We start from the raw sequence: 57,491 nt of genomic DNA on the forward strand, positions 1-57,491 counted from the left end.
CGACGTGCTGCCGGAGGAGCTCGGGTACTTCCTGCACGAGACGTGGCGCATGGACGCCGCGGTGACCACTCCCGTGTCCCGACTGTCATACGGCGGCGAACTCCGATCAGCATCGGCGACCGAGCGCCGTGCGCTCGAAGACCTCCCGGCCGGTCTCCACGTCGTGGAGGTGCAGCACACCGGCAACGCGACGAACTCCCCCGAGGAGGCCGAGCGCGTCGTCCAGATCGTGCGTCAGACCCTCGGTCTGCGATGGACGAACCCGGACGCCGGTCGCGTCTCCGACCCCCTCTCCGAGGCCGACGTCATCGTCGTCTGCCCGTACAACGCGCATGTCGCCGAGGCGCGGGAAGCCCTCGACGCCGCCGGGCTCGCCGACGTCCGGGTGGGCACGGTCGACAAGTTCCAGGGACAGGAGGCCGTCATCGCGATCGTGTCGCTCGCCGCGTCCTCGCCGGCCGAGGTGCCCCGAGGGATGTCCTTCCTCCTCATGAAGAACCGTTTGAACGTGGGGATCTCACGCGCGCAGTGGGCCGCCTTCCTCGTGCACTCCCCCGCGCTGACCGAGTACCTCCCCACGACACCCGAGGGAGTCGCCGAACTCAGCGCGTTCATCCGCCTGGTCGACGGCGAGTGAACGAACGCCGCGCTTCCTGGGCGATCACGGATTCTTTATCCGGCAAACGGTCGGGAAGCTCATAGGCGGTTCATGGTCGAACCGGACGAATCACTCGGATTGCGGGAGTCAGATGATCTCAGCACTCGCCGCCGAGAGGAATCCAGATGAACCAGCAGCCCGACCCCAACCAGCCCGAACCGGAAGCGTCACGTCCCGACGCGACGCCCGACGTCGCGTCGACGACCGGTGACGGGTACCAGCAACCCACCGGCAGCTACCAGCCGAGCAGCGAAGCCGACGTCAGGCCGTCCGCGGGATATCCCGGCGGTGCGGTCGTGCGGCGGGCGCCGGAGCAGCCGACGACGCCGTACGGCTACGCGACCGCGCCGCACGCCCGCTACGACGGCCGACCGCAGGCTCACCTCACCGATGTGCGGTACGGGCAGCCGCAGCCCGGAGCCCAGAACCCGTACGTCGGCGCTCCCTCAGGTCAGCAGCCGTACGTGAGCGCTGCATTCGGCCAGCACCAGCAGGGGCAGCAGTGGCAGTACGGGCAGCTGCCGCCCGGCGCACAGACCATCCCGCAACCGCCCTACCCGGCTGGGGCCGCGCCGAAGAAACAGCCGATCGGGTGGATCATCGCCGCCGCGACGGCCGCGACCGTGATCGGGCTCGTCTCGGGTGGGCTCGGTCTGGCGTCGCTCGCCGCCGGGGCGTTCCAGAGCGTCGCGGCCTCGTCGCAGACGACCGAGGTCGTGCCGGACCAGGGCGGGCAGAGCTTCTCCGGCCCGGGTCAGCAGACCGCGCCTCAGCAGACCACTCCGGACGCCGCCGTCGCCGACACACGCGCTGCGACCGCAGCTGAATCGGTCGGTGTGGTCGACATCCAGACCGAGCTCGCGTACCAGGGCGCAGCGGCCGCTGGCACCGGCATGGTGCTCACCTCCGACGGCCAGATCCTCACCAACAACCACGTGGTCGCCGGAGCGACGAGCATCGTCGTGACCGTGGTGAGCACCGGCCAGGAGTACACAGCCCGCGTGATCGGTACAGACGCCACGAACGACGTGACCCTGCTGCAGCTCGACGGGGCGTCCGGCCTCGACACGGTCAGCGTCGACGACGACGGGGTCGCGGTGGGTGACGCCGTCACCGGAGTCGGGAACGCCGGAGGCACCGGTGGCACGCCGAGCGCCGCTGAGGGCTCGGTGACCGCGCTCGACCAGGACATCACGGTGCAGGACGAGACGACCGGCGCCGGTAAGCAGCTCACCGGGCTCATCCAGACCGACGCCGACATCCAGTCTGGTGACTCCGGTGGGCCGCTGTACGACGCTGAGGGCGAGGTCGTCGGCATCGACACCGCAGCGTCCTCCGGCGGCACGGAGATCGACGGCTTCGCGATCCCGATCGACCACGCGCTGTCGATCGTCGACCAGATCCGCACCGGTGTCGAGACCGAGACGGTCTCGATCGGATACCCGGCCTTCATCGGCATCGGTCTCGCCTCCGCAGGGAACGGTGCGACGCAGACCGTCGCCGGGGCTGTCGTCGGATCCGTCATCGAGAACACCCCGGCCGCGACGATCGGTCTGGCGGCAGGGGACGTCATCACGAGCCTCAACGGTGTCGCGATCGATTCAGCCCAGACGCTGACCGCGACGATGGCGACCCTCCAGCCCGGCCAGACGGTCTCGATCACGTGGACGACCGCCGCGGGTGCGTCGCAGAGCGCCCAGGTGACACTCATCGAGGGCCCCGTCAGCTGATCCGCTCGGGCGACTGCACGACGTCTCCTCCGATCCGGCCGCGCCGCTGGATCGGAGGAGACGTCCGTGTCGGGCCAGTAGGCTCGGGACGCGGTGCATCGCCGCGACGACGGAAGGATCGCCCGTGACCCGCTTCCTCGGTGTCGACCTGGCCTGGGGCGAGGGCAACGGCTCGCGGGCGGCGAACGAGTCCGGTGTGGTCTGCATCGACGACGCCGGGGTCGTGATCGACGCCGGCTGGGCGGTGGGTGTCGACGAGGTCGCCGAATGGGTCATCGCCTACGCGGCCCCTGGTGACGTCATCGCCGTGGATGCACCGCTCGTCGTGCCGAATGCCGCCGGGATGCGTCTGTGTGAGCGTGAGGTGGGTCAACGGTACGGCCGCTGGCAGGTCTCCGCCTACCCGTCGAACCTGGGACTTCCGGCGCTCGGCGGGGTGGCGCTGCGCCTGAGACTGGAGGCGGCAGGACTCGAGTACTTCGACGGACTGAGCGTGCCATCCGACGACGCCGTCATCTTCTTCGAGTGCTACCCGCACACCACGCTCGTGGGAGCGGTCGAGCTCGGGTACACCGATGCCCGCCCGCGCTACAAGAAGCTCGACACCACGCTGCCGGTGGCGGAGCGCCGCGCGAACCGGGCTGCCGTGTGCGACGACCTGATCGGTCGGCTGGCCCGACTGAGCACGGTCGACCCGCCGCTCGACCTCTCGACCCATCCGGAGACGGCCGCGCTCCTCGACACGCCCTCCCCGACCAAGGAGTCTGCTCACAAGCACCGAGAGGACCTCATCGATGCCGCCGTCTGTGCCTGGACCGCCGCGATCTGGGCCGCATCCGGCCTGGAGCGGTTCCAGGTCCTCGGGGCGACAGACTCCCCCGATGAGCAGGGTCGGGTTCCGACGCTGCTCGCTCTGGCTCGGCCGGAGCAGCGAGTGGCCGTGCCTGCGGTAGCCGGGCCGGGCGCAACTGTCGGTCAGTCCCCTGCCGTGGGATCCATCGATGCCGCGGCCCTCGGCTTCTCCCCCACCCGCCTCCCCCGCGAAACGCCGCTCCCCGGCGCCGCCACTGACCACTCAGAAGGACATATGAACCCCACGGAATATTCTGCCGAGACGCAGTCGCGATCCGATGCCATCGAGTTCGTGGAGGGTGGTGCCGCGAAGACCGAGGCCGGGCGAACCGAGGTGAACGGATCGACCAGGGCTCCCTCGCCGCCGCCGACGACCGTCGAACTCCTGCGCAGCGCCACCTGGCACCTGGAGCACGCGCGGGTGGTCGGTGACGCCGACGATGTGGCCTTCGAAGCGGCACGCTCGGCCCTCGCTGAGGCAGTCTTCGACTTGGAGCGGGTCCAGTACGGCGAATCCTGAGCGAGCGGCCGCTCAGACCGCGTCGGGATCCCGGCGCGCTCGTCGACGCTCGCGCTCCCGTCGGTCCAGCACGTCGCTCCTGATCCAGCGGATCATCAGAGAGACCGCCAGGGAGACCATCAGGAACGCTGCGGCCCCGAGCGCGTAGGAGATGAAGTCGGTCGGGACGAACGTCGTGCCGAGCACGAGCGCTGCCGGTGCCCACTGGACGGCGAGGGCCGCCGGCACACCCGTCGCCTGGAAGAACTCGATCACCGCGGAGAACGCGAACGCCCCGACGGCGACCTTCCAGAGCGCGAGCCGGGGCGCAGCGAACGCGATGAGGAGCGCCACGAGAACGGTGTACAGCGCGTTGGTGACGGGGTTCGCCCACGCTGCGGCGACCGACCAGTGGACGGTCAGTCCGAGGACGATCGTGATGATCGCAGCGCCGAGCAGGAGCGCTCGCTTCAGTGAGGTCGCCGGTTTGCGGACGGGGTCCGAGGCATCGAAGCCGTCGTCTCCCGGACCGGTGTCGAACGCCGACGCGCCGGTATATGCCTGATCGTTCATGCTTCGGTCCGGCGGGCGCGGCGTTGCCGTCCTCTGGCCCAGTTCCGGGCCTCCGGGCTGGACAGGGCGAGCAGGATGGAGCAGTCGATGGCGAATCCGATCAGGTTGGTCTGCAGGGTGAGGCCGCCTGCGCCGGCGAGGAACGTCAGGGTGAGCGTAAGGATCGAGGTCGAGCTCAGCAGCATCGCGAGGATGCGGGCGAGGTTGCCGCCGTGGTAGACCCGGAGCGCGAGGACCAGGTACAGCAGTGTGACGAGCAGCGACAGGCCGACGATCGATCCGATCACCCAGGGGATGACGACGTAATCGTCCTGCGTCGTGGCGGAGGCGAGCGCTTCCGTGGTGACGTCCGGCCACATCGCGAGGGTGAGGACTGCGCCCATGACTGACGAGGCGGATGCGAGCACCATGAGCAGGACGCCGATGGAGGTGTCGAAGGGGCGTGGTCCGCCTGCCTCGATGAGGGACCGCACGGGTACGGCCACGGCGCTCGGTTCGGAGGGGTCTGAGGGGATCGCGACCGCCGAGAGGTCGACGATCGGGAGGTCGCCGTCGGTGACGATCGCGTCGCCCCCGCCGTTGCGCGAGTGGTAGCCCGTGGAGAAGTTCTCGATCGTGCTCGTCGTCGCGCCGATGTCGGCCTGCTCGATGGTGGACACGATGTGGTCGCGCTCGTCGTCGATGTCGTCGGCGATGCGATGGGTGACCTGCAGCGTGAACACACTGATGCCGACGGCGCGGTCATAGGTGCCCGCTGCGAGCCAGTCCACGCCGTAACCGCCCGGCAGGAGCCAGCCCTCGGGGGTCGGCCAGAACCGCACGTGGTGCCGTTTGCCCGGGCTGCCGTCGACCTCCTGCTGGTAGCAGAACGCCTGGGGTCGGCCGAACAGGTAGAGGGACGAGACCGGGGCCTCGGCGTAGCTCCGGCGGGTCAGGGTCGACGTCACGATTCTGAGGTTGGCGCGGAATCCGAGGTCATCGGCGAGCGTCCAGCCGGCCGCTCGCATCGCGGTGTGGATCTGCTCCTCCTGTCCACGGAGGCCGATGTTGACGGGGTCGCCCAGGATGCCCTCGCGGGTGCGTGTGCGACCGATGAAGTAGTCGGGCAGGTAGACGCGGGAGAGGACCGTGTGGACCCGGGGGAGTACCAGGTAGGCGATCACCAGGTAGATGACGAGGATGAACCAGGCCTGCGCCCATCCGCGCGCGAACGCCTCGGTGAACAGCACGTAGGCGAGGAAGAGCGCTGCGACGGTTCCGAAGATGAAGAACCAGCCGTCGACGAAGCGTGCGATGCGCCCGCGCTTGTCATCGGACAGGCCGCTGGCCGGTCCGAAGAGCGTCGTGCGCTTGGTCTCCACCCCTCCAGGGTAGGGGTTGGGCCCCGTTCGGGTGGGGATGGACCAACCTCCCCGCTGGGACAGTGACAGGATGGAGGGATGGACAGCAGCGCGCACATCAGCGACCTCGCCGACTTCATCGTCGCGTCGCCGACCTCCTACCACGCGGTCGCGGAGAGCGCCCGCCGTCTGGAGGCTGCGGGTTTCTCACGTCGCGAGGAGACGGCGAGCTGGGATGCCGCGGCCGGACGGTTCTTCGTCGAGCGGGAGGGCGCGATCATCGCCTGGGTGCAGCCAGCGGATGCCGTGGCCACGACGCCGTTCCGGATCCTGGGTTCGCACACCGACTCGCCGAGCTTCAAGCTCAAGCCGAAGCCCACGATCGGTGCCCATGGGTGGCTGCAGGCCGGCGTCGAAGTCTACGGCGGCCCGCTGTTGAACTCCTGGCTCGATCGCGAGCTGGAACTCGCCGGCCGGCTCGTGACGCTCGACGGCACGGTGCACCTCGTGCGCACCGGACCGTTCCTCCGCATCCCGCAGTTGGCCGTGCACCTCGACCGCGGCGTCAACGACGGGCTCGTGCTCGACCGGCAGCGTCACCTGCAGCCCGTCTACGGCGTGGGGGAGCTGTCGCAGGCCGATGTGCTCGCCCATCTCGCGTCGATCGCGGGCATCGACGCCGCCGAGATCGCCGGTTACGACATCCTCGTCGCCGACACCCAGGAACCGCGCCGTTTCGGCCTGGACGGCACGCTCTTCGCAGCCGGCCGCATGGACAATCTGACCTCGGTGCACGCCGGCCTCACCGCAGTGATCGCCGGTGCGGAGGCAGCGGCCGAGTCGACCGAGCACATCACGGTGTTCGCTGCGTTCGACCACGAGGAACTGGGTTCCGCATCGACGTCCGGCGCGAGCGGCCCGTTCCTCGACGACGTCCTCACCCGGATCGGTGTCGCGCTCGGCGCGGGCGCCTCCGAGCGACTGCAGGCGTATGCGGGGTCCTGGTGTCTGTCGGCGGACGCCGGGCACGCGATCCACCCGAACTACCCCGAGCGCCACGACCCGGCGAACCGCCCGGTGGCCGGCGGTGGTCCACTCCTGAAGATCAATGCGAACCAGCGATACGCGACCGATGCGCTCGGTGCCGCGTTGTGGGCGCGGTGCTGCGCAGCGGCCGGAGTGCCGTCGCAGGACTTCGTGTCGAACAACACCGTGCCGTGCGGCTCCACGATCGGCCCGCTGACGGCGACCAGACTCGGCATCCGTACCGTCGACGTGGGAACCCCGCTGCTGTCGATGCACTCGGCTCGCGAACTCTGCCACATCGACGACCCGGCCGCGCTGTCAGAAGCGGTGCGCGCGTTCTTCGCGGGCGCCTGAACACGGCGCTGGCGACCAGGACTTCCGCCTGAGGGCAGGGGATCCGACCGGCCAGTGTCCCGCCCCGGACCGGCTCCTCTGCGACGTCAGTCGAGTTCGCGGATGCGCAGACGGCGTCCGTCGGAACTCGCGTCCGGGTTGACCTCCACGACATCCGCTCGTGAGTTGATGAAGTCGCTGAACGACCGCGAACCGAGCGGCTTCTCCTTGAACGCGGGGTCCATGCGGATCATCTGGTTCTTGACCTCCGCGTTGAGCAGCCAGTCCTCATCGTCGTTCTTCGCGTGGACGAGACGGAGGGCTCGGACGAGCAGTTCGGTCGCCGCACGCTGCGCCTCGGGCCCCGACGGGTCGGTCGTCTCCTCGTCCGCGTCCGCGTCGTCGTCCGCGTCGCGGTGACTGAACACGGGTTCGGTGAAGAGCCCGCCGATGCGCGGAGGCGCCTGGGCGGCGGGTACCTCGGCAGCCGGGCTCTGCGTGCTCGACGCACGCCGGCGACCGCCGGACTTCGAGCCCGCCTTCGGCTGTTCTTCGGCGGCGGCGGCCGCGGTGGTGCCGTCGCCCGACTCCGCGGATGCGGGTGTCCGAGGCGTGCGCGTGACGACCGGGCGGACGATGCCCGGGAGGTCGTCGTAGTCGGAGAACTCGTCGCACGCCGCCATGAGCGCGCGGCTGGTCGCGCCGGCGACGCCGATCCCGATGACGTGGCGGCCGAGGCGCTTGCAGCGCTGGGCGAGCGAGATGTAGTCGGAGTCGCCGGCGACGATCACGATGTGGGTGAGGTCGGGGAGGCGGAAGAGGTCTTCGACGACGTCGACGGCGAGCCGGATGTCCGCACCGTTCTTCATCGCTTTGGTGGTGGGGAACATCTGCGTGAGGTCCACCGCTCGGTCGACGAGGTCCTTCTGGTACGCCGAGTTGACGGGCTCCGACCAGTCGGCGTACGAGCGGCTGATGACGATGTTGCCGAACGACGAGGTGTAGTCGAGGATCGCGCCGACGTCGACGCGGGCCGCCTGCAGACGCTCGGAGATCTCGTCGCCTGCGGGGGCGGTGGACGGGACGTGCGAGCGAGCGCGATCGCGGCTGAACGCCGCCTTCCCGTACAGCTGGTTGTAGCGGGAGATGACGATGTTGTCGAAGTCGATGTAGACCGCGACTCTGGGCGTACCGGATTCTGCCATGCACCCATCATCCTCTGCCGTCGTCGAATCGACGACTCAGGCCGGGCAGGTGCACTCAGAGGTGGCCGGAGAGACGCTCCAGGAAAGCGCTGCTGCGCTCGTCGAGCCCGGTGAACGCGACCCGCTTGCCGTGGTCGGCGTACTTCCCCTGGACGGAGTCGAGGACGGCGACGCTCGACGCGTCCCAGATCTGCGACGCGGTGAAGTCCACGACGACCTCGGCCGGGTCTCCGGCGTAGTCGAACTGTTCGACGAGGTCGTTGCTGCTGCCGAAGAACAGCGGCCCGACGACCCGGTAGCGCACGGAGGTGCCGTCGTCCGCGAGCGTCCGCCGCACGCGGATCACATGCGCGACCCGTCGGGCGAAGAGCACCATCGCGAGCACGGCGCCTGCCGCGACGCCGATCGCGAGGTTGTGGGTCACGACGACCACGACCACCGTCGCGACCATGACGAGCGTCTCCGGCACGGGCATCCGGCGGAGCGTCGACGGACGGACGCTGTGCCAGTTCACCGTCTTGATCGCGACGATCATCATCACCGCGGCCAGGGCCACCATCGGGATCTGCGCCATCACGGGACTGAGGGCGGTCACGAGCAGGAGGAGGAAGATCCCGGCCACGAACGTCGAGATGCGCGTGCGCGCGCCGCCGAGCTTCACGTTGACGACCGTCTGGCCGATCATCGCGCAGCCGGCGATGCCGCCGTACCAGCCGGCGAGGATGTTGGCGATGCCGAGGGCCCACGACTCACGGCCCTTCGATGAGGTCGTGTCGGTGAGGTCGTCGACGAGTTTCGCGGTGAGGAGCGTCTCCATGAGCCCGACGAACGCGACGCTGAGCGCGGTCGGCCAGATGATCCCGAGGGTCTCGAGGTCGAGCGGCACCAGGAGCTGGGTCAGGCCGGGGAGGCCACCAGACACGTCGCCCTGGTCACCGACCGTCGGGACGGCTGCGTGCGCGATCATCGTGATCGCGGTGACGACGACGATCGCGACGAGCGGTGCAGGTACGGCGGTCGTGAGCTTCGGCAGCAGCAGGACGATGAGCACGGTGATCACGAACAGCGGATAGACGAGCCACGGGACGCCGAGCAGATGCGGCACCTGGGCCACGAAGATGAGGATGCCGAGGGCGTTGACGAATCCGATCATCACTGAGCGGGGGATGAAGCGCATGAGCCGCGAGAGCCCGGTGACGCCGAACAGGATCTGCACGAGCCCGGCGAGGATGACCGCCGGGAGCAGGTACTCGACGCCGTGGTCCTTGACGAGGGGAGCGACGACGAGCGCCACGGCGCCGGCCGCGGCGGTGATCATGGCCGGTCGTCCGCCGAGGACGGACATCGAGATCGCGAGCACGACGGACGCGATGAGGCTCACCTTCGGGTCCACCCCGGCGATGATCGAGAACGAGATGACTTCGGGGATCAGTGCGAGTGTCGTGACGACGCCCGCGAGCACCTCGACGCTGAGCGCCTTGGGGTTGCGCAGGGTCGAGAGGACACCGGGGCTCGGTCGGACGGCGGTGCGCGTCGGCGCGTCGGGCTGATTCACGGTCCAACCCTAGGCGTGTTCACCACTCCCGCCGCACGCCGGACAGCTGGGTCGGCGTCAGCCGCGCAACCACGCTTCCAGGCCGTCGGCGGTGATGGGGAGCGCAGCAGAGAGCACCTCGTGGCCGGTGTCCGTGACGAGGAGGTCGTCCTCGATCCGCACGCCGATGCCGCGGAGTTCCGGTGGGACCGTGAGGTCGTTGGCGTGGAAGTAGAGCCCGGGCTCGACCGTGAGGACGGCCCCCGGGCGCAGCGGTTCGTCGAGGTAGCGGTCGTCGCCGATGCGCGCACAGTCGTGGACGTCGAGCCCGAGGTGGTGGCCGGTGCCACTCGGGAGGTAGCGACGGTGCTGTTGACCGGTCGGCGACATGGCTTCGTCGACCGAGACCTGCAGGATGCCGAGCTCGTGGAGACTCGTCGCGATCCGCTCGTATGCCGTCGAACGCATGTCCAGGAACGTCTTGCCGGGGCCGACCTGGGCCATGGCGGCCCGGTGCGCGCGTTCGACATGGTCGTGCACCACGCGCTGGGCGGGGGAGAACCTCCCGGAAGCCGGGAAGGTCCTCGTCACGTCTGCCGTGTACAGCGATCTCGCCTCGACGCCGGCGTCCATGAGGATCAGGTGTTCGGGCAGCACCGGGCCGTCGCAGCGCGTCCAATGGAGCGTGGGGGCGTGGGGACCGCTTCCGATGATCGTCGAGTATCCGACCCCGTTCCCGAAGGTCCGCGCGTGACGCTCGAAGGTCGCCTGCAGCCAGCGCTCTCCACCGAAGTCGAGCGCGGCCGGCAGCTCTCCGGCAACGGCGCGGAAGCCCGCGACCGTCGCATCGACCGCGGTGCGGAGCTGGTCGACCTCCCAGGCGTCCTTGACGAGCTTGCCGGCCGAGAGGGCGACGAGCAGCTCGCGGGACGGCTGGAACCGGGCGTCGAGGGCGGGTTCCGGCGCGCCGGCCCTGGCGCTGTTCGAGGGGGCTGCGACGAGGGCGTCCTCGAGCGCGCCGAGTGGACGCACGTCGATCTCCAGGGCGTCCGCCCAGTGCGCGAGCGATGCCGCCGGTCCGATCCAGAGTTCGCCGCGCATGGCGTCGGCGTAGAAGGCCTCGTCGCCTGGGCCGGCGGGCTCGGGCAGGTACAGCGTCGCGTCGTGACCCTCGGCGGTCGGCCGCATGACGAGGACGGCTCCCTCCGCCTGACAGGAGGTGAGCCAGACGAAGTCGCTGTCCGGCCGGAAGGGGAACTCCGTGTCGTTCGTGCGGGTGGCGGCCCGGCCCGACGACACGATCAGCCAGCGTCCGGAGAACCGCTCGCCGATGTGTGCGCGATGCCGTCCAGCCGCGGCGCCCGCGCCGTCGACGAGATCGACGGATCGGTCCGCGTCGCCCCAGCCGCTCGCCATGTACTGGAGGAAGGCGTCGTCGGACGGCAGCGGCTGGGTGCGCGGGTCTCGGAACGAGATGGAGTCTGGACACATGCAGATCAGTAAGTCATCGTGTGGGCACCCCGTCAAGCACCACCCGCCGACGTCCACGGAACGTCCACGCGAAAGAGCCTGACTTCGCACTTTCGTCCATTTCGACCACGCCGAGACCGGTCGACGGTGGACGGATCGCCGACGGGTTGACACCTGTTCGCGTGCCTCCGCACAATGACGGCATGACTGGACCCGCCGAGATCGGCACCCCGACCCTGCCGGACTTCGACCTCGACGCAAAGGTGTTCGACATGGTCTCGTCGACGGCGAGCGTCGTCGACGCGGACGCTCCGACGCGGTTCGTGTACCACGAGGACCGCGGCGTCCTCTGGGGAGAGTACGTGGGGGACACCGTCTCGGTCGGGCGCTTCTGCGGGGTCCGCACGGAAGCCAGGATCGACATCTCGTTCGTGCACCGGAACCGAGCGGGCACCGTCACGACGCGCGGCGAGGCCAGTTCGATCATCTCGCGAGCCGCCGACGGTTCCCTCCTCCTGACCGAGGACTTCATCGGGCCGGACGGCCAGGCGCACGTCAGCGTCTGTCGGGAGATCGTCTCCGCCTGACCAGGACGGGACGGCCGAGCGTGCTCAGCGCCCGCGCCGCTCCGGCACTCGCTGGGCGCGCTCGTCGCTCGTCCGCACGAAACGGGTCATGCCGAAGCGTTCTCCGGAGTCCTCGACGCTCGTCCGCTCCGAACGCGACATCCGCAGTGACACGTCCGAGCGCTCCTCGTCCATGAGGAAGACCGTCGTGGTGGCCTTGATCGACGGCCACTGGGCGAGCCGCGTCGCGACGAGTTCGTGGATGGCCGCGACGTCCGGGGCGCGGATGAGCATCATGGCGTCGTGCTCGCCCGTGGTCACGGCGAAGTACTCGAGTTCCGGAACCGAGGACAGCCGCGCGCGGAAGTCCGCCCACTGACTCTGGCGCAGGGTGATGAACACCATCGCCGCGACGCCCAGGCCCACGGCCGACGGCTCGATGTCGGCGTGGACGCCCTTCAGGACACCAGCCCGGACGAGCGCTTCGTAGCGCGAATAGGCATTCGACCTGGAGATCCCGAGGTGCTCCGCGAGCGCGGCGACGGAGGCTCTGCCGTCCTCTCGCAGGAGTTCCAGCATGCGGATGTGGGTGTCGTCGAGTTGCATCGAATGCTCCAAACGTCCAGATTCGGCGGTGGTCTTGGCGGTCGATTGAGAGGATATGGCAGATCAGGTCGAAGATCGAGACATTTCTTCTTTGGTAACAGCTTGCAGATTGACGAATGATCTGTCACAGCACTACTTTCAGCTCATCCCTCCAACCAGATAAGGAGCACCACCTTGTCACGTTCCTTCACCCGCGCCGGTCGGCGCGGCATGGCAGCCGTCGGCATCGCGCTCGCGGCCGGCCTCGCGTTCAGCGGCTGCTCCGCCGGCGGCGGCAGCGACAGCGCCCCCAAGTCCCTCGTCGTCGACGCGTCGTTCGACCTCAAGACCGCAGATCCCAACCGCGAGTACGAGACCACCGGTTCCATCGTCGCGAAGGCGCTCTACGAGACGCTGCTGACGTTCAACGCCGACGACGTGACCGCTCCGGTCGACGGCCTCGCCAGCTACGAGATGAACGACGACAACACGGTCATGACCCTCACGATGAAGGACGGCAAGAAGTTCTCCGACGGTTCCGATGTGACCGTGGACGACGCCGTGTTCTCACTCCAGCGTGTGCAGGGCGTGAAGGGCAACCCGTCCTTCCTGCTCGACGGCATCACGATCGAGAAGACCTCGGACACGACCCTCACCCTGACCTCTGCCACGCCGAACCCCGCGCTGCCGTTCATCCTCCCGAACCCCGCGCTCGGCATCGTCAACCAGGACGTCGTGGAGAAGAACGGTGGCAGCACCTCCGCCGACGACGCAGCGGAGAGCTTCCTGAACGGCACGTCCGCCGGCTCCGGTCCGTACGTCCTCGAGTCGTTCGACGCGGCCTCGCAGGTCGTCTTCACGGCGAACCCCGAGTACACCGGCACCAAGCCGGCCTACGAGCGGGTCGTCCTCCGCAACGTGCAGGGACCGACCCAGAAGCTCAACGTCGAGGCCGGTGACTCCCAGGTCGCGCTCGACCTCAACCCCGACCAGGTGGCGGAGCTCGACGACTCGAAGGTGAAGATCATTGCGAACCCCTCGCGGTACATGATCTTCCTGATGCTCAACCAGGACCCCGCGATCAGCGAGATCACGAGCAACCCGAAGTTCCTCGAGGCCGTCAAGCTCGGCATCGACTACGACAAGATCGTCGACCTCGCCGGTGACGGCTCCGTGCGCCCGGGCGGGTTCATCCCGTCGATCTTCAACGGCGCGCTCGACGCGAAGGACGGCAACCAGTTCGACGCCACCGCGGCGAAGGCCGCACTCGCCGAGTCCGGCTACGCCGGTGAGGCCGTCACGCTGAACTTCCCGAACGACATCACGGTGCAGGGACTCTCCCTGCAGAGCATCGCCGAGTCGGTCCAGGCACAGCTGAAGTCGGTCGGGATCACCATCACCCTCGCACCGGCACCGGTCGCCACCGAGCTCGACGCGTACCGCGACGGCAAGGAGACCGTGGGTCTCTGGTACTGGGGACCGGACTTCCCGGACCCGTCCAACTACCTCGCGTTCACCCCGGGTGAGCTCGTCGGCCTCCGCGCCGGTTGGGCTGCCGGCGCCGACCCGACCGTGACCGACCTCGCGGCTGCGGCTGTCGCCGCGACGGACACGGACGCCCGTGCTGCCGCATACCAGGCGCTCCAGAAGGCCCAGAACGCGAGCGGGCCGTTCATCCCGCTGCTGCAGCCCGCGCAGAACGTGGTCACCGCGACCACGATCACCGAGGTTCCGCTGAACCCGACGTGGACCGTCGACCTTGCCGGAATCAAGTAGCGTCGCACCGACGACGTCCAGCGCGCGAGCGGGCCTCCACCCGCTCGCGCGCTACCTCGGCATCCGGCTCGGCCTCACGGTCCTACTGATGTTCGGGGTGACGCTCGTCACCTTCACGCTGACCAACCTCGTCCCGGCCGACCCCGTGCAGGCCGCCCTCGGCGAGCAGGCTGCCGCCGACCCCGCGATCGTGGCTCAGTTCCGGGAGAACGCAGGCCTCGACAAGCCGCTCCCGGTGCAGTACTTCACCTATGTCGGCAACCTCTTCCAGGGAGACCTCGGCACCTCGCAGCAGACGCGTGGTCCGGTCGCCGAAGAGCTCGGCAAGGCGTTCCCCGCGACGGCGGAGCTCGCACTCACGGCGATCGTCATCTCGATCGTCATCGGTGTCGGTCTCGGCATGTGGGCCGCGCTCCGCCGCAAGACCATCACCGACCAGGTGATCCGGGTCGTGAGCCTCATCGGCATCTCCGTGCCCTCCTTCTGGCTCGCGCTCGTGGTGTACTTCGTCTTCTTCTCGCAGCTGCACTGGTTCCCGGGCTCCGGACGGCTGTCGCCGGCTGCGATCCCGCCACCCAAGGTCACCGGCATGTACACGGTGGACTCGCTCCTCGCAGGGCAGTGGTCGACCTTCGGCGATGCGATCTCCCACCTGATCCTGCCGGCGTCGGTCCTCGCGCTGTACACGATCGGCCTGCTGACGAGGTTCGCCCGCTCGGCGATCCTCGAGGTGCTCGATCTCGACTACGTGCGGGCCGCGCGGGCGAAGGGTCTCCCGGGTCACGTCGTCGTCAGCCGATACGTCCTCCGAGGCGCGCTCGTGCCGATCATCACGGTGCTCGGCGTCGCCTTCGGGTCCCTGCTCTCCGGCACCGTCCTGGTGGAGAAGGTGTACTCGTGGCACGGCCTCGGTGAATACGCCTACGCGGCCGCCACCAAACTCGACCTGCCGGCGATCATGGGCGTCGGGCTCATCGTCGGTTTCGTGTACATCGGCCTGAACTTCCTGGTCGACGTGCTCTACGGCTTCATCGATCCGAGAGTGAGGGTGGCATGACCGACGTCCTCGCCGTCCAGACCAAACGCAGGGGACGTCTCCGCGTCTCGAAGCAGCTGCGCACCCCGCTCGCGATCGCCGGTGGCGTCATCGTGGTGTTCTGGCTCCTCGTCGCACTCCTCGCGCCGTGGATCCGCCCGTTCGACCCGCTCGCCCAGGACTTCGACCGCCTCCAGGCGCCGTCCGCGGCCCACTGGTTCGGTACCGACCAGGTCGGCCGCGACGTGTTGTCGCGGGTCGTCAGCGGTGCCCAGGTGTCGATCCCGCTCGCGCTCATGCTCGTCGTCTTCGCCATGCTCATCGGCTCGCTCCTCGGCGCCATCGCGGGCTACTTCGGGAAGGCCCTCGACGAGACCATCATGCGCATCGCCGACCTCGTGTTCGCGTTCCCGACGATCATCCTGGCGATGGTCATCGCCGCAGCCCTCGGTCCGAGCCTGACGAACGCGGTCATCGCGATGCTCATCGTCTCCTGGCCCGCGTACGCGAGGGTGACGCGCTCGCTCGTCATCGGGGCGCGGAACGCGGAGTACGTCGTCGCCGGTCGTCTGCTCGGCAACGGGCCGTTCACGTCGCTCGGCAAGGACATCCTGCCGAACGTCGTGTCCCCGGTCGTCGTGCTGGCGACCCTCGACGTCGGTACGGCGATCCTCTTGCTGTCCGGGCTCTCGTTCCTCGGCCTCGGTGCGGTTCCGCCGACGCCGGACTGGGGCGCCATGGTGTCCGACGGTGTCCAGAACTTCTCCTCGTGGTGGATCGCCGTCTTCCCGGGTCTCGCGATCCTCACCGTCGTGCTCGCTTTCAACTTCCTCGGCGACGCGCTCCGGGACGCCCTCGACCCGCGTTCGCAAGAGGCTGTCCAGGGGCGGTCGCTGTGAGCGCCACGAGCGGAACCGAATCGAAGGGACGACCCATGCCGGCAGACGGCGACAGCGGCGACTCCGGCATCGTCATCGACGGCCTGACGCTGAGTTTCGGCCGTGGCGATGCCACGAAGCAGATCCTGCGCGGCATCCATCTCGACGTGCCCGCCGGCCGGATCACCGGTCTCGCCGGCGAATCCGGCTCGGGGAAGACGATGACGGGTCTCGCGATCTGCGGACTGCTGCCGGCCGGCGCGAACCTCGGCGGGAGCATCCGCTTCGCGGGCACCGAGCTCGTCGGATTGAAGCAGCGCGCGATGAACCGCTACCGCGGTTCCCGGATCGCGATGATCTTCCAGGATCCGACTGCGAGCCTGCACCCGATGCTCACCGTCGAGTCCCAACTGATCGACCACTACCGGCACCACACCGGGGCATCGAGGCGGGCGGCACGCGCGAGAGCGCTCGAGGTGCTGGGGCTCGTCGCCGTGCCGAACCCGGAGGCAGCGCTGCGGAAGTACCCGCACCAGTTCTCCGGCGGGCAGTTGCAACGCATCGCCATCGCCTCAGCGCTCATGTGCGAGCCGTCGGTCCTCATCGCCGACGAGCCGACCACCGCGCTCGATGTCACCGTCCAGGCGGGCATCCTCCGACTGCTGCGCAAGCTGTGCGACGAGTTGGGCATCGCGATCATCCTCGTCACGCACGACCTCGGCGTGATGTCCGCACTCGCCGACACGATCGCGGTCATGCGGATGGGCGAGATCGTGGAGCACGGCACGCGGTTCCAAGTGATCACCGACCCGCAGCACGCGTACACGAAAGCGCTCATCGATGCGCTGCCGGAGACCGGAACGGAGGCCGCGTCATGACGCTGCTGCACCTCGACGACCTCCACGTCACCTACAAGCTGCCCGGTCGCGGAACCCTCAACGCGGTCGACGGTGTGAGCTTCGACCTCGAACCGCGCGAGGTGCTCGGCCTCGTCGGCGAGTCCGGATGTGGAAAATCGACGCTCGCGCGTGCGGTCTGCGGATTGGAACCCACATCCGGAGGCTCGATCACCTTCAACGGCACCCCGGTCGGCAAGCTGGGGCTCCGCAAGCGCGCACCGGAACTGCTGCGCATCCAGATGGTGTTCCAGAACCCGTACGCGTCGCTCAACCCGCGGCGCACGATCGGCAGTCAGATCGAGGACGGTCTGCGCGTGAACCCTGTGCACGACGCCTGGGATGTGGGTCAGCTCCTGGAGCACGTGGAACTCGACGCGTCGAGCCGCACACGCTACCCGCACCAGTTCTCGGGCGGACAGCGGCAGCGCATCGCCATCGCCCGCGCGATCGCCGCCGGCCCGGAGCTGCTCATCGGTGACGAGCCGATCGCCTCCCTCGACGCGTCGCTGCAGGCACGTGTCGCGAAGCTCATGCGGAAGCTCGCGGTCGAGACCGGTGCGGCGTTGCTGTTCATCAGCCACGACCTCTCGGTGGTCCGGGTGATCGCCGACGACGTGGCGGTCATGAGTGCCGGTCGGATCGTCGAGCACGGCCCGGTCGACCGCGTGTGGACCGACCCGCAGGACCCGTACACGCAGCGTCTCCTCGCCGCGATCCCCGTCGTCGACGGCCTCGGAACCCTCCCCGGCGCCTGACCCAGCGTCCACAACGCATGGTGACCCGGCGTGTCGCGGCAGGTGCGGTGCGAGCACGCCCGGCGAGCCGGTGCCGACGGCGACGGCGACGGCGACGGCGCCCTGCGGATCAGTGCAGGGAGCCGTCGCCGCCGCGGTCCGATCAGAAGTAGGTCGAGGCAGTGCAGCGCGGGTCGGAACCCGACTTGTCGAAGATGAACTGCACGTAACCGACCTCGACGCCGTTGTAGTTGCTGAGGCCCGCGGTCGGCCCGCCACTGTGCCAGCGGCCGTCCTGGATCATGGAGTCCGCGGACTTGAACCAGCCGGTCTCATATGCGCCGGAGCGCACGGCGACGTTGACGTTCGCCTTGTTACCGCCGGACTGCCCGTTCTGCCTCGTGATCTTGTACTCCTTGACGGTGACCCACACGCCCTCGGGACGGCTGTCGAGGACGACCTTGGCTTGACCGTTGAAGTTCCCGGTGGAGCAACTGATGGTGCGGGTCTCGCGGGCCCGTGTCTCGGTCGCGCTCGCTGCGGTGGGGGCTGCGAGGGCGAGGCTGGCGACCGCGACGATGCCGGCGATGATGGCGAGGGGTTTCTTCACGTCTTGCTCCAATCTTGGTGGCCGATCTGACCACCTGGAACATTAGAAGAAATATCTCACAAGCGGAAGTGGTTGGACCGAGTGTTCGAGATGAACCACACCTGGAGGGCGCGGGATGACGCCCGGTGGCGTGTGATCTTGCGTCGATGTGTTTCCGTGTCGTAGCGTGGCGTTCCCCTGACGTTCAGGAACCTCTGCTCTGATGGTGCAACACAGCTGCGATGCGGTTCGGAGAGCATCGCTCGAACGAGAGTTGTCACGTGAGTCTTCGCACGGCCGAGTACCCGAGGCCCGACCACTTCCTGCTCCATGTGAGCGACACGCACCTCCTCGCCGGCGGAGGGAGCCTCTACGACACCGTCGACAGCGAGACGCACCTGCGCCGCCTGTTCCAGGAGTTCGAAGCGTCCGGCGGTCGACCGGAGGCCATCGTCTTCACCGGCGACCTCGCCGACAAGGGTGAACCCGACGCGTACGAGCGCATCCGTGCGATCGTCGAGCCGGTCGCCGCGCGGCTCGGTTCGCAGATCATCTGGGTGATGGGCAACCACGACGAGCGTCAGGCCTTCCGCGCCGGCCTGTTCGGTGAGGTGCCGACGACACGCCCCGTCGACCGGGTCTACGACGTCAACGGACTCCGGGTCATCACCCTCGACTCGAGCGTCCCCGGCCACCACTACGGCGAGGTCACGGATGAGCAGCTCGACTGGCTCGCCGAGGAACTGTCCTCCGCCGCCCCGCACGGCACCATCCTCGCGATGCACCACCCGCCGGTGCCGAGCGTGCTCGACCTGGCCGTCAGCGTCGAGCTCCGTGCGCAGGCGAAGCTCGCCGAGGTGCTCGAAGGCTCGGACGTCCGCAGCATCATCGCGGGGCACCTGCACTACTCCTCGACGGCGACGTTCGCCGGGATCCCGGTCTCCGTCGCCTCGGCCACCTGCTACACGCAGGACTTGAACGTGCCCGTCGGAGGTACTCGCGGCCGTGACGGCGCGCGGGCGTTCAACCTCGTGCACGTCTACGGTGACACCGTGCTGCACTCGGTCGTACCGCTCGGCGAGACGCCGGCGCTCGACTACATCGACGCACCGGAGAGCGCCCGGCGGTTGGCGCTCGACGGCATCGTGCTGCCGGAGTCGACGACGGTCCCGGTGGTGCCGGAACCGCCGCTGACGATGCCCATCAGCGTCCTGCACTGACCACGGTCAGCTCCCGCTCCGGTCCCCGAGCTTGTCGGGGGGGGGTACGCCAAAGGCCCGCCCGCTGCGCCTGCGGAAGGCCCCGCGAGGGGCGCCTCCGCGGACTGCAGTGAGCGGGCCGATCCTGCTCGGCGCTTACGAGAAGACGACGTTCGAGCAGGCGAAGAAGGCCTCGTTCGACTGCACGGAGCCGTCCTTCTTGATGTTGCCCTGCCAGATCGTGTAGATCACGTGCTCGCCGGACTTCTCGGGCAGCATGCTCGTGAACTCGAACATGCCGCCACGCCCGTCCTTGTAGGCCGGGTCGACGCTGTCGGCGACGAGGAACGGCGTGGACTCGAGGTCGTCCCAGGTGAGCGCCTTGCTGGCGTCGTAGCCGTCCTTCGTCACGTAGTAGCTGAAGGTGTACGGGTTGTGCACGGCGGTGGCGAGGTACTGGAGCGTGAACTCCTCACCCGCGGGCAGTGCGGTGGTCGGCCAGTCCTTCGAAGCGGCGTCGAGGCCCGCCTTCGTCGGGTCTCCGGCGGCGCACATCTGGCCGTCGGGGATGAGGTCGCGGTACTGCGGCTCGATCTCGCCCTGACGGGTGTCGCCGATGACGACCTGGTTCCAGTTGGAGAAGACGCTCTCGCCGCTGATCTCGTAGGCCTCGTTGCAGCCCTCGAACTCGCTGTTGCCGCCGGGCCAGGTGTTGACGCCGGCTTCGTAGCAGCCGAGCACGCGGCTCTTCGGGTTGTCGCTCGTGCCGTGTGCGAATGCGGGGGAGGCGAGCCCGCCCGCAGCGATCGCGACGAGACCTGCGGTGGCGGCGAGGGCTCCGATGAGCTTCCGGGGTGCCGTGCGCTTCGTGGTGGTGTTGGTGTTCATGTCGATCTGCTTTCGTGTCGTTCGTCGGGTCACTGCGTGACGGTGAGCTCGGGGGTGAAGGCGCTCCAGGTGCCGTCCGCGAGCTGTGCGCGGATCTTCACCGTGTGCGTGCCGGCGATCGTGCCGGTGGCGATGAAGCGCTTCTGCGCGTCGCCCTGATCGGCGCCGACGAGGATGGTCTGCGCGAGCTTGCCGTCGAGGTGGACCTCGTAGCGGTTCGCGGCGCTCGTCGGCGTCCAGCCGAGCTGGATGCGGTGCATCGTGGTGGAGCCGTCCTGGTAGGAGTTCGCGATCGCGGTGAAGGCGGCCGGCGCGCTCGGGTCGCCCGGCTCGACGGGGGCTTCCGCCTCGGTCTGCACGGAGGCGATGTTCGACAGACTGACGTTGCCGGCGGCGTCGTAGCTGTGGATCTGGAAGCTGTAGGCGGTCTCGGGGTTGAGGCCGGTGATCGTCGCGGAGGTCGCGTCGCCCGGCACCGTGGTGACCTTGCTGTTGTCGACGCCGTTGTAGATCTTGTAGTGCGTGACGCCGACGTTGTCCTTCGGCGTGCTCCAGGTGAGGTCGACCGTGCGTGCGCCGGTGGCGACCGCGGCGGCGTCCTCGATCCTCTCGGGAGCCTCGGTGTCGTCGACGGGTGCCTGCTCGGTGCGGGCGGTGGCGACGGCGGTGCGCTCGGAGACGTTGCCCGCGGCGTCGAACGCCTCGACGGCGAAGCCGTATTCGGTGTCGGCGGTGAGCCCCGTGATGTTGGTCATGCGTGTGGTGGCGCCGACCTCCTTCACCTGCTTGCCGTCCTGGATGACGCGGTAGCCGGCGACACCGACGTTGTCGGAGGAGTGCTGCCACATGACGTGGACGCTGGAGTGGTCGTTCGCGTCGGCGGTGAGGCCACCGGGAACCGTGGGTGCCTGGGTGTCTTCGTCGCCGCCCTCGGCGGTGCTGCAGCCCGCGACGGCGGAGCCGTCCAGGTCGCACTCCGCCAGGGAGAGGGTGCCGCTGCCGTCGCCCGAGACGCCGAAGGAGATGTGCTCGGAGGCGCCTGCGGCGAGCTTGCCCTGCTTGGGCGTGAGGGTGACGCGGTCACCCTGGACGGTCGCGTCGATGTTCCACTCGGACGAGTTCTGGAAGCCGCCGGTCGGGACGGTGAACGAGAGCGACCAGTCCTGCGCGCTGCTCGTCGTGTTCTTGAGCACGAACTGCCCACCGGCGTACCAGGAGCTGTTGCCGCCGTACATGACGAGCTCGCCGGTGACGGGAGCGGTGGAGGTGCTGATGACTGCTGCGGTCGCGCCGGCCGGGATGGCGATGGCCGCGCCGACGAGGCACGCGATTGCCACGCTGCGGCGTGGTCTGCGGAAGATGTCCATGAGGTCCTTCGGATTCGGGGAGGGGTCTGTTTCGCGCTGAAACTTCGTGCGCTACATCTGAAGTTTAACATTTCAGTCGGTCGGAGGGAAGACCCAATTTCGCACACGACGAAGCCCCGGTCCGCAGGGACCGGGGCTTCGTCGTGTCGGGGCTGGCGTCAGCCGAGTTCTGCGCGTCCCTCGGAAGCCGGCGTCGACACCGCCGCTTCGCGCTCCCACGGCGCGGGGAAGGGGAAGTAGCGGTCCAGGAAGTCGATGACCGCGGTGGTGCGTTCCTCGGTTGAGATCTCGGGGCGGCTGCCGTCGTTCAGGCAGAACATGTCCTGATCGCGGCGCTTCAGCAGTCGGTCCATCTGCCCGAGCGACTGTTTGAGCGTGGTCTCGATGTACCGGACCTTCGCCTGCGTCTGCTGCACGGCCCGCCCGGTCATGAGCGCGTAGTAGTGGTAGAAGGAGTTCGTGACCGAGATGTTGTCGGCCGCGCGGAACGCACTGTGGGACGTCGCATGGAACGCCTCCGAGAACTCCTGCTCCATCTCGGCCATGACACTGCGGCGGAGGGGCGCTGCACAGTGCTCCAAGTGCCGTGCGGTGACGCGGCCGAACCGTTCGTGCAGCAGGCGTCGGTTCACGCGCGCGGCGTTCTCGAAGCCGCTGCGCGAGGGGTCGTTGGCACCCAGCCCGATGCGGGTGGTCGCCTCGACGAACTTGCTGATGCCGCCGGGCGAGAAGAACAGCTCCGGGCTGAGCGGCCGCCCGAGGAACATGTCGTCGTTGGAGTAGAGGAAGTGCTCCGACAGTCCTTCGATCCGGTGCAACTGACTCTCGACGGCCATGGAGTTGTGCGTCGGCAGGGCGTCGAGGTCGGCGAAGAACTCCTCGCTGCGCACGATGGTGACCTTGGGGTGGTCGGCCAGCCACTCCGGTGCGGGGGAGTCGGTGGCGATGAAGATGCGTCGGACCCAAGGGGCGAAGGTGTGCACGCTCCGCAGGGCGTATTTGAGCTCGTTGATCTGGCGGTACCGGGCGTCGGAGTCGTCTCCCTCACCCACCACATAGCTCTGCATGCGCTTGGCACGCGCACGCTGGAACTCCTCGGAGGAGCCGTCGACCCACGAGAAGACGAGGTCGATGTCGAAGGTGACGTCGCTCGCGAGCGCATCGAACATGTGCTCGAGGGTGCGCCAGGAGCGGCCGTAACGTTCCACGGTGGCCTCGACGGCCTCGGACCGCGGCATCCGCGTGCGCATGAGGACGTTCTCGACGGGCGCGGTGATCTCCTCGTCGCCGAAGCGCCAGAGCTCGAGCTGGAACGCCGTCTCGATGCCGTATCGGAGGCGCCCGAGCGGTTCGATCCTGGGCCGGTACAGCCGGAACACCTCCGCCTTGCGTGCGCCGGCGAACAGGCCGTCGGAGAGGAGACGCGGGTCGCCGGCGGGCTTGAGGCTGTACTCCCGATTCTTGAGCGGGACACCGTAGAAGGGTTCGTCCGCGAACGTGGCCGAGAGTGCGGCCTGGACGGCCTTCCGCAGCGATCGGTCGACGACGATCACCGGGCGGTCGTGGTCGCCTCGGACGAGCAGATACTCGATCTCCGCGGCATCGAGGGCGTCCGCGACGGCGAGGAGGTCCTCCGTCATCGACTCCTGCGGGGTGAGGTGACCGTTGAGCAGGGTGTAGACGCCCTTGCGCTGCACGATGTCGTCGCGGTCGAACCGCTTGTTCCGAGCCCCATGGGTGACGAGGACGAGTTCTGGAGGCGTGCTGAACACGAGTTCTGGCGGGGTGGGGTCCTTCTCGCGGGTGAAGGCCGTCGGCGCTTGGGTGCTGCCGGTGTTCCGCTGGTCGTCGAGTTCGTGCGTAATCGTGTCCACCTCTGGTCTGCTGGGGGTTGGGGTCATCGTTATTGTACGGCCGTCGCGCACAGCCGCTCGCGGCTTGACATCGGCGGCTCCGGTGGCGGCGTCCGGCTACGATTGTCCCCATGGTGAGCGTGGCGGAGTCCTTGGTGCGCCTGCAGGACCTGGCCTCATCGCCGGTGGTCGCGCGGGTCGCAACCGCGTTCGCCGACGCCGGGTACGAACTCGCCCTCGTCGGTGGTCCCGTCCGCGACGCGATGCTCGGCCGGGTCGTGAGCGACCTCGACTTCACGTCGAACGCCTCCCCGGACCAGATCCTCGCCGTCCTGAAGCCGATCGCGGGTGCTTGGTGGGATGTCGGACGTGAGTTCGGCACGATCGGCGCGAAGGTGGCCGTGCTCGATGCCGACGGCGTGGAGCACGCCGACACGGTCGAGATCACCACGTACCGCGCCGACGCCTACGACGGTGTCACCCGGAAGCCCGTCGTGGCCTTCGGCGACACCCTCGAGGACGACCTGCGCCGACGCGACTTCACGGTCAACTCGATGGCACTGCGCGTGCCGGAGGTGACCCTCGTCGACCCGTCCGGTGGGGTGGAGGACCTCCTCGCGCAGCTCCTGCGCACCCCGAGCTCACCCGAGGTGTCGTTCGGTGACGACCCGCTGCGCATGCTGCGGGCCGCGCGTTTCGCCTCGCAGCTCGGGTTCGCGCCCACCGACGACGTCGTCGACGCGATGGAGGAGCGTCGCGAGACGATCTCCATCGTGAGCCCCGAACGCATCCAGGCCGAGCTCGGCAAGCTTCTCGCGACCGATTCACCGCGCGCCGGACTCGAACTCCTCGTCGACACCGGGCTCGCCGACATCGTGCTCCCGGAGCTGCCGGCCCTCCGGCTCGAACCCGACGAGCACCACCACCACAAGGACGTCTACCAGCACTCGTTGACGGTGCTGGAGCAGGCGATCGGGTACGAGCACTCGCGCCACCCCGGTGAGGCGCCGGACCTCGTGCTGCGCTGGGCGGCCCTGTTGCACGACATAGGCAAGCCCGCGACGAAGAAGACCGGCCCCGGTGCGGCGGTCACCTTCTACCACCACGACCTCGTGGGGGCGAAGCTCGCGAAGAAGCGGCTGACCGCGCTCCGGTACGACGGCGACACCATCAAGAGCGTCGCCCGCCTGGTCGAGCTCCACATGCGCTTCTTCGGCTACTCCGAGGGCGTCTGGGCCGATTCGGCCGTTCGTCGCTACGTGCGTGATGCCGGCCCGCTCCTCGAACGACTCCACATGCTCGTGCGGGCGGACGTCACGACGCGCAACCGACGCAAGGCCGACCGCCTCGGGTTCGCGTACGACGACCTCGAGCAGCGCATCACCGAGTTGCAGGAGCAGGAGGAGCTCGACTCCGTCCGCCCCGACCTCGACGGCAACCGCATCCAGGAGGTGCTCGGCATCGCTCCCGGTCGCGAGGTCGGTGAGGCCTACCGCTGGCTGCTCGAGCTCCGTCTCGACGAGGGCCCCCTCGGCGAAGAGGAGGCCACCCGTCGCCTCCTCGCCTGGTGGCAGTCCCGTCCCACCTCCTCCTAGCCCGCGAGGGGTCCCGAATGGCTGGTGATCGGGCGGTAACACTCACCATTCGGGACCCCTCGCGAGCCTAGGGTTGGGGGATGAGCGAGCGCAGCGAGCGGCCTGACAAGACGGACAGCACGACGATCGGGTTCGGGACGCAGAGCGTCCACTCGGGCAACAGCGTCGACGAGGCGGGCGGGGCCATCCGCACCCCCATCGTCATGGCGAACTCCTACGCCCTGCCGGAGGATCCCTCCGAGGTGAGCTGGTCGGGCACCGACGTCCCCCTCTACACGCGCAACTCGGGCACCAACCAGCTCGGTCTGCAGCGCAAACTGGCGGCGCTCGAAGGAGGGGAGGACGCCGTCGTGCTCGCGAGCGGTGTCGCAGCGCTCCACGCCGTCTTCTTCACGCACCTGCGCTCCGGCGACCACGTCGTCGTCGGGGACGTCACGTACGAGGCGACGTTCCGCCTCTTCACCGAGCTGCTGCCGCAGAAGTACGGCATCGAGGCGACCTTCGTCGACACCTCCGACGTCGAGGCGGTGCGTGCCGCGCTCCGCGCCGCCGACGCGGAGGGTCGTGGGGCCACCAAGCTCGTGCACGTCGAAGCCATCGCGAACCCCACCACCAAGGTCACCGACATCGCGGCCGTCGCAGCTGTCGCGCACGAGTCCGGTGCCCTGCTCTCCGTCGACTCGACGTTCACGCCGCCGCCGCTCCTGCGCCCCATCGCACTCGGAGCCGACCTCGTCGTGCACTCGCTCACCAAATACATCAACGGGCACGGCGACGCGATGGGCGGGGCCGTCATCGGTTCCCGGGCGCTCATCCAACCGATCAAGTCCGACGCCATGGTCGACGTCGGAGGGGTCATCTCCCCCTTCAACGCCTGGCTCATCATGCGCGGCTCGGTCACGCTGCCGCTCCGCATCGGTCGGCACGTGGAGACGGCGACGGCGCTCGCCGAATGGCTCGAAGCCGACCCGCGCGTCGCCTTCGTCGCCTATCCGGGCCTCGCGTCCCACCCGCAGCACGCCCTCGCGGCGCGGCAGTTCGCGCTCGGAGCGGGCGGCATGATGGCCTTCGTGGTGGACGGCGACCCGGAGACGCAGAACCGTTTCGTCGCGAACCTCCGCGTCATCACCTCGGCCGTCTCGCTCGGGCACGACGAGTCGCTCATCGTGCACGTCGGCACCACCGGCCCGCGGGTCGCGGCGTACCCCGAGCCGTTCCGTCGGCTGGGGCACCTGCGGTTCTCCGTCGGGCTCGAGGACCAGGCAGACCTCATCGCCGACCTCGACGCCGCGCTCACGGCCGCGGTCGGTGGTTCCCACGGGTGAGGGTCGAGCGTCGCCGTCGCGTGACCGTTTCGGGAGGGATGTGCCGTCCAGGCTGAGCTGCTAGCCTCCCCAAGGTTCACGGAACGAAGGATTCTCATGCACAAGCGTCACGTCCCCCTCGCGATCGTCGCCGCCGGAGCACTGCTGCTCAGCGGGTGTGCGGCCGGCCCGACGGAGCGTACGACGGTCACCGTCCGCCTGTGGGACTCGAGTGTCGCGGACGCTTACGACGCCTCCTTCGCCGCGTTCGAGCAGGCGAACCCCGACATCCGGGTGCGTGTCGACGTCGTCGACTGGGCCGACTACTGGACGAAGCTCCGCACCGACGTCGCCGCCGACACCGCCCCCGACATCTTCTGGTTGAACAACTCCTACCTCGCCGGCTACGCGGACAGCGGCAGCCTCCTCGACGTCGGCAAGACGCTCGGGAACGACGCGTCGGACGCCTGGGCGCCGAGCGTCGTGAAGCAGTTCACGCGCGACGACAAGCTGTGGGGTGTCCCGCAGCTCTCCGACGCGGGCATCGCCGTCTACTACAACGCCGATCTCCTCGACGCGGCTGGCGTGAAGCCGGCCGACCTCGCGAAGGCGACCTGGTCGCCGGACGCGACGAAGGACACCTTCCTCCCCCTCGCGAAGAAGCTCACCCGCGACGCTGCCGGGGTCGCCGCAGACCAGCCGGGCTTCAACCCTGCTGCGCCGGCCACCTACGGCACCGGTCTCGGCTACGACCTCCAGGCGGTCCTGCTGCCGTACATCGGCTCGAACGGTGGAAAGTACCAGGACGGCGACAACTTCGCCTTCAACGACCCGAAGACCGCGGAGTCGATCGGGTACCTCGTGAACGCGATCAACGGAGCGACGGTCGCACCACCGGCCGCGTCCACCAACGCCGACGGTGACTTCGCGCGCGATGCGTTCCTGCAGGGCAAGGTCGCGATGTTCCAGTCGGGTCTCTACAGCTTGAAGGCCGTCCACGACGGCGCCGACTTCCCGTGGGGCGTCGCCGAACTGCCGGCGGGCCCGGCCGGCAAGGTGAGCGTCACGAACGGCATCGCCGCCGCGGGGAACGCGGCCACCAAGCACCCCGAAGCGGTCGAGAAGGTCCTCGCCTGGATGGGCAGCACCGAGGGCAACGCGTACATCGGTGCCGAGGGCGCAGCGGTACCGGCCGTCACGGCGGCCCAGAAGGACTACTTCGAGTACTGGAAGAAGGAGGACGTCGACGTCCAGCCGTTCTTCGACGTCATCGCCGACGGAGCGAAGACGATCGCACCGCCGACCGGTGGCAGCTTCGCCAAGGGCCTCGCCGCCTACGACCCGATCTTCAAGGAGATCTTCGCCGGCACCGTGAGCGTCTCCGACGGCCTCAAGAAGGCGCAGGAGGCGGCGAACTCCGCCCTCAACGACTGAGGCGCTGAACGCGGTCCACCAACGCGTGTTGCGTAACGCATCGCCGGAACGGTGGTGTGCTGCGCCGTTGATACCACAAGCGCACGTTTCGTGCGTGTAACGAATCCGCACCGGAAGTCACCTGAGTTCGAGGGATTTGTTCGGAGCGTGCTGTAATCCTCTACAGGCACGTACGAAGAACCTGCACACAGCCGTGCCGTCTCTTACACAGAAACGAGGTCGACATCAATGTCATCCCCACGTAGTGGATTCCGCAAGAGCGCCATCGCGCTCGCGGGCCTGTCCGTCACCGCCCTCGCGCTCGCCGGCTGCGCAGCCGGCGGAGGCAGCTCGTCCGGCGCCAGCGGAACGATCGTCATCGGCACCACCGACAAGGTCACCACGCTCGACCCGGCCGGGTCGTACGACAACGGCTCCTTCGCCGTCATGAACCAGGTCTTCCCGTTCCTCGTGAACACCCCGTACAACAGCCCCGACGTCGAGCCTGACATCGCCGAGTCCGCTGAGTTCACCTCGCCGACCGAGTACACGGTGAAGCTCAAGAAGGGCCTCAAGTGGGCCAACGGCAACGACCTCACCTCCTCCGACGTGAAGTTCACCTTCGATCGCCAGCTGGCGATCGCTGACGACAACGGGCCGTCCTCGCTCCTCGGCAACCTGGAGAAGACGGACGCACCGGACGACCTCACCGTGGTCTTCACCCTGAAGACCGACAACGACCAGACCTTCCCGCAGGTGCTCTCGAGCCCCGTCGGTCCGATCGTGGACGAGGACGTCTTCTCGGCGACCGAGCTCACGCCTGACGCCGACATCGTGAAGGGCAAGGCGTTCGCCGGCCAGTACACGATCGAGAGCTACAAGTTCAACGAGCTCATCTCGTACAAGAAGTACGACGGCTACGAAGGCCTCCTAGGTGCCGCGAAGAACGACACGGTCAACGTGAAGTACTACACGGACGAGTCCAACCTGAAGCTCGACGTCCAGAAGGGCAACATCGACGTCGCGTCGCGTTCGCTCTCCGCCACCGACATCGAGAGCCTGAAGAAGGACGACAAGGTCAAGATCGTCGACGGCCCCGGTGGCGAGATCCGCTACTTCGTCTTCAACTTCGACACGATGCCCTACGGCGCGACCACGGCCGACGCCGATCCGGCCAAGGCGCTCGCCGTCCGCCAGGCCGCTGCCGACCTGATCGACCGTGCGGCCATCGCGAAGGACGTCTACAAGGACACCTACACGCCGCTCTACTCCTACGTCCCGGCCGGTCTGACCGGTGCCACCGAGTCCCTGAAGGGTCTCTACGGCGACGGCGAAGGCGGCCCGGACGCCGCCAAGGCGAAGGCCACCCTCGAGGCTGCAGGCGTGACCGTGCCGCTCGCCCTCAACCTCCAGTACAACGGTGACCACTACGGCTCGGGCTCCGGCGACGAGTACGCGGCCATCAAGGACCAGCTCGAGGCCGACGGCCTGTTCGCGGTGAACCTGCAGCAGACCGAGTGGGTGCAGTACTCCAAGGACCGCACCACCGACGTGTACCCCGCGTACCAGCTCGGTTGGTTCCCGGACTACTCGGACGCCGACAACTACCTGACGCCGTTCTTCGCCACGGACAACTTCCTGTCGAACCACTACGACAACCCCGCGGTGAACGACCTCATCAACGAGCAGCGTTCCACCACGGACCCGGCGGCCCGCACGGCGATCATCGAGCAGATCCAGGACGCTGAAGCGGCCGACCTGTCGACGATCCCGCTGCTGCAGGGTGCTCAGGTCGCGGTGGTCGGCAAGGACATCGAGGGCACCGTCCTCGACGCCTCGTTCAAGTTCCGCTACGCACCCATCACCAAGGGCTGAACGAAGCCTGACGCCGGCGTCGTCCGCCGGTAGGCAATGGTCGGGGTGGTTCTCCGGAGCCAACCCGACCATTGCCGTCTGCATGAGCTGGAGTAGCTGAGTAGTCTGTATCGCTGTGCGTCACGAGCGCACTCGGTGCATCAAGGAGGATCCACTGCAATGACGTCTGCTGTCGAATCACCGCCGCCCGCGGCCGCGGTCCGCCCGAAGGGCAAGAGTTCCGGGGGCGGTGGGCTCTGGCGCTACCTCGTCATCCGCTTCCTGTTGATCATCCCCACGGTGTTCATCCTCGTCACGCTGGTGTTCTTCCTCATGCGCTTGACCGGAGACCCGATCACCGCTGCGCTCGGTGGTCGTCTGCCGGCGGACCAGCTCGCTGAGCGCATCACCGCCGCGGGCTACGACCGACCGATCTTCGTGCAGTACCTGGAGTACCTCGGCCAGATCGCCGTCGGCAACTTCGGCACCACGATCTCCGACAACCGCCCTGTCTTCGAAGTGCTCCTCACCTACGGCTCGGCCACGCTCGAGCTCGCGTGCTACGCGCTCATCGTCGCGTTCATCGTCGGCATCCCGCTCGGCATGATCGCTGCAGCCCGTCGCGACCGCTGGCAGGATGCGGGTCTGCGGGTCTTCGCGATCCTCAGCTACGCGACCCCCGTCTTCTTCGCCGGACTCCTCCTCAAGCTCGTCTTCTCGGTCTGGCTCGGCGTCCTGCCGGTCGCGGGGCGCGCGAGCACGGGAACCGAACTCTCCCTGCAGACGATCCCGAGCCCCACCGGCATCTACCTGATCGACGCGATCCGCCTCGGCGACCCGACCGCGATCGGCGACGTCCTCTCGCACGCGGTGCTCCCGGCCATCGCCCTCGGTCTCCTCACCGCGGGTGTGTTCCTGCGTCTCGTCCGCACGAACGTCATCGGCACGCTCGGTTCGGGGTACGTCGACGCCGCCCGATCGCGTGGCGTGAGCGAGTACCGTCTCGTCACGAAGCACGCCTACCGTCCGGCGCTCATCCCCATCATCACGGTCATCGGCCTGCAGATCGCCCTGCTGCTCGCGGGCGCGGTGCTCACCGAGACCACCTTCGAGTGGAAGGGGCTCGGCTTCATGCTGAGCGAGTACCTCAAGGCGCGCGACTTCGTCGCCGTCCAGGGCATCGTCGCGCTCCTCGCGGTCATCGTCGCCCTCACCAACTTCATCGTCGACATCATCGCGGCGATCATCGACCCGCGGGTGAGGTACTGAGCATGAGCACGACCACCATCCCCACCGGCACACGCACCGCACCGGCGAAACGTCCGTTGCGTGAGCGCCTGCCCGTCGTCAAGCAGTTCCGCCAGTCCGTCGGGCTGCAGCGGGCCATGCTCGTCATCGGCCTCGTCGTCACGGGCGTCTTCGTCCTCATCGCGATCTTCGCGCCTGTCGTCGCGCCCTACCGCTTCAACCAGTTGCGGGGCGCGGACGGCTCGTTCGGCACGCAGCAGCCGCCGAGTGCGACGAACCTCCTCGGTACGACCGTCGGCGGGTACGACGTGCTGTCGCGGGTGCTGTGGGGTGCGCAGACGGCGTTGTTCGTGATCGTGTGCGCGATCATCCTGTCGATCTTCGCGGGCGTCCTGCTCGGCCTCCTCTCCGGATACTTCGGCGGCTGGCTCGACCGCGTGCTCGTCGTCGTCTGCGACGCCATCTACGCGTTCCCGGCGCTGTTGCTCGCGATCGTGATGTCCATCGTCATCAGCCGTGGCCAGTCGAGCCTGTGGGGTGGGATCCTCGCGGCGGCCATCTCCATCACGGTGGTGTTCATCCCGCAGTACTTCCGGGTGATCCGTTCCGAAGTGGTGCGGATCAAGAGCGAGGCGTTCGTGGAGTCGGCGAAGGTCATCGGTGCCTCCAACTCGCGCATCATGTTCCGCCACGTGCTGCGCAACGCGACCCGGACCCTTCCGCTCATCATCACGCTGAACGCCTCCGAGGCGATCCTCACGCTCGCCGGCCTCGGCTTCCTCGGCTTCGGGATCGAGCCGACCGCCGCGGCCGAGTGGGGCTACGACCTCAACCGCTCCGTGTCGGACGTCACCAGCGGCATCTGGTGGACCGCAGTGTTCCCCGGTCTCGCGATCGTGCTCGTCGTGCTCGGCATCACGCTCGTCGGCGAGAGCCTCAACGACCTGTCCGATCCGCGCCTCCGCAGCCGTCGCCGTGTCGGGGCCTCGTCCGGCGTGGTCGCCCAGACCTCGAGCATCACGACGGCCGGCGGCACCCCCGACAGCCCCGGTGGTGCCGGCATGGAGGACGCGGAGTCCCTCGGTCTCGTCAGCCCGGCTGCCGCGGACGACGATCTGGAGACCCGACGAGAGGACGAGCGCTCATGAGTGACGTGACGACCAGCAGCGCGAACCCCGCCGGCACGGCCGACATCGTCAGCATCCGCGACCTCGGGGTCTCGTTCTCGACCGACGCCGGTGCGGTGAAGGCCATCAACGACATCTCGTTGTCGGTCGGCCCGCGGGAGATCGTCGCGATCGTCGGTGAGTCCGGATCGGGCAAGACGGTCACGGCGAAGACCATCCTCGGTCTGCTGCCCGAGACGGCGACGGCTTCGGGCGCGGTCGTCCTGCGTTCGCGCGACGGCTCCTCGGAGCAGGACGTCGTCACGGCGTCCGCCGAGCAGCTCCGCTCGATCCGCGGCAGCGACGCGGCGATGGTGTTCCAGGAGCCGTCGACGGCGCTCAACCCCGTCTACAAGGTGGGGTGGCAGATCGCCGAAGGGCTCCGGGCGCACGGCAGCTACACGAAGGCCGAAGCGCGCGCGAAGGCGATCGACATCCTGCGTCGCGTCGGCATCCCCGAGCCCGAGGAACGGGTCGACTACTTCCCGCACCAGTTCTCGGGTGGACAGAAGCAGCGCATCGTCATCGCGATGGCGCTCGTGCTCGACCCCGGGCTCATCGTGGCGGACGAGCCCACGACCGCCCTCGACGTCACCGTCCAGGCTGAGATCCTCGACCTCCTGCGCCGGTGCCGCGACGAGTTCGGGACGGCCATCGTGCTCATCACCCACAACATGGGTGTCGTCGCCGACCTCGCAGACCGCGTCGTCGTCATGTACCAGGGCGACATCGTCGAGGAGGCGCCCGTCCAGGAACTGTTCTCGGCGCCCAAGGCCGAGTACACGAAGAAGCTCCTCGCCTCGGTGCCGCACGTCGGCCGAGGGAAGAGCTCGGTGCCGGCGGAGGTCGAGCGGGGCGCGAAGCTGCAGCTCGGTGACCCCGTGGTCGTCGCGAAGGGGCTCGAGATCGAGTACCCGGGTCGCTTCGGTCGCGCCGGGTTCCGGGCGGTGAAGGGCGTCGACTTCACGATCCACGCGGGCGAGGTGCTCGGCCTGGTGGGGGAGTCCGGTTCGGGCAAGACCACTATCGGGCGCGCCATCGCGGGGCTCACGAAGGTCACCGGCGGGTCCTTGTCGGTGCTGGGTGTGGAGATGAACCGGGTGAAGGAGCGTCAGTTCGCACCGAAGCGTCGCGAGATCGGCTTCGTGTTCCAGGATCCGGCGACGAGCTTCAACCCGCTGCTGACGATCGCCGAGTGCGTCGCCGAGCCGCTCATCGTGCACGGACGCTTCGGCGACGCGCGTGCCGCGCGGCGGCGGGTCGACGAACTGATGGAGGCGGTGCAGCTGCCGAAGGCCTTCGGTGACCGCTTCCCGCACGAGTTGTCGGGTGGTCAGCGTCAGCGGGCGTCGCTCGCGCGGGCGCTCGCCCTCGAGCCGGCGCTGCTCATCGCCGACGAGCCGACCTCGGCGCTCGACGTGTCGGTGCAGGCGCGCGTGCTGGAGCTCTTCGTGGAGCTGCAGGCGGAGTTCGGCTTCGCGTCGCTGTTCATCAGCCACGACCTCGCCGTCGTCGACGTCCTGGCCGACCGCATCGTCGTGCTGTACCGCGGCGACATCGTCGAGGAGGGGCCAGGCGCACAGGTGCTCGGTGCTCCGCAGGACGACTACACGCGGCGCCTCCTCGCGTCGCTGCCCGTGCCCGACCCGGCCGAGCAGGCGTTGCGCCGCGAGGAGCTGCGCCGCCTCCGCGCCTGAGCGCAGGACATCGACACGAGGGCCGGATGGAATCCATGATTCCGTCCGGCCCGCGTGCGGTTGTCCGATTTTTCCGAGACCGCACAGGAGCGTCGGCGGGGCGCGGCAGACTGGGGAGATGCACATCGTCCTCCAGCAGCTCGACGGCGCCCGCGTGCGCGTCGTGCAGCTCGAGGACGGCGCGACCGAAGGGCCACCCGCCCAGGTCATCGCCCGAGCGGGGCTCCCGGCCCTCGTCCGCCGGCTCGAGTCCGCGCCGTCCTCCCCGCGCTGGGTGTGGGACGACACCACGCTCTGGTACCCGGCCCTCCTCGCGGCAGGGGTCCGGGTGTCGCGGTGCGTCGACCTCCGGCTTTCCCACAACATCCTCCGCAACGCCGCGTTCACCGCCGACTCCGAGCTGGCGACCGCACAACCCGGCCCGTGGGACGAGTCACTCGACCCGCGGATCGCGCAGCGCGCGGAGGCGATCGGCACTCTCTTCGACCTCGACCTGCCCGGTGGTGAGCGCGACCCGCTCGCCGAGTTCGCCCTGCAGCAGGCGGCCGTCGCCGGCGCGACCCCGCAAGGGCGATCGCATCTCGGCCTCCTGCTCGCCGCGGAATCCGCCGGCGCGCTCATCGCCGCCGAGATGAGCTTCGCCGGACTCCCGTGGGACGCCGCCATGCACGACCGCATCCTCGCCGAAGCCCTCGGCCCCCGCGTCGCACCCGGTGTGCGCCCGGCCAAGCTCGCGGCGGTGCTCGACGAGGTGATGGCCGCACTCGAGGTGCGTGAGCTGAGCCCAGAATCTCCGGGCGAACTCCTGAAGGCGCTCCAGCGCGCCGGCATCAACGTCACCTCCACCCGGCAGTGGGAGCTGCAGGAGATCGAGCACCCCGTCATCGAGCCGCTGCTGCGCTACAAGAAGCTGTCGCGACTCCTCACGGCCAACGGCTGGACCTGGGTCGACACCTGGGTGAAGGACGGCCGGTTCCGTCCCGTCTACATCCCGGGAGGCGTCGTCACCGGGCGCTGGGCCTCGGACGGCGGAGGGGCCCTGCAACTGCCGCATCAGGTGCGCGGTGCCGTCCTGGCGGACCCCGGCTGGCGTTTCGTCGTCGCCGATGCTGCCCAGCTCGAACCCCGCATCCTCACGGCGATGTCCGGAGACCGCGCGATGGCCGACGCCGGCCGCGGTGTCGACCTGTACCAGGGCATGGTCGACGTCGGTGCGGTGGACACCCGCCCGCACGCGAAGATCGCGATGCTCGGGGCGATGTACGGCGCGACCACGGGGGAGAGCGGGCGGCTCCTGCCCCGGCTCACGCGGGCGTTCCCCCACGCGATCGGTTTCGTCGAGACCGCAGCCCGCACCGGTGAACGCGGTGAACGCGTCAGCACCCGCCTCGGCCGCACCTCACCGCTGCCCGGCGCGGACTGGCGCGAGATCCAGTCGGCGGCGTCGATGGAGGGCGCGACCGCCGCAGCGACCCAGCGCGCCCGCATGGAAGCCCGCAGCTGGGGGCGCTTCACGCGCAACTTCGTCGTCCAGGGCACCGCCGCCGAATGGGCGCTCTGCTGGATGGCCGGCCTGCGGACGCGGCTGCAGGCGCTCGCCGCAGCGGAGGTCGGCATCGACGCCGCACTCACCGACTCGGCGCACCTCGTCTTCTTCCTGCACGACGAGATCGTCGTGCACTGCCCCGAGGAGCAGGCCGACGCCGTCGTCACGCTCGTCCGTGAGGCTGCTGCCGAGGCCGGCCGGCTCATCTTCGGCAACGCCCCGGTCGAGTTCCCGGTGACGACCGCCGTCGTCACCTCCTACGCCGACGCGAAGTAGCCGCGGGACCTCAGCCCCCGCTGATCGCTCGCACCGCGTCGCCGATGATGAGGTACCAGCCGTAGATCGCGAGCAGCAGCCCGATCACCCACCACCACCCCGTGCGTTGCAGCAGCCGTCGGCCCTGCTTCGCAACGCCGCGCGGCGGCCGGATCACCGGTGACGCTCCCCAGCCCGCGGCGGAGACGTCACCCATCCGTCGATCACGCCAGCGCTCCCACTGCGCGATGCGCTGCGTCAGGACGTCGACGACGGACAGCACCCAGGTCCACACCTCCGGGTCGAGCGTCGAGAGCTCCTTCGGTGAATACAGGAAGAGGTGGTCGTCGACGATCTCGACGTCGAGTGCCGCCACGGTGTCGATGAAGCGGGCCATGATGTCCGGGGTGAAGAGGTAGAGCGCGTCGGTCTCGTAGCCGCGCGGGCAGTACAACCGGAAGTACCGGTCGAAATCGCCCTCGAGTGACAGGCGTTGGTCGTTCGCGTAGGTGACCGGAAGTCGGGGGTGCAGCAGGGAGTTGTTGCCGACGGCGTCGAGCACGATGTGCGGCAGCGCCACCGGCAGTCGGAGTGCGACGTAGCCCCAGTCCTGCTGCTTGCGGTTGCGCCCCGACCCGGTGATCGTGCGGTGGTTCCCCACCGACAGCGGTGATCGTCCACCGCGCGAGACGAGGTCCCTGACCGTGCTCGTGCCGCCCATCGTGAAGATCATGCCGGGCAGCGGCGGTGACACGGCGATCGGGCGGTAGTCGAGACCGTTCGCCCGCGCGAAGCGGTCCAGCCGGTATTGGCGGATCCCGCTGCGCCCGCGGAGGGTGCGCAGCAGCAGCACGACCATGCCGATGGGGAGGGCGACGTAGGGGAGCAGGATGAGGAGCGACCAGTCGGCTGGTCCGTCCGGGATCGTCCCGTCCTCGAGGACGAACCACCAGACGCCCAACAGGAACAGCGGAGCGGCGCCGAGCACGACGGCCGGCCAGATCGCTCCGATGAGCGGCGGGCGGACGTCCCCGGGGAGCGTCGTCCGGTAGGCGCGGAGGGCCCGGCGATCGACCGCGTCGGTGAGCGGTCGGGTGTCGAGCGTGGCGGTGCGCTCCGTCTGGTCAGGCATCGCGAGTCAGGATATCCGGCGGAAGCCCGTGCGCGGGGAACGCTCTGTACCGTTCTCGGACCGGACATCCTGCGAAAGAGCCCGCCCGCTCTGGTGCTGCGGAACGGATCGCGAGATTCTTTTCGAGACGTGTCGATCTCGGCCGATGCCGGACGACGTCTTGGTAGAGGGAGTCGAACAGCGACTCCTCCGAACACGGAGGACCACCATGAAGTACATGCTCATCATGCGAGCCAGCGCCGAGGCCGAGGAAGCGTCGAAGGACATCGACTTCACCGAGATCATCGCGGCCATGGGTCGCTACAACGAGTCCCTCATCCAGGCAGGCGTGCTGCTCGCAGCCGAGGGACTGGCTCCCGCGGAAGAGGGAGTGGTCGTCGACTTCTCGTCCACGCCGCCCGTCGTCTCCGACGGCCCGTACGCCGAGGCGAAGGAACTGTTCAACGGTTTCTGGATCCTCGACACCGCAACCCAGGAGGAGGCCGTCGAATGGGCTTCCCGCGCCCCGCTCGGCGCTGGCGTGAAGCTCGAGGTCCGCCGGGTGCCGTCGATCGACGAGTTCCCGCAGGACGACGAGTTCATCCAGCGCGAGGCCGAGTGGCGCGCGTCCAACGGCCAGGCCTGATCCGGCGTCCCACCGCGGAACGACCATGACCGACACCGGCGACCTCGACCGTGCGGCACTCCACGCCCGTCGCGCGGTCGAGGCCGTCTGGCGCATCGAGTCCGCCCGGATCGTCGCGACCCTCACCCGGATCAGCGGCGACTTCGGCTCGGCCGAGGACCTGGCGCAGGAGGCGCTCGCCGATGCGCTCGTGCAATGGCCGACGGAAGGCGTCCCGCAGAACCCCGGCGCCTGGCTCACCGCCGTCGCCAAGCGGAAGATGATCGACGGGTGGCGGCGACGCGAACGGCTCGACAGTCGCTACGCCACGATCGCGCACGACCTCGAGGAGTCGATCGACCCCGACGCCCTGCCGTGGGATCCCGACACCATCGGCGACGACGTCCTCCGGCTCGTGTTCATCTCCTGCCATCCCGTCCTCTCCCGTGAGGCGCAGGTGGCATTGACCCTACGGGTGGTGGGAGGACTCACGACCGAGGAGATCGCGCACGCGTTCCTCATCCCCACGGCGACGGTGCAACAGCGGATCGTCCGTGCGAAGAAGACCCTCGCCGCCGCGAAGGTCCCGTTCGAGGTGCCCGACCGGAGCGAGTACCCGGCACGCCTCGGGTCGGTGCTCGGCGTGCTCTACCTCGTGTTCAACGAGGGCTACGCGGCGTCGTCCGGTGAACAGTGGCTGCGCCCGGAACTCTGCCGGGAGGCGCTGCGACTCGGCAGACTGGTCGCCGAGATGGTGCCCCGCGAACCCGAAGCGCACGCCCTCGTCGCTCTCATGGAGTTCCAGGCGTCCCGGTTCGGTGCGCGGACCACCCCGGACGGCACGCCGATCCTGCTCCTCGACCAGGACCGCTCCCGCTGGGACCGGGCCGGCATCGTCCGCGGATCCCGTGCCCTGGCCCGAGCGGACGCCATCGGACGGGGCCGCGGGTCGTACGGGCTGCAGGCGGCGCTCGCCGAGTGTCACGCGACGGCACGGACAGCGGGGGACACCGACTGGGAACGCATCGTCGTGCTCTACGAAGCGCTCGGCAGGCTCGCCCCCTCACCGGTCGTCGAGCTGAATCGCGCGGTCGCGGTGTCCATGGCCACGGGTCCCGCCACAGCGCTCGTGATCGTCGACGGACTCGTCGCGTCGGGCGCCCTCGCCGGCTTCCACCTGCTCCCCTCGGTCCGTGGTGAACTGCTCGACCGACTCGGGCGCACCGACGAGGCCCGGACGGAGTTCCTCGCGGCAGCGTCACTCACGGGCAACACGGCCGAACGAGCGCTCCTGCTCGACAAGGCGGCGCGGCTCGATCAGTGACGGATCGTGCGGTCGCCCGCGACCGGGGTCGACGATGGCTGTCCCGGCGCGGGGACGGCGGCACCGGCCGGGCCTTCCCCTCCTGCCGCGGGAGGCGTAGCGTTCCCGCATGGCGACCGATCCGGTGGTACTCGACTGGCTGCTCGACTCCGACCCGGCCCTGCGCTGGCAGGTCGAGCGGGACCTCGTCGGCGCTGCGCCAGAGGTCTGGAAAGCCACGCGGGCGCGGGTCGCGACGGAGGGGTTCGGTGCTGCGCTCCTGGCCGAACAGGACGACGACGGTCAGTGGGCGGGAGGTGCCTTCTTCCCTGCCGGGTTCTTCGGGAGCGCCGAGTCCGAGCAGCCGGGACAGCCGTGGGTGGCGACGACCTGGGCGCTGAAGGACCTCCGTGACTGGGGGGTCGAGCCGTCCGTGCTCGGCGACACGGCCGACCGACTCGCTGCCAACAGTCGGTGGGAGTACGAGGACCTGCCCTACTGGGGTGGTGAGGTGGACGTCTGCATCAACTCCTTCACGCTCGCGAGCGGTGCCTGGCTCGGCGTCGACGTGACCGCTCTCGCCGACTGGTTCGTCGAGCACCGGCTGGAGGACGGCGGGTGGAACTGCGAGGCGGAGGAGGGCGACTCGACGCGTTCCTCCTTCCACTCGACCCTGAACGCCGTGCGTGGGCTGCTCGTCTACGAACGCATCACAGGAGATCTGCGTACGGTCGACGCGCGGCACGGCGGCGAGGAGTACCTGCTGTCGAGGCGTCTGCTGTATCGGGCGACGACGGGTGAGCGGGTGGGTGCGTTCGTCTCGCACTTCGTCTCACCGAGTCGCTACCGCTACAGCGCTCTCGCCGCGCTCGACCACTTCCGCGACGTCGCGCTGCATGAGGGGATCGCGCCCGATGAGCGGTTGAGCGACGCGATCGGGCTCGTCCGCTCCGCACGGCGCCCGGACGGCACCTGGCTCCAGGGCGCTCGACTCCCCGGCCGCACCTGGTTCGACATCGACGTCCCCGAGGGAGCCCCGTCGCCCTGGCTCACGCTGTCCGGGGCGCGGATCCTCAGCTGGTGGGACGGTCGGCCGAACTCCTGAGCGGCCTTCCCCTGCTATTCGCGGAGGTTGGCGCCTGTCCGTTCGCGACCCCTCGCGAGCTGGGCGATGGCACGACCTGACGCGTGGACGAGCGCCTCCAACGGTCCGCGTCGGCGGGTGAGGGCGATGAGCAAGCCGAGCAGGAGTGCGCCGAGGATGTGGAGCACCCAGAGCTGCGGGCTCGACACGAGCCAGATCTTGTCCTCGGTCATGCCGAGTCCTGCTGAGGCGATGAGCGCGCCGACCGCCGCCATCACGACGTGCGCCGAGTAGACGGTCAGTGGGGCGGCACCTGCACCCGTCGCCGGGAGCAGCGCGCGTGACCAGCCGCGCGTCAGCACCGTGCCGAGGAGGAGGCAGAGGCCGATGACGACGCCGGCGATGCCGGTGGTGAAGAGGAGGTCGAGCGTGGTGCCCGAGTGCGGCGACCGGGCGACCAGCCACCACAGCGACTCCGTCGGACTCGTGCCGTACATCCCCTCGGCGATGGCGTCCTCGACGGCGACGATCGTCGTCCGGTCCGGCTCGAGGCCGCCCGTCCAGGCTCGTGCGATGCCGTTCAGCCCGCCGCCCGGCCCGAGGAGGAGCGCGGCGAGCCGGTCGGCCGCGACGGCGAGCGCGAGCCCGATCCCCGCCAGCAGGAGTGCGAAGTCGCGAAGCCTGCCGTTGGCTCTGGCTTCCATGAGGAGTCGACCGACCGCCATGCCGACGAGGACGTAGACGATCCAGGTCAGGGCCGGATAGACGCCGGTGAGGAGCAGTCCGCGCGCGAATCCGGCCCCCGCGAGATCGAACCAGGAGGCGCTGCCGATCTCGGGCATCTCGACGCCGGTGATCTGCGTGCGGATCAGCTGCGAGCACACCGGCCAGACGAGCGCCCAGACGCCCGCGACGATCAACAGCGTGCGCGGACGCCAGGTGAGGGCGGGGATCGCGAGCCAGAAGGTGACGCCGTAGTAGGCGATGATCACGTAGATCCCGCCGGGCAGGAGCCCGAGGGTGAGGCCGAGGACGAAGAGCGCGAACCCCCGGCCGAAGAGGTTGAGTCTGGCCGCGGTGGGCGAACCGGCAGCGAGGTCGCGCCGGCTCGTGAGGACGATGCCGATGCCCGCCAGCACCGCGAATAGTGCCGCCGCCTTCCCGGAGAGCACCCCGGTGAGCGGGGTGTGTCCGCCTGTCTCGAGGTCGAACGCCCACACGTGGGTCGCCATCATGCCGATGAGCGCGAGGAAGCGTGCGAGGTCGAGACCGATGAGTCGGTCGGCTCGCGTGCGGCTGGCTGAGGTCATCGGGACCAGCATCCCACGCGCGCGAGGACGGTGGAAGAGCGTGCGGTGGCGGTTCCGGTCCGCGTCCGGTACTCTATGAAGGTTGCCCTGGCGCGTCCGCTCTGTTCTCGCCCGGTAGCAACGATGCTTACACCCTCCTGCCACAGAAAGTCTGTGGCCGTTCGAGTCCGAAGGAGGTGGGTTAGTGACGCATCAGTACGAACTCATGGTCATCCTCGACCCCGAGATTGACGAGCGCACGGTTGCACCGAGCCTCGACAAGTTCCTCAACGTCATCCGCAACGATGGTGGTTCCATCGACAAGGTGGACATCTGGGGCCGTCGCCGTCTCGCTTACGAGATCAACAAGAAGACCGAAGGCATCTACGCCGTCGTCGACTTCACTGCAACGAGCGAAGCAACGCAGGAGCTCGACCGTCAGCTGAAGCTCTCCGAGGCCGTCATGCGCACCAAGGTGCTGCGTGCCGAAGAGGCCATCGCTCAGGTCGCCACCGAAGCCAAGCGCAGCGAAGAGAAGGCTGCCCGCAAGGCCGCCGCGAAGCCTGCCGCCAAGGTCGAAGCAGCCCCGGCTGCAGCTGAGACCACGGAAGCCTAGGGCTCATGGCCGGCGAGACCGTCATCACCGTGGTGGGCAACCTGACCAGCGATCCGGAACTGCGTTTCACGCAGAACGGCCTGGCTGTCGCCAACTTCACCATCGCTTCCACGCCGCGCAATTTCGATCGCGCGTCGAACGAATGGAAGGACGGCGAAGCGCTGTTCCTGCGCGCGAGCGTTTGGCGTGAATTCGCCGAGCACGTGGCCGGATCGCTCACCAAGGGAAGCCGTGTCATCGCGACCGGGCGTCTCAAGCAGCGTTCCTACGAGACGAAGGAAGGCGAGAAGCGTACTTCGATGGAACTCGAAGTCGACGAGATCGGCCCTTCGCTCCGGTACGCGACCGCGACCATCAGCCGTGCACCCTCGGGTGGCGGCGGTGGCCAGCAGCGCGGCGGGGGAGCCCCGCAGGTGCAGCAGAACGAGCCCTGGGCTCAGAGCGCACCGGCGGCCTCCGGCGGTAACGGCGGTGCAGATGCCTGGAACACTCCGGGCAGCTACAGCGACGAGACCCCCTTCTAAACAGATTCGATCGGCCCGGTTCACCGGTGACCGATCACTCCATTCACACGCAAAGGAATAACCATGGCTGGAAAGTCGAGCGGCGACCGCCGCAAGCCTGCCCGCGGTGCTAAGGGCGGCAAGAACGTCGCTCCCGCGAAGGCGATCCGCGTTGGTGTCATCGATTACAAGGATGTCGCCACGCTTCGCAAGTTCATCTCCGAGCGGGGAAAGATCCGTGCTCGTCGTATCACCGGTGTCAACGTCCAGGAGCAGCGACTCATCGCACGTGCGGTCAAGAACGCACGCGAGATGGCGCTCCTGCCCTACGCCGGCTCTGGCCGCTAGGAGGCGCCCCACATGTCGAAAGTGATTCTGACGCACGAGGTCTCCGGCCTCGGTTCCGCCGGTGACGTCGTCGACGTCAAGAACGGCTACGCTCGCAACTTCCTCGTCCCCCAGGGTTTCGCCACGCCGTGGACCCGCGGTGGCGAGAAGCAGGTCGAGCAGATCAAGGCAGCCCGTGCAGCGCGCGAGCACGCCACGATCGAAGAGGCCCAGGACCTGAAGGCTCGCCTCCAGGCCACCAAGGTCAAGCTCACGGTCAAGACGGGTGGCGAAGGCCGCCTGTTCGGTTCCGTCAAGCCGGCTGACATCGCGAAGGCTGTTGCCGGCGCGGGTCTCGGTGAGGTCGACAAGCGCAAGATCGAGATCCACACCCCGATCAAGTACGTCGGCGAGCACGAGGCCACCATCAGCCTCCGCGACGAGATCGTCGCCACGATCACCCTTCAGGTGGTTGCGGCCAAGTAGTCCCTTCGCCTTCGGGCGCAGGTAGCAGCACCCGCGATGGCGGTGGACCGAGAGGTCTGCCGCCATCGCTTTTTGCTGCCCCCAGAACGTGGGTCGGGCGATCAACCGACAACTGTTCGCTACACCCGGATCGTGCTCCGCGTCAAGCGAGTTGTGCACAGGTGACGCCCGTTTTCCCCAACGTTCGACACAGGATCGAGATCTTTTCTACACACAGCCTGTGGAATTGAAAAAACCAGGTCAGAACCGGATTCCGTGACAGAAATACTTGTCTGTCCACAGGGTTTCCCACAGCTTGTGCACAAGACACGCCGCGTTTCCCCCGATCTCTCCACAGAGTTATCCACAGGCAGAGTTGGTTGTGGAAGCGAGTGGCCCTATCGTGAGTCATCGGCGTCTCGGAACGACCGGACGAGCAGGCGGTGAAGCCCTCGCCCGAGGCTCTCCAGCGCCGTGCAGCCGGGTGCCTGTCGCACGTTGCTGCTACACCTGAGTCATCATCACCACCCGCGCCGCCTGAGTCCACATCGAGAAGGGATGTCCACTTGTCGATCGCTCACCTGAACCGCGCTGAAGGCGGAGGCTCGTACGACGAGCCGCGCAGCTCGGAGCGTGTTCCCCCGCACGACCTCCTGGCCGAGCAGAGTGCCCTCGGTGGCATGCTCCTCTCGAAGGACGCCGTCGCCGACGTGGTGGAGACGCTGCGTGGAGTGGACTTCTACATCCCGAAGCACGAAGTCATCTACGACGCGCTGCTCACGCTGTACTCGCACGGTGAGCCGACGGACGTCATCACCGTCACCGACGAGCTCGTCAAGACGGGCGAGCTGTCGCGTGCCGGTGGCGCCGACTACCTGCACACGCTCACGAGCCTCGTTCCGACGGCTGCGAACGCCGGCTACTACGCCCGGATCGTCGCTGAGCGTGCGCTCCTGCGTCGTCTCGTCGAGGCCGGCACCCGCATCGTCCAGATGGGGTACGCGGCCGAGGGTGAGGCCGTCGAGCTCGTCAACTCCGCCCAGGCCGAGATCTACGCCGTCTCAGGCAACCAGGAGGTCGAGGACTACGTCCCCCTGACCGACGCCGTGAGTGCCGCGATCGACGAGATCGAGGCGGCGAAGCACAACGACGGTTCGATGACGGGTGTCCCGACGGGCTTCAAAGAGCTCGACGAGCTCACGAACGGTCTGCACCCGGGGCAGCTCATCATCGTCGCGGCTCGACCCGCTATCGGAAAGTCGACGCTCGCGTTGGACTTCGCCCGTGCCGCGTCGGTCCACTACAACCACCCGTCGATCTTCTTCTCGCTCGAGATGGGGCGCAGCGAGATCGCGATGCGTCTCATGAGTGCCGAGGCTTCGGTCCCCCTGCAGCTCATGCGCAAGGGAACGGTCGATTCGCAGGACTGGACGAAGATCGCCCAGGTGCGCGGCCGCATCAACGACGCTCCGCTCTACATCGACGACAGCCCGAACATGACCCTCGTCGAGATCCGCGCGAAGTGCCGTCGCTTGAAGCAGCGTGTCGGCCTCAAGATGGTCGTCATCGACTACCTGCAGCTGCTGACGTCCGGCAAGCGTGTCGAGAGCCGTCAGCAGGAGGTTTCGGAGTTCTCCCGTGCGCTGAAGCTCATGGCGAAGGAGCTCCAGGTCCCCGTCATCGCGCTGTCACAGCTGAACCGTGGTGCAGAGCAGCGTGCCGACAAGATGCCAGCACTGTCCGACCTCCGCGAGTCCGGCTCGATCGAGCAGGACGCCGACATGGTGGTGCTCCTGCACCGCGAGTCCGCCTACGAGAAGGACAGCCCGCGAGCGGGCGAAGCAGACCTCATCATCGCCAAGCACCGCAACGGCCCCACCCGCACGATCACCGTCGGCTTCCACGGCCACTTCAGCCGCTTCGCGGACATGGCGCCGGGGTTGTAGTGTGAACGCTCAACGCAAAGTGTCGCTTTGCAATCTAAAGTGTCGCTTTCTGCTCGGAGCGACACTTTAGATTGCAAGACGACCTCGCGGTTAGTCACGTCCCGCGTTCAGCCACTCCTGAACCGCTACGCCGAAGCCTTCCTCCTCGCGCACGGCGACTGGTACCCAATCACCTGGACACCTGATGTCAGCGTGGACCTCGATCGGCCGGGCCCTGAGATCACTGATCTGAATGTGAACCTGCTGCACTCCATGCTGCGCAACGGCATGCACACCCACCGAACTCTCGCCGATGCGCTCGGAGTGTCCACGCGCCGCGTGGCTCGAGTGATCGACGCTGTCCCGCCGTTGTGTGGACAAGCCGTCATGGACGTTGACTGGCAGCAGTTGCTCCCGCGTACTGCCCTCGATCAACACGAGCCTGGCTACTCATCGGTGTGGGGATGAGCGCTCCCTAACAGCATTCGAGATGTCGCTAGCAGCGACACTGACCGCGGCCTGCAGCGCCGCTGAACGGAGACACGATGACCACCGAACCCGAGTCTGGACGCGACGAGCCGTCCCCCGAAACCGTCGCCTTCCTGATCGATTCAGGAACATTCACCGAAGAGTCCTGGGCTCAAGCGGTCGCGGCTGTCGCGCGCGGTGACCTCGCCGCTAGGGAACGGAAGACCGCACAGCGTGCACTAGAGGCGACGATCACGTCCGCCATTGCAGGCGCTCGGCTCGGAGTGGGTGCCGCCGAAGTCGAACGGCTGCGCAGCACAGGCAACCTGTATGCCTTCCGCTCGCAGGAACAGTGGCGATACCCGGATTGGCAGTTCACCGGTGACAGGCAGCACCCTCTGCTGCCTCACCTCGCGCCCATTCCGCCGTATGACTCGTCGAACACCGATCATGCAGCGCTTGCTGCCCTGAGCGGCGAGCTGGAGGCGGTCGTCACGTCGATGACGTTCGATCCCATGAAGACCTTTCAGGCTTCCCGAAAACAGGCTCGAGCCGAGTTCCTCAAGCAAGGCCTAGCTCCAAAGTTGGAGGCGCTCGTGGCGGCTATCGTCCCGCCTGTCGTCCTGTAAAGAGCCCGAAGAGCCCAAAGAGCCCAGTGACGTCACCCTTGTTGAGGGCTGCACACAGGTTCTAGGTGTTGGCTGCGGGCAAGTCGGGAAGCGGCCGTTGCGACCTCCTGACGAGATCAGCGCGAGCGCAGTTTCGGTTGATTCCGGCGGCTCGCCCGATCCGATGCTGGAGCACTTTAAGGCGTGCGGATCTGCTCAAGCGAGGTGCTGACTTCCGCTGATGACAAGACGCCAGATCGCCACCGCGCCAGTACCGCTGAGAGTTCCTCCAGCATGTCTAGACGCCGCCGAATATCGGTCGTCGTTCCGATTTGCCCATAGGTATGAACGAACTGGGTAAGCGCTCTCTGATTGTCGCCGCGGGCACGCATCCGGGCTATATCGAGAGCCATGGACACGTTGAGGTCATCAGGTGGATAGAAGACCGCTTCGCCGGTCCGTTTGAAGTAATCCCCTCGGTCCTCTGCCACCCTGTCCTGCTGATCTTGGTGGCTGCGCATGCCAGATGCATAGTCCGCGATGCGCTTGAGCGCCGCGGCGATGCTGTCCGTAAGGACCTCTTCGTCGCGATGCCTGCGCTGCAGCCGGAAGGTGAGCCACACCCCCGCGAGGCTGAAGGCTGCACCGATCAGCGTCGCGATAATCGTCGAGAAGAAACCGTTCCAGCTCCACGAGCCGTTGATATCGACGAGACGACTAACCTGGCAGGCGATCAAAGCTGGATCACAAGCGATGCTCATCATGCCTCGGCCGGCCCGACGCTCTGGGGCCCGGGATGAGCCTGGTCTAGGTAGAACTTTTTGCCGAACATGGGTAGCTGTAGTCCTCGAGGATTCGGGTGCCGCGGGTTGCCCGCTTTCGTGAGTGAGTCGAAGGTGAATATGCGCACACTAAGCCCGGCGAGCATCGCAAGAACACCCCGCCGGGCTTGCAGGAGAGTGGGGTGCGTCAGGTTGCCCCATGCACCGAGAATCTCAGACGTTGCGAATCGGGAGATTACCCGGCTGATCGCAACCTCGTTGGTCGCCATTAGAGCTGGATCGAACTTGCTGAGTGCGCTTGGACTGGGCGTGCGCTGCGGATAGAGGTTGAGCATGATCCATCCCGTGTAGCCATTCTCCACGCTTGCCCTGATGAGTCTGTTGATCGTCCTATCTGACTGATCCTCCCGAGCATGGGAAGGATTCATGCACATCGCGATCAGCGGAGGCTTCAAGTGCGTAGCGCCTGCGACATGCCCGAGGGCAAAGCGGTGCCTCTCCTGGCTTGGTTTTGGGTCCCAAAAGTCCGGTTCATGCCCATGTGGGTAAGCGATCATGATGCTGATTGTTCCAGTCTTTTTGGCGCTTTGGCATGCCCGCCGGATGTAACTCTCCGGATCGATGCCAACAGAGGGTTGCGCGGCTCCTGTTTCCGAACGCAACTGCCCGTGCCGCCGCGGTTGCGGGCATCGTCAGGGATGTCGAGCTTCTCGGCATTGATGCCTGCGTTCGCCGGGGGAGGGCGAATGGCATGCAGGACTCGCGAGCTGCGGCGAGGCCTACGTTGACGCGTTCGATAATGAGTTCCCGCCAATACTAAGCAAGTGGGGCGAGTACGTGGACTATCAGCCTGCCCATCGAACCCTGCCACTCAGAGTGGGTTCCGATGAAGTCGACACAAGATGCTAACGAAAGCACTATGGTCAGAGGGTGCTGCGCCGAATAGACGTCAAGAATCCGTGGCGGTCATTGGACAAGGGATTTTGGCCCGACGACCTGCCCTTGGGTGCCCGGACTGTCCTGTACGGCCACAATGGCAGCGGTAAATCGACACTCTCTGAGCTACTACTTCTCCTATCAGAGGGCGCGAGCGCCACGGATGTCACGTGGGAGGACGAAAGCCAGCAACGACTGATGCTGCCGAGCGGCGACGCGAACCCGCCTACGCTGATGGCGGTATACACGCGTAGGTGGGTCGAAGCTAACCTGTCGGCCTTCCTGGACGGTGCCGGCGCGTCAGCAATTGTCACCCTCGGCAAGGAGGCAATCGACGCCCGCGAGGAGGAAGCGACTCTCACGGACCGGATTGCCGAGTTGCGAAGTGTGGCTGCAGATGCGCTCAAGCACCAGAGGACCGCTGATGCGAAGGCCGAGAAGCTCGTGCGGGACGTCCAAGATCGTGTGGTCTCTGAACTGAGAGTATTTGACTACGCCCACTTCACGAAGAGCCGATATTCCGTCACCAAGCTGCAGGATGATCTGCGCGCCTATCGCGGCGATTTTCCCAACAGTAACTCCCACGCGGATGCGCTCAGAGGGCTGGGCCAAGACGCGCCTAAGACCTTGCGGGAGGTTGCGACTCTCCCTGCTAACGCTGCCGAGAAATTGTCCGGGCTGTCAGACCTATTGGCCGAAACACCCACGCGTGTCGCAATCCAGGCGCTAGAGGGCAGTCCGATCGCTCAGGCGTGGGTCGAGCAGGGGCTCGAGCTGCACGACGAACTCGAACATTGCCTCTTCTGCGCAGGGAAGATCACCGCCGAGCGTCGAGAGGAATTGGCGCGCCACTTTGATCAGAGCTGGCTCCAGATCCGCGGCAGAACCAAGACCTTGCGACAGCTCGTCACCGATGAGCGAGAGGCGCTACTCGGTTGGTATGACACCCTTCCGCCGGCCGAAAACCTAGCAAGCGACCTGCGGCCGGCCTATGAAGCAGCTACGGAGCAAGCCAAAATTGATGTGGATGATCGCGTCGCAGCCTTCGACGCTGTTGAGACGGCACTCGATGCAAAGGGCCTGGACCCGAGCGCGACGCCCGACGCACCCGATTGGTCGCCGCTCAGGAAACCGCAATCCACAGTCGTCTTGACCCAAGCGGTGACCGAGCACAACGAACAGGTACACCGGCATGATGAGGCCACAGCGGAGCGAAAGCGCACCGTCCTCGACCATCTAATCGGGTCACACGGCGAGGCTTTCCGTGTTCTCGAGGCGCAAGCGGATAGCCATGCCGTCGAGGCCAAGACGGCGGAGGATTCAGCACAGATGGCCGAGCGCCGTCTCAATCAACTGCGACAAGAGCGTTTCACCACCAAGCACATGGCGGACACGCTCACTCGCGATCTGGCTCGGGTCTACGGCAAGGACCATCTCAGCGTGGTAGTAACGCCAGACGGTAAGTCATACGCCTGCCTACGCGGCGATGAGCCAGGCACAGATCTCAGCGACGGTGAACGGACCACCCTCTCCTTGCTGTACTTCCTGAGAAAGCTCGAAGACGAGCAGGCGCCGGGTGGCGACCGTTCGCAGCGCATCGTAGTAATCGATGATCCATCTAGCTCGCTCGACCGGGAGGCGCTCTTCGCGACTCACCAATGGCTGTTCGACACTCTGAAAGGCTTCGGCCAGGTCATCATTCTCACGCACGACTTCAGCCTGCTGAGACTCTTCATCACCTCGCACAAGAGCGCATGGGGAAAGTCGATGAGTCAGATCAAGAAGGGAGATGCTGACGAGATTCGTTTCCCGAAAGTCTCCTTCCTGGAGTTGTACGCCTCCTCGGTCGATGGTGAGCGCCATTCTCACGTCGGCAAGCTCCCCCGCGTGCTGCTGAGCAACACTTCGGAGTACGCCTACCTGTTCTCGATGGTGATGGCAGGGGTCGCTGACTCAAGCGATCACGAGCGCCTCTTCCTGCTTCCGAACGCGGCGCGCCGAGTCCTCGAAGTCTTTGCAAGCTACAAAGCTCCGCACCGCACCAACTTCATGGAGCAGCTGGCAACGTTGGTCGAGTCTCAGGATGGGGAGCCGTACCGCGACGTGTACGACTTCTGCAACCGTTTCTCCCATGGTGAAGGCAGCGAGAGCATCGACGTGCTCGATGCTCGCGCCGTGCATGGACAGATCCGACGGAGCATGGAGTTCCTGCGCGCCGTCGACAGGGAACATTTCGAGCGGATGTGTAAGGCGTCCGGCATCGAACCGGCAACGCTTCCTTAGCCGGTCATGGACGTCAGTTCGGGCACGCGCATCGAGTACGGGACGGTGCGGCGCGTAGATTCTGATCTGGGATTCAAACGGGATCATGGGAGCTTGGCGCGGAGGTGCGCGAGACGACGTGTCGGCTTCGACCAAACCTCTGGTCGCCGAAAAACACCTAACGTTCAACTATTAGTGCTCTTCGACGCGAAGGTAGGCGCAGTGATGAATGATCGTCAACCGGCAGCTGAGGTGGCTCATCGCCTCGGAATCACCAAGCATCCAGCGACCGATCAGATCGCTGAGGCAGTAGCGCTGTTCGCACCTCTGGGGTGGGCTATGTGTGGTCAGTGGCACCAGGAAGGGACGTTGCGGGCGCTGCGGCTTGCCGCAGGAGGCGCTGCGAGCTCGACGCTTGACGAGGCGATCACGGAAGTATGGAACGCTGAGAATCAGGTTCTGGTGAGACACGCGGCCTCGCCGATGCGCCGTTGGTCGAACTCCCACTATCCGTTCAAGCAAGTCATCTGGGATCGCGTCACTCTCATCGAGAAGGCCGTTCGCCATCATGTTGACGGTGCATACGAAGCGTCGGTTCCGATCATCCTCGCCCAGATCGACGGGATGAGCAGAGACCTCACTGGACAGTCATTTTTCTCGAAGGCCAACGCGGACTCGTACCTTGACGACGAGACCCTTGCAGGCATGGAGGAGAACCTGCCCGTCGTTCGTCGTGTCTTCTCGGAGGACGTGCGTGAGTCTGGGAGCTACGGGCTTGTATCCCGCCACGGCGTGATGCACGGACGAGACCTCAGTTACGCGACCCGAGTGAACTCAACCAAGACGATCGTGCTCGTCGCTGCTCTTGCAGAGTATTTCCCACGTATCGCCGACGATGCCGGTGCGCGACTGCGTGGGCGCCATGAACGAACCGTGGCCGGCTCACGGAAGCTCGACGAGTCGGGTCGACTGATCGACGATCGGCAGATCCCCGAACTACTCCGCGTCGCCTTCGATTTCGATATCGAGTATCTCAAGGCAGTGCATCTTGATCCCGGCCCGTTCGCAGCTCACCCGATACTCGCCACGGTGGCCTCAAGGTATGGCCTCGACCCCTCTGCGTTCACCGTTGGACAGGACGGTGTTGGTTGTTGGTGGCACTACGCGGTCCCCGCGGGACAGTGGCTCGGATACGCGGCCCGGCCCACGACCAGCACTGAACGAACTCATCCGGACGTCTGGCGGTGGGACGCTCCGAACGTGCCCGTTGGACCACCGTGGATTCAGGCTGAGAGCTGGCGATCGGATGACGACTTCCCCCGTTCGCCCAACTGGAAACCTGATCTCATCTTGTGATGCGCGGCAGGATGTAACGGCACGAGGCCGCTATAGCGGAGTGCCCGTGCCTGACGATAGGTCGGTCAAACGCGAAGACGGCGACGGGTCGTGATGGTCTAACCGGTGCCAAGAGTGATCGTCATGGGAAGTTCTCCTGAGGGGTGGCTCGCGGGTGGTCTCGTGTCGAAGCCGCGACGGTCGTGTGGTTGCATCGGTCTATGACTGACATTGATCTCAGCCGTCTGCCGACGGGGGCACGTAGCTGGGCCGCGCTCGTGACGTGGGCTGCCACGTCAGATGATCGGGAGGAACGTTACTTCCTCGAGCTCAAGTCTGACGTCGATCTGACCGCGAAGCACGGCCGCCACAAGGTCGCGAAGTTCATCCTTGGTGCAGCGAACCGCGACCCGGCGAAGGCTGCGAAGCGGCTCGGCGGGCACGCAGTCATGCTCCTGGGTGTGAGCAAGGGTGTGACCGCAGGAATTGCACCGTTCGAGGCTCAGGACCTCGAGCGCGAGGTGCGAAAGTTCACTGGAGCCAGCGGACCGGGTTGGGACTTCGAGCGCATTCCCCTGGATGGTGACAACGACGTCATCGCGATCGTTGTGGATCCTCCGACTGCAACGATCTGGCCATGCCTCGCCGACGGCGAGGGGATGACCAACGGTGATATCTACCTGCGCGGCGACGGGCGTACGGAAAAGGCCACAGGGGGCGAAATTCAGGCAATGTTGTCGCGGGCGGCCGCTGCGGTGGAACCTCTCGGCCTTCCGGAAGTTACCGTGGAGATTGTCGGAGAAGTGCTGGCCGTCGAATATGACTCCGAACGCATCACGGCTGCGGTCCAGAAAATGGCAGCAGATTACTCGGACAGTGTCCGAGAGCCAACTTCGCCTGTTCTATACGGCGTCGGTGCGAGTTCGATGATGCTGGATCGACGCTCGAAGGCCGACTTCCGTCGGCAGGTGGAGAGGTGGAAGAGTGCAACTCTCGCGGACCCTGCCTCCGCGCTTCTCGAGGGGGCGGCGGGCGCTGCGGCGAGTTTTCGCCTGCGGATCACGAATCCAGTTGCAGTGTCCCTTCGCGATATGCGCATCGAGCTTGAATTCGATGATGCGGTTCGAGCTCTCGACTGGGAGAACCCTGAGGAGCAGCTGGAGCTGTTCCCCGGCAAGCCTTTGCCGTGGGGGCGAGACAGCGTGGTGGCCAGCCTCGCGAGCATGAACGTCAGGCCCTCCGCGGTGCGTGACATGGACGGTGTCGTGCGGATCATGCGATCCTCCCCGGCGAAGCTCTCACTTTCTTTGAAGCTGCTGCATCCGATGGACGACCGCCTGACGGAGGACAAGGACATCGTGCTCGTCCTCTTCGTGCAGGGCGAGCCGCCGCAGCAGATCAGTGCCAAGTGGAGGTTGACCGCAGGCGACGTGAACGACATCCGTGAGGGTACGGTCATGGCTGCGGTCGTTCATCGAGACTGGACGAGAGTTGTCTAGATGGCAAATCGCTAACGAATCCAAGCTTTGCCTCACCCCGCGCTCAATCTCCGACCTCAACCACTTCGATCTGTTCAGGTCCAGCCGCCCATTGCACCCTGTGAGTTTGGGCAACACGCTGCAAGCGACTCACGCCGAGATCACGGCGAAGATGTACGCCGGAGCGCACACGACAAAGTAGCGGGCCGATCGATTGGGCGGGGATGTGGCTTGTCAAGGTGAGGACGTCGGCATACAGGCCGTCCTGAATGGTCTTGGGGCGGGGCCGGGTGCAACCGTCGCCTGTGGACTCGCTACTTCGTGTCGGAGGCGGTCGCTACCATCAGCACATGCCTCAATGCACAGCTCCTAGAGAAGGCCACCGCACTGCAAGCGGCCGTGCCAACTGCCCCGCGTGCTCGTCTGGTTATGGGCGTTCTTATTCGCCACCTCGGCCATACCCGACGTACCCCACGCCAGCCGCACCTGTACGTAGGAGCGGGAGCCTGTCGGGCGGCAACGGAGGCGGCGGACGTAGCGTCTCGCGTCCAGCCTGGCAACCGAGGTCGTCGACCGTTTCGTACACGCAACAGCAGGTGCGTGACCTCAGCCCGGTTCGCTCGGCGACCGTTGCACGCAATCAGGTGCACGATGTGTTCCTCTGTCATGCCTGGCCCGACCGCCAGGCGGCGGCGAATGACGTCTACGAGTTGCTCCTCGGAAAAGACGTATCGGTGTGGTTCAGCGAGGTCAGCCTCCGACCCGGCACGGACATGCGAGTCGCTATCGATCGGGGGCTAGTGAGTTCACGCATGGGTATCGTGCTGGTTACACCTGCCATGCTCGATAAGCTGCGCACTGATCGAAGCATTGCGAGCAACGAGCTCAGCGCTTTGCTGCGGCGTAGCCTCCTCGTCCCGGTCATGCACGGCGTGACATTCGAGGAGCTCGATCAAGTCACCCCCACCCTTGCGTCGCGCGGTGGATTCAGCACGGCCGAAGAGCCAATGGAGGACATTGCCGTGAAGATAGCCGAGCTCGTCGGAATTGTTACGGAAGAAGAAGCCGACGAACTCAACATGGTGCCTGCCACCAGCTAGCCCCGGGGAAACGAATGGTGCTTCACTCCATTCGCGGCCCCGCGGACGCCTGGATGTGACTGCTCTCGGGTCCATCAAACAGCGGCTAGTCGCCTTCGTTATCTGGCGCATCCGTTAGAGGGGCGGTAGCAGCGTTCGCGGCCTCCCAGAGGATGACCCGCGAGACGCCCCATGAACAACGAGTTGCAGGACGGTTGCCGATGAACCAATACGTGGCCCGGCGGGTTGGGGTTAACGGTCTAGGTGTTTCAGGGCCGTCGAGTTCGAGCGAAGATCTGCGATGTCGCGGCGCACATCCTGACGGCGAGCGTGGGGCCGCATTGCTGTCGAGCGCGACAACCATGCGGACAGGTCATTCCAGGCGGGTCCTCGGCGGAGGGCGCCACCTAACGACCCCAGCTCGTCCTCAGATCCGCGGAAACACGCGGGTATGTTCGGAGCGACACTTTGTGTTGGAAACGCCGGCGACACTTTACGTGGGAAACCCGCTGATTCAGCGTGGCCGCGGCGACACTTTGCGCGGCCGTTCACATGTAGGTGAATGCCCGTTCACAGTGTCGCTTCGTCATCTCAAGCGTCGCTTCCTGTTCGGGGCGACACTCTAGACCGACCGGCTCCGAGCAGGCATCAGCGAGCTCGCCCACACCGCGCTCGACAGCTACGCCAAAGCCTTCCTCCTCGCGCACGGCGACTGGTACCCAGTCATCTGGGCACCTGATGTCAGCATCAATCAGGCCGGAGGTTGGGCTGAGCAATTTGCTCCTTCCGTTCCCGACAACCATGGGCTAGATTCTTGGTTGTCTTACCAACCAAGGAGTGCGGTGCTGAAGATCGAAGTGGACAAGCGGGAGCGCATTCTGCAGGCGGCGATCGACGTGCTTCGAGAAGAGGGGCTCGTGCGTTTTTCCCAGCCTCGGGTGGCAGCACGAGCCGGACTGCGCCAGAGCCATCTCACCTACTACTTCCCCTCTCGCGTCGACCTGCTTCGCGCGGTCGCGGACCTCGCCGTGACGCAACGCATCGCAGCTCTGCAGGTCATTGGAACGGTCTCGACGGTTGAGCAGAAGATCGCGGTCTTGGCCAGTGTGCTGGCGGATCCGGAGCAGACGAGGGTGCTCGTCGCGCTCACGCAGAGCGCCGATCAGGACCCCTGTGTGCGAGAGGCGTTCGCGGCGCTCGGGCGGGATGTGTTGCCGACGACCAGCGAGTTGCTGAGGTCGGCGGGCATAACGCCCACCCGAGAGATCCTCGCGCTCATGCAATCTGCTGGCACGGGGATCAGTGTCATGTTGTGGGCGGCCGCGCCCCCCGATGCTGAGTCCCAAGCCCGACGCATGCTCGCAACTCTCCTCACCTCCCTGCGTCTATCGCAGTCGTCCACCCCTAACGCTCACTTGGAGGCCCCTGCATGAACGACCGGCCCCACCTCTCTCTTCGGCCGTCGACGGCGGGCCGACAGTACGCGGGTTGGACACCTCGCGCCGTCGCGATGAGCGGGCTCGGTCAGCGGACGCTCGCCGACCAGCGCATTCCGGTCGGCGATGGAGTGGAGTTGCACGCAGACGTGTATCTGCCTCGCGTCGCTGGACGCTACCCGGCCGTGCTCTCGTTTGGGGCGTACAGCACGGAGCTGCACACGGCGGGCATCCCGACCGGGTCGAACGAGATCGGTTCCCCTCCCGTCTTCACGGACCGTGGTTATGCTCCGGTCGTCATCGAGCGACGGGGCATGGGTCGCTCGAGCGGGGAATCGGTGCCGTTCTTCGATCCGCAGGACGTCGACGACCACGAGCAGGCCATCGCCTGGGCGGCGAATCAGCCCTGGTGCACCGGTGAGGTGGTGCTCTTCGGCACGTCGTACTACGGCATGACCCAGCCGATGGTCGCCGCCCGGAGACCGCCGGCCTTGAGAGCGTTCTTTGCCAACGAGATCTGCACCGACCTGTACCGGCACCTGATTGGTTTCGGCGGCGTCCCGGCACTGTACTTCCTCGATTTGTGGATGGGCGCGAACTTCACCGAGGCGAACACCGCTCGGCGGCTCGCGCCCGATGCGCGCGCCGCGATCAGCCACATCACCAACGGCCCACTTCACGGACTGCTCGAAAAGGCGGTCCACCACAACGTGGACCGCATGTTCCGGACGTTCATGTCGGCCACACCCGAAGAGCAGGTCCGCGAGCTGTACGCGCAGTGGATCTTCGATGCGAAGACCCGCGAGCACCCCAGCGTTCCTGAAGGGCCCTCCGGCCACCTCGACAGCATCGACGTCCCGTTCGTCACCGTGCAGAACACGGGGTACTTCAACCTGCACCAGTTCGGCAGCTACGACCTCTTCGAGAACGCCGGCACGCCGAGCGGTCAGAAGTGGCTCATCCTCGCTGAGGCCGCCTACGACCTCCCCGTCTACTCCTGGGAGGGGGAGGCTCTCGCCTTCTTCGATCATGTGCTGCGTGGGACCGACAACGGCTATGACGAGCAGGGGGCTGTGCGGTATTGGGTCGACGGAGCAGACGAATTCTTCACCAGCAGCGACTTTCCGCTTCCCGACGCCGGCCGCCTTCGGCTGCATCTCGGATCAGGCGGACCAGGCGTGGGGGCTGCCGATCATTGCCTCTCCGTCGAGCCGTCGGCCGAGGGGGAGGCGTCCTGGGCTGCGGTTCCGATCGGTGTGCCGGTCCTCGGCGGGCTCGATGAGGTCGCGAACCAGACACTCGGTTTCCGATACGCCGTCGACGAGACCTGTGAACTGACCGGCCCGATCACCGCGAATCTTGCGTTCTCCTGCAACGAGATCGATTCCTACGTCGTCGCTCGGTTGTCCCGCATTGATGTCGACGGGGTTCGCCACCACCTCTCGATGGGCGCGATCCGGCCTGCAGCGAGATGCATCGATGAGGCCCGCTGCACGGCCACCGAGATCGCGATCGATTCGAGCGTGCTCGAGCCCTTGCACCCGGGCGAGGTCGTCACCCTCCGCTTCAGCCTGACCCCGGCTCCCGTTCTTCTGCAGCAGGGCGAATCGCTCCAGCTCGACATCGGCAGCCGCACCGATCTCCTTCGCGAGTCCCCGTCGAACGGATACGCTCAGTTCGACCTGCCCGTCCCGCCATACCTATCACGCAACAGCGTGCACTTCGGAGGTGCGAGCTGGGTCGACTTCCAGGTCGGACGGTCCGTAGCATGAACACCACAGAGCCCACGCGAGACAAGCACGAGCAGCCCCCACGTCGGCATCGGTTGAAACGGATCATCGGCATCGCCGCGCTCGTCGCGTTTATCATCGCCGCACCAACCATCTCCAATCTGCTCGATTTCGGGGTTCGAGTGGGCGAGGGCGCCGCTGTGGAGTCGTCGGTGGCCGGATTCTACGCCTCGCCCACGGTGAGCCCCGCTGCGGCGGCCCCCGGGACGATCGTGCGCAGCGAGCCGGTCGTCGGCGCTCCGGACGGTGCGCAGGCTGTCCGGGTTGTGTATCACTCGACCGATGTGGACGGCGCGGACATTCTCGTCTCCGGCCTCATCGTGGCTCCCATCGAGCCTGCAGCATCGGGCTCACGGACGGTCGTGTCGTGGGCGCATCCGACCACCGGGACCGCGCCGCGA

Annotated in this window: 51 protein-coding genes (2 of these 51 running past the window's edge); 36 read left to right on the forward strand and 15 right to left on the reverse strand. The window is 67.2% G+C overall.

Annotation, left to right across the window (positions count from 1 at the left end; genetic code table 11):
• The 3 genes from KXS11_RS12395 to KXS11_RS12405 form a co-directional block, all read left to right on the forward strand.
• Positions 1–637: the end of a TM0106 family RecB-like putative nuclease gene (locus KXS11_RS12395; RefSeq protein WP_437385895.1), read on the forward strand. 2,906 nt of this gene lie to the left of the window's left edge; the window shows 637 of its 3,543 coding nt (coding positions 2,907–3,543); its start codon lies off the left edge, out of view; its stop codon occupies positions 635–637.
• A 146-nt stretch (positions 638–783) separates the two neighbouring features.
• Entirely contained in the window at positions 784–2,388 is a 1,605-nt protein-coding gene (locus tag KXS11_RS12400) for a trypsin-like peptidase domain-containing protein (RefSeq protein WP_437385896.1), read from the forward strand.
• 124 nt (positions 2,389–2,512) lie between these two features.
• Positions 2,513–3,760, forward strand: a complete 1,248-nt coding sequence (locus tag KXS11_RS12405) for a DUF429 domain-containing protein (protein ID WP_437385897.1) — start codon at positions 2,513–2,515, stop codon at positions 3,758–3,760.
• 12 nt (positions 3,761–3,772) lie between these two features.
• Here the strand turns inward: KXS11_RS12405 and KXS11_RS12410 are convergent, their stop codons facing one another.
• Complete coding sequence (locus KXS11_RS12410) at positions 3,773–4,312, reverse strand: DUF2809 domain-containing protein (RefSeq protein WP_437385898.1); 540 nt, start codon at positions 4,310–4,312, stop codon at positions 3,773–3,775.
• Positions 4,309–5,673, reverse strand: coding sequence for an LssY C-terminal domain-containing protein (locus tag KXS11_RS12415; RefSeq protein ID WP_437385899.1), 1,365 nt, complete (start codon positions 5,671–5,673; stop codon positions 4,309–4,311). The genes KXS11_RS12410 and KXS11_RS12415 overlap by 4 nt, the downstream gene beginning before the upstream one ends.
• 78 nt (positions 5,674–5,751) lie before the next feature.
• Between KXS11_RS12415 and KXS11_RS12420 the strand changes: the two genes are divergently transcribed.
• The gene (locus KXS11_RS12420) at positions 5,752–7,032 is read left to right on the forward strand and encodes a M18 family aminopeptidase (RefSeq protein WP_437385900.1); all 1,281 of its coding nucleotides are present in this window, start codon (positions 5,752–5,754) and stop codon (positions 7,030–7,032) included.
• An 86-nt stretch (positions 7,033–7,118) separates the two neighbouring features.
• On the opposite strand, the gene KXS11_RS12425 is transcribed toward KXS11_RS12420, so the two are convergent.
• From KXS11_RS12425 to KXS11_RS12435, 3 genes are read right to left on the reverse strand one after another with little or no spacing between them, the layout of a single operon-like run.
• Positions 7,119–8,216, reverse strand: coding sequence for an NYN domain-containing protein (locus KXS11_RS12425; RefSeq protein WP_437385901.1), 1,098 nt, complete (start codon positions 8,214–8,216; stop codon positions 7,119–7,121).
• A 55-nt stretch (positions 8,217–8,271) separates the two neighbouring features.
• Positions 8,272–9,771, reverse strand: coding sequence for a SulP family inorganic anion transporter (locus KXS11_RS12430; protein WP_437385902.1), 1,500 nt, complete (start codon positions 9,769–9,771; stop codon positions 8,272–8,274).
• Positions 9,772–9,828: 57 nt separating this feature from the next.
• Positions 9,829–11,241 carry an aminopeptidase P family protein gene (locus tag KXS11_RS12435; protein ID WP_437385903.1) on the reverse strand — a complete coding sequence of 471 codons (1,413 nt, stop codon included), beginning with the start codon at positions 11,239–11,241 and terminating at the stop codon, positions 9,829–9,831.
• 182 nt (positions 11,242–11,423) lie between these two features.
• Here KXS11_RS12435 and KXS11_RS12440 point away from each other — a divergent pair, with 182 nt between their 5' ends.
• The gene (locus KXS11_RS12440) at positions 11,424–11,807 is read left to right on the forward strand and encodes a hypothetical protein (RefSeq protein WP_437385904.1); all 384 of its coding nucleotides are present in this window, start codon (positions 11,424–11,426) and stop codon (positions 11,805–11,807) included.
• A 24-nt stretch (positions 11,808–11,831) separates the two neighbouring features.
• Here KXS11_RS12440 and KXS11_RS12445 read toward each other — a convergent pair whose 3' ends face one another.
• On the reverse strand, positions 11,832–12,392 hold the full coding sequence (locus KXS11_RS12445; protein ID WP_437385905.1) for an Lrp/AsnC family transcriptional regulator: 561 nt from the start codon (positions 12,390–12,392) through the stop codon (positions 11,832–11,834).
• Positions 12,393–12,566: 174 nt separating this feature from the next.
• Here KXS11_RS12445 and KXS11_RS12450 point away from each other — a divergent pair, with 174 nt between their 5' ends.
• From KXS11_RS12450 to KXS11_RS12470, 5 genes are read left to right on the forward strand one after another with little or no spacing between them, the layout of a single operon-like run.
• Complete coding sequence (locus KXS11_RS12450) at positions 12,567–14,147, forward strand: ABC transporter substrate-binding protein (protein ID WP_437385906.1); 1,581 nt, start codon at positions 12,567–12,569, stop codon at positions 14,145–14,147.
• Positions 14,131–15,204 (forward strand): ABC transporter permease, encoded by a 1,074-nt coding sequence (locus KXS11_RS12455; protein WP_437385907.1) that lies wholly within the window; start codon positions 14,131–14,133, stop codon positions 15,202–15,204. Before KXS11_RS12450 ends, KXS11_RS12455 begins: the two co-directional genes overlap by 17 nt.
• On the forward strand, positions 15,201–16,082 hold the full coding sequence (locus tag KXS11_RS12460; RefSeq protein ID WP_437385908.1) for an ABC transporter permease: 882 nt from the start codon (positions 15,201–15,203) through the stop codon (positions 16,080–16,082). The genes KXS11_RS12455 and KXS11_RS12460 overlap by 4 nt, the downstream gene beginning before the upstream one ends.
• Before the next feature lie 35 nt (positions 16,083–16,117).
• Positions 16,118–16,939: an ABC transporter ATP-binding protein gene (locus KXS11_RS12465; RefSeq protein WP_437385909.1), complete on the forward strand. Its 822-nt coding sequence runs from the start codon at positions 16,118–16,120 to the stop codon at positions 16,937–16,939.
• Complete coding sequence (locus KXS11_RS12470) at positions 16,936–17,715, forward strand: ABC transporter ATP-binding protein (RefSeq protein ID WP_437385910.1); 780 nt, start codon at positions 16,936–16,938, stop codon at positions 17,713–17,715. The genes KXS11_RS12465 and KXS11_RS12470 overlap by 4 nt, the downstream gene beginning before the upstream one ends.
• A gap of 142 nt (positions 17,716–17,857) precedes the next feature.
• On the opposite strand, the gene KXS11_RS12475 is transcribed toward KXS11_RS12470, so the two are convergent.
• Complete coding sequence (locus KXS11_RS12475; protein WP_437385911.1) at positions 17,858–18,304, reverse strand: hypothetical protein; 447 nt, start codon at positions 18,302–18,304, stop codon at positions 17,858–17,860.
• A gap of 260 nt (positions 18,305–18,564) precedes the next feature.
• Between KXS11_RS12475 and KXS11_RS12480 the strand changes: the two genes are divergently transcribed.
• Complete coding sequence (locus tag KXS11_RS12480) at positions 18,565–19,503, forward strand: phosphodiesterase (RefSeq protein ID WP_437385912.1); 939 nt, start codon at positions 18,565–18,567, stop codon at positions 19,501–19,503.
• Positions 19,504–19,638: 135 nt separating this feature from the next.
• On the opposite strand, the gene KXS11_RS12485 is transcribed toward KXS11_RS12480, so the two are convergent.
• From KXS11_RS12485 to KXS11_RS12495, 3 genes are all read right to left on the reverse strand, one after another.
• Entirely contained in the window at positions 19,639–20,370 is a 732-nt protein-coding gene (locus tag KXS11_RS12485) for a lytic polysaccharide monooxygenase (protein WP_437385913.1), read from the reverse strand.
• Positions 20,371–20,399: 29 nt separating this feature from the next.
• On the reverse strand, positions 20,400–21,737 hold the full coding sequence (locus tag KXS11_RS12490) for a fibronectin type III domain-containing protein (RefSeq protein WP_437385914.1): 1,338 nt from the start codon (positions 21,735–21,737) through the stop codon (positions 20,400–20,402).
• A gap of 158 nt (positions 21,738–21,895) precedes the next feature.
• Positions 21,896–23,638 (reverse strand): stealth family protein, encoded by a 1,743-nt coding sequence (locus KXS11_RS12495; protein WP_437385915.1) that lies wholly within the window; start codon positions 23,636–23,638, stop codon positions 21,896–21,898.
• Positions 23,639–23,721: 83 nt separating this feature from the next.
• On the opposite strand from KXS11_RS12495, the gene KXS11_RS12500 reads away from it, so the two are divergent.
• From KXS11_RS12500 to KXS11_RS12535, 8 genes are all read left to right on the forward strand, one after another.
• A complete protein-coding gene (locus tag KXS11_RS12500) occupies positions 23,722–25,185 on the forward strand; it encodes a CCA tRNA nucleotidyltransferase (protein ID WP_437385916.1) in 1,464 nt (487 codons plus the stop codon).
• 80 nt (positions 25,186–25,265) lie between these two features.
• Positions 25,266–26,510, forward strand: a complete 1,245-nt coding sequence (locus KXS11_RS12505; RefSeq protein ID WP_437385917.1) for a trans-sulfuration enzyme family protein — start codon at positions 25,266–25,268, stop codon at positions 26,508–26,510.
• Between the two features lie 96 nt (positions 26,511–26,606).
• The gene (locus KXS11_RS12510) at positions 26,607–27,923 is read left to right on the forward strand and encodes an ABC transporter substrate-binding protein (protein ID WP_437385918.1); all 1,317 of its coding nucleotides are present in this window, start codon (positions 26,607–26,609) and stop codon (positions 27,921–27,923) included.
• Positions 27,924–28,151: 228 nt separating this feature from the next.
• The gene (locus KXS11_RS12515) at positions 28,152–29,777 is read left to right on the forward strand and encodes an ABC transporter substrate-binding protein (RefSeq protein WP_437385919.1); all 1,626 of its coding nucleotides are present in this window, start codon (positions 28,152–28,154) and stop codon (positions 29,775–29,777) included.
• Between the two features lie 159 nt (positions 29,778–29,936).
• The gene (locus KXS11_RS12520) at positions 29,937–31,025 is read left to right on the forward strand and encodes an ABC transporter permease (RefSeq protein WP_437385920.1); all 1,089 of its coding nucleotides are present in this window, start codon (positions 29,937–29,939) and stop codon (positions 31,023–31,025) included.
• A gap of 2 nt (positions 31,026–31,027) precedes the next feature.
• Complete coding sequence (locus KXS11_RS12525; protein WP_437385921.1) at positions 31,028–32,152, forward strand: ABC transporter permease; 1,125 nt, start codon at positions 31,028–31,030, stop codon at positions 32,150–32,152.
• On the forward strand, positions 32,149–33,867 hold the full coding sequence (locus KXS11_RS12530; protein WP_437385922.1) for a dipeptide ABC transporter ATP-binding protein: 1,719 nt from the start codon (positions 32,149–32,151) through the stop codon (positions 33,865–33,867). Before KXS11_RS12525 ends, KXS11_RS12530 begins: the two co-directional genes overlap by 4 nt.
• A 118-nt stretch (positions 33,868–33,985) precedes the next feature.
• On the forward strand, positions 33,986–35,689 hold the full coding sequence (locus tag KXS11_RS12535; RefSeq protein ID WP_437385923.1) for a bifunctional 3'-5' exonuclease/DNA polymerase: 1,704 nt from the start codon (positions 33,986–33,988) through the stop codon (positions 35,687–35,689).
• A gap of 10 nt (positions 35,690–35,699) precedes the next feature.
• On the opposite strand, the gene KXS11_RS12540 is transcribed toward KXS11_RS12535, so the two are convergent.
• Positions 35,700–36,800: a hypothetical protein gene (locus tag KXS11_RS12540; RefSeq protein WP_437385924.1), complete on the reverse strand. Its 1,101-nt coding sequence runs from the start codon at positions 36,798–36,800 to the stop codon at positions 35,700–35,702.
• 208 nt (positions 36,801–37,008) lie between these two features.
• On the opposite strand from KXS11_RS12540, the gene KXS11_RS12545 reads away from it, so the two are divergent.
• The 3 genes from KXS11_RS12545 to KXS11_RS12555 all read left to right on the forward strand — a co-directional run bounded on the left by KXS11_RS12545 (position 37,009) and on the right by KXS11_RS12555 (position 39,812).
• The gene (locus KXS11_RS12545) at positions 37,009–37,425 is read left to right on the forward strand and encodes a YciI family protein (RefSeq protein WP_437385925.1); all 417 of its coding nucleotides are present in this window, start codon (positions 37,009–37,011) and stop codon (positions 37,423–37,425) included.
• Between the two features lie 25 nt (positions 37,426–37,450).
• The gene (locus KXS11_RS12550) at positions 37,451–38,728 is read left to right on the forward strand and encodes an RNA polymerase sigma factor (RefSeq protein ID WP_437385926.1); all 1,278 of its coding nucleotides are present in this window, start codon (positions 37,451–37,453) and stop codon (positions 38,726–38,728) included.
• A 109-nt stretch (positions 38,729–38,837) separates the two neighbouring features.
• Complete coding sequence (locus KXS11_RS12555) at positions 38,838–39,812, forward strand: squalene cyclase (RefSeq protein ID WP_437385927.1); 975 nt, start codon at positions 38,838–38,840, stop codon at positions 39,810–39,812.
• 14 nt (positions 39,813–39,826) lie between these two features.
• Here the strand turns inward: KXS11_RS12555 and KXS11_RS12560 are convergent, their stop codons facing one another.
• Complete coding sequence (locus tag KXS11_RS12560) at positions 39,827–41,101, reverse strand: heparan-alpha-glucosaminide N-acetyltransferase domain-containing protein (RefSeq protein ID WP_437385928.1); 1,275 nt, start codon at positions 41,099–41,101, stop codon at positions 39,827–39,829.
• 184 nt (positions 41,102–41,285) lie between these two features.
• Here KXS11_RS12560 and rpsF point away from each other — a divergent pair, with 184 nt between their 5' ends.
• From rpsF to KXS11_RS12595, 7 genes are all read left to right on the forward strand, one after another.
• A complete protein-coding gene (gene rpsF, locus KXS11_RS12565; RefSeq protein WP_437385929.1) occupies positions 41,286–41,696 on the forward strand; it encodes a 30S ribosomal protein S6 in 411 nt (136 codons plus the stop codon).
• Positions 41,697–41,701: 5 nt separating this feature from the next.
• Complete coding sequence (locus KXS11_RS12570) at positions 41,702–42,220, forward strand: single-stranded DNA-binding protein (RefSeq protein WP_437385930.1); 519 nt, start codon at positions 41,702–41,704, stop codon at positions 42,218–42,220.
• A gap of 63 nt (positions 42,221–42,283) precedes the next feature.
• Complete coding sequence (gene rpsR / locus KXS11_RS12575; protein ID WP_056010351.1) at positions 42,284–42,547, forward strand: 30S ribosomal protein S18; 264 nt, start codon at positions 42,284–42,286, stop codon at positions 42,545–42,547.
• Positions 42,548–42,559: 12 nt separating this feature from the next.
• Positions 42,560–43,012: a 50S ribosomal protein L9 gene (gene rplI, locus KXS11_RS12580; RefSeq protein ID WP_437385931.1), complete on the forward strand. Its 453-nt coding sequence runs from the start codon at positions 42,560–42,562 to the stop codon at positions 43,010–43,012.
• A gap of 545 nt (positions 43,013–43,557) precedes the next feature.
• Positions 43,558–44,937 carry a replicative DNA helicase gene (gene dnaB, locus KXS11_RS12585; protein WP_437385932.1) on the forward strand — a complete coding sequence of 460 codons (1,380 nt, stop codon included), beginning with the start codon at positions 43,558–43,560 and terminating at the stop codon, positions 44,935–44,937.
• 27 nt (positions 44,938–44,964) lie between these two features.
• Entirely contained in the window at positions 44,965–45,384 is a 420-nt protein-coding gene (locus KXS11_RS12590) for a hypothetical protein (protein ID WP_437385933.1), read from the forward strand.
• 77 nt (positions 45,385–45,461) lie between these two features.
• Positions 45,462–46,013 carry a hypothetical protein gene (locus KXS11_RS12595; protein WP_437385934.1) on the forward strand — a complete coding sequence of 184 codons (552 nt, stop codon included), beginning with the start codon at positions 45,462–45,464 and terminating at the stop codon, positions 46,011–46,013.
• 176 nt (positions 46,014–46,189) lie between these two features.
• Here the strand turns inward: KXS11_RS12595 and KXS11_RS12600 are convergent, their stop codons facing one another.
• Together KXS11_RS12600 and KXS11_RS12605 are read right to left on the reverse strand one after the other, a co-directional pair.
• Complete coding sequence (locus KXS11_RS12600) at positions 46,190–46,756, reverse strand: hypothetical protein (protein WP_437385935.1); 567 nt, start codon at positions 46,754–46,756, stop codon at positions 46,190–46,192.
• The gene (locus KXS11_RS12605; protein ID WP_437385936.1) at positions 46,753–47,331 is read right to left on the reverse strand and encodes a DUF1643 domain-containing protein; all 579 of its coding nucleotides are present in this window, start codon (positions 47,329–47,331) and stop codon (positions 46,753–46,755) included. The genes KXS11_RS12600 and KXS11_RS12605 overlap by 4 nt, the downstream gene beginning before the upstream one ends.
• Positions 47,332–47,704: 373 nt before the next feature.
• Between KXS11_RS12605 and KXS11_RS12610 the strand changes: the two genes are divergently transcribed.
• The 4 genes from KXS11_RS12610 to KXS11_RS12625 all read left to right on the forward strand — a co-directional run bounded on the left by KXS11_RS12610 (position 47,705) and on the right by KXS11_RS12625 (position 53,885).
• Positions 47,705–49,993, forward strand: a complete 2,289-nt coding sequence (locus tag KXS11_RS12610; protein ID WP_437385937.1) for an AAA family ATPase — start codon at positions 47,705–47,707, stop codon at positions 49,991–49,993.
• Positions 49,994–50,167: 174 nt separating this feature from the next.
• Entirely contained in the window at positions 50,168–51,328 is a 1,161-nt protein-coding gene (locus KXS11_RS12615; RefSeq protein WP_437385938.1) for a hypothetical protein, read from the forward strand.
• Positions 51,329–51,528: 200 nt separating this feature from the next.
• Entirely contained in the window at positions 51,529–52,806 is a 1,278-nt protein-coding gene (locus KXS11_RS12620) for a hypothetical protein (RefSeq protein WP_437385939.1), read from the forward strand.
• 575 nt (positions 52,807–53,381) lie between these two features.
• Positions 53,382–53,885, forward strand: a complete 504-nt coding sequence (locus KXS11_RS12625; RefSeq protein WP_437385940.1) for a toll/interleukin-1 receptor domain-containing protein — start codon at positions 53,382–53,384, stop codon at positions 53,883–53,885.
• A gap of 527 nt (positions 53,886–54,412) precedes the next feature.
• On the opposite strand, the gene KXS11_RS12630 is transcribed toward KXS11_RS12625, so the two are convergent.
• Positions 54,413–54,667 (reverse strand): hypothetical protein, encoded by a 255-nt coding sequence (locus tag KXS11_RS12630; RefSeq protein ID WP_437385941.1) that lies wholly within the window; start codon positions 54,665–54,667, stop codon positions 54,413–54,415.
• 39 nt (positions 54,668–54,706) lie between these two features.
• On the opposite strand from KXS11_RS12630, the gene KXS11_RS12635 reads away from it, so the two are divergent.
• The 3 genes in view from KXS11_RS12635 to KXS11_RS12645 are tightly spaced (each overlapping or abutting the next) and all read left to right on the forward strand, a layout consistent with a single transcriptional unit that may run on beyond the window.
• Positions 54,707–55,297: a TetR/AcrR family transcriptional regulator gene (locus KXS11_RS12635; protein WP_437385942.1), complete on the forward strand. Its 591-nt coding sequence runs from the start codon at positions 54,707–54,709 to the stop codon at positions 55,295–55,297.
• Positions 55,294–57,072: a CocE/NonD family hydrolase gene (locus KXS11_RS12640; RefSeq protein WP_437385943.1), complete on the forward strand. Its 1,779-nt coding sequence runs from the start codon at positions 55,294–55,296 to the stop codon at positions 57,070–57,072. Before KXS11_RS12635 ends, KXS11_RS12640 begins: the two co-directional genes overlap by 4 nt.
• A protein-coding gene (locus KXS11_RS12645; RefSeq protein WP_437385944.1) for an alpha/beta fold hydrolase crosses the window boundary here: on the forward strand, positions 57,069–57,491 show its 5' end (the start). The gene runs 435 nt beyond the window's last position; only the first 423 of its 858 coding nucleotides appear in the window; its start codon is at positions 57,069–57,071; its stop codon lies off the right edge, out of view. The genes KXS11_RS12640 and KXS11_RS12645 overlap by 4 nt, the downstream gene beginning before the upstream one ends.

The organism is Plantibacter flavus, assembly GCF_051487245.1.
Classification (GTDB): domain Bacteria; phylum Actinomycetota; class Actinomycetes; order Actinomycetales; family Microbacteriaceae; genus Plantibacter; species Plantibacter flavus_B.

Excerpts from the sequence above, each read along its gene's own strand:
- KXS11_RS12535 (WP_437385923.1), top strand. The coding sequence starts at position 33,986 with ATGCACATCGTCCTCCAGCAGCTCGACGGCGCCCGCGTGCGCGTCGTG.
- KXS11_RS12440 (WP_437385904.1), top strand. The coding sequence starts at position 11,424 with ATGACTGGACCCGCCGAGATCGGCACCCCGACCCTGCCGGACTTCGAC.
- KXS11_RS12420 (WP_437385900.1), top strand. The coding sequence starts at position 5,752 with ATGGACAGCAGCGCGCACATCAGCGACCTCGCCGACTTCATCGTCGCG.
- KXS11_RS12410 (WP_437385898.1), bottom strand. The coding sequence starts at position 4,312 with ATGAACGATCAGGCATATACCGGCGCGTCGGCGTTCGACACCGGTCCG.
- KXS11_RS12550 (WP_437385926.1), top strand. The coding sequence starts at position 37,451 with ATGACCGACACCGGCGACCTCGACCGTGCGGCACTCCACGCCCGTCGC.
- KXS11_RS12500 (WP_437385916.1), top strand. The coding sequence starts at position 23,722 with ATGGTGAGCGTGGCGGAGTCCTTGGTGCGCCTGCAGGACCTGGCCTCA.
- KXS11_RS12435 (WP_437385903.1), bottom strand. The coding sequence starts at position 11,241 with ATGTGTCCAGACTCCATCTCGTTCCGAGACCCGCGCACCCAGCCGCTG.
- KXS11_RS12530 (WP_437385922.1), top strand. The coding sequence starts at position 32,149 with ATGAGTGACGTGACGACCAGCAGCGCGAACCCCGCCGGCACGGCCGAC.
- KXS11_RS12640 (WP_437385943.1), top strand. The coding sequence starts at position 55,294 with ATGAACGACCGGCCCCACCTCTCTCTTCGGCCGTCGACGGCGGGCCGA.
- KXS11_RS12595 (WP_437385934.1), top strand. The coding sequence starts at position 45,462 with ATGACCACCGAACCCGAGTCTGGACGCGACGAGCCGTCCCCCGAAACC.
- KXS11_RS12425 (WP_437385901.1), bottom strand. The coding sequence starts at position 8,216 with ATGGCAGAATCCGGTACGCCCAGAGTCGCGGTCTACATCGACTTCGAC.
- KXS11_RS12445 (WP_437385905.1), bottom strand. The coding sequence starts at position 12,392 with ATGCAACTCGACGACACCCACATCCGCATGCTGGAACTCCTGCGAGAG.
- KXS11_RS12485 (WP_437385913.1), bottom strand. The coding sequence starts at position 20,370 with ATGAACACCAACACCACCACGAAGCGCACGGCACCCCGGAAGCTCATC.
- KXS11_RS12545 (WP_437385925.1), top strand. The coding sequence starts at position 37,009 with ATGAAGTACATGCTCATCATGCGAGCCAGCGCCGAGGCCGAGGAAGCG.
- KXS11_RS12620 (WP_437385939.1), top strand. The coding sequence starts at position 51,529 with ATGACTGACATTGATCTCAGCCGTCTGCCGACGGGGGCACGTAGCTGG.
- KXS11_RS12400 (WP_437385896.1), top strand. The coding sequence starts at position 784 with ATGAACCAGCAGCCCGACCCCAACCAGCCCGAACCGGAAGCGTCACGT.
- KXS11_RS12495 (WP_437385915.1), bottom strand. The coding sequence starts at position 23,638 with ATGACCCCAACCCCCAGCAGACCAGAGGTGGACACGATTACGCACGAA.
- KXS11_RS12505 (WP_437385917.1), top strand. The coding sequence starts at position 25,266 with ATGAGCGAGCGCAGCGAGCGGCCTGACAAGACGGACAGCACGACGATC.
- rplI (WP_437385931.1), top strand. The coding sequence starts at position 42,560 with ATGTCGAAAGTGATTCTGACGCACGAGGTCTCCGGCCTCGGTTCCGCC.
- KXS11_RS12560 (WP_437385928.1), bottom strand. The coding sequence starts at position 41,101 with ATGACCTCAGCCAGCCGCACGCGAGCCGACCGACTCATCGGTCTCGAC.
- KXS11_RS12600 (WP_437385935.1), bottom strand. The coding sequence starts at position 46,756 with ATGATGAGCATCGCTTGTGATCCAGCTTTGATCGCCTGCCAGGTTAGT.
- KXS11_RS12465 (WP_437385909.1), top strand. The coding sequence starts at position 16,118 with ATGCCGGCAGACGGCGACAGCGGCGACTCCGGCATCGTCATCGACGGC.
- KXS11_RS12515 (WP_437385919.1), top strand. The coding sequence starts at position 28,152 with ATGTCATCCCCACGTAGTGGATTCCGCAAGAGCGCCATCGCGCTCGCG.
- KXS11_RS12470 (WP_437385910.1), top strand. The coding sequence starts at position 16,936 with ATGACGCTGCTGCACCTCGACGACCTCCACGTCACCTACAAGCTGCCC.
- KXS11_RS12510 (WP_437385918.1), top strand. The coding sequence starts at position 26,607 with ATGCACAAGCGTCACGTCCCCCTCGCGATCGTCGCCGCCGGAGCACTG.
- rpsR (WP_056010351.1), top strand. The coding sequence starts at position 42,284 with ATGGCTGGAAAGTCGAGCGGCGACCGCCGCAAGCCTGCCCGCGGTGCT.
- KXS11_RS12540 (WP_437385924.1), bottom strand. The coding sequence starts at position 36,800 with ATGCCTGACCAGACGGAGCGCACCGCCACGCTCGACACCCGACCGCTC.
- KXS11_RS12520 (WP_437385920.1), top strand. The coding sequence starts at position 29,937 with ATGACGTCTGCTGTCGAATCACCGCCGCCCGCGGCCGCGGTCCGCCCG.
- KXS11_RS12490 (WP_437385914.1), bottom strand. The coding sequence starts at position 21,737 with ATGGACATCTTCCGCAGACCACGCCGCAGCGTGGCAATCGCGTGCCTC.
- KXS11_RS12630 (WP_437385941.1), bottom strand. The coding sequence starts at position 54,667 with ATGGTTGTCGGGAACGGAAGGAGCAAATTGCTCAGCCCAACCTCCGGC.
- KXS11_RS12460 (WP_437385908.1), top strand. The coding sequence starts at position 15,201 with ATGACCGACGTCCTCGCCGTCCAGACCAAACGCAGGGGACGTCTCCGC.
- KXS11_RS12525 (WP_437385921.1), top strand. The coding sequence starts at position 31,028 with ATGAGCACGACCACCATCCCCACCGGCACACGCACCGCACCGGCGAAA.
- KXS11_RS12605 (WP_437385936.1), bottom strand. The coding sequence starts at position 47,331 with ATGATCGCTTACCCACATGGGCATGAACCGGACTTTTGGGACCCAAAA.
- KXS11_RS12570 (WP_437385930.1), top strand. The coding sequence starts at position 41,702 with ATGGCCGGCGAGACCGTCATCACCGTGGTGGGCAACCTGACCAGCGAT.
- KXS11_RS12555 (WP_437385927.1), top strand. The coding sequence starts at position 38,838 with ATGGCGACCGATCCGGTGGTACTCGACTGGCTGCTCGACTCCGACCCG.